At 37.1% G+C, this 57,671-nt stretch carries 41 protein-coding genes (2 of these 41 cut by a window edge); 20 read left to right on the top strand and 21 right to left on the bottom strand.

Annotation, left to right across the window (positions count from 1 at the left end):
• From IEV57_RS09815 to IEV57_RS09780, 8 genes are all read left to right on the top strand, one after another.
• Positions 1 to 1,131 carry the 3' portion of a glycoside hydrolase family 43 protein gene (locus tag IEV57_RS09815; protein WP_229744319.1) on the top strand. The gene continues 648 nt to the left of window position 1, outside the view, so the window shows 1,131 of its 1,779 coding nt (coding positions 649-1,779); the start codon falls outside the window, past its left edge; its stop codon occupies positions 1,129 to 1,131.
• Between the two features lie 52 nt (positions 1,132 to 1,183).
• Complete coding sequence (locus IEV57_RS09810) at positions 1,184 to 3,292, top strand: hypothetical protein (RefSeq protein WP_188442191.1); 2,109 nt, start codon at positions 1,184 to 1,186, stop codon at positions 3,290 to 3,292.
• 98 nt (positions 3,293 to 3,390) lie between these two features.
• Positions 3,391 to 5,328 (top strand): glycoside hydrolase family 97 protein, encoded by a 1,938-nt coding sequence (locus IEV57_RS09805; RefSeq protein ID WP_229744317.1) that lies wholly within the window; start codon positions 3,391 to 3,393, stop codon positions 5,326 to 5,328.
• Positions 5,329 to 5,369: 41 nt separating this feature from the next.
• The gene (locus IEV57_RS09800; RefSeq protein WP_229744313.1) at positions 5,370 to 6,734 is read left to right on the top strand and encodes a glycoside hydrolase family 43 protein; all 1,365 of its coding nucleotides are present in this window, start codon (positions 5,370 to 5,372) and stop codon (positions 6,732 to 6,734) included.
• A gap of 66 nt (positions 6,735 to 6,800) precedes the next feature.
• Positions 6,801 to 7,934 (top strand): endo-1,4-beta-xylanase, encoded by a 1,134-nt coding sequence (locus IEV57_RS09795; RefSeq protein WP_188442189.1) that lies wholly within the window; start codon positions 6,801 to 6,803, stop codon positions 7,932 to 7,934.
• Positions 7,935 to 8,056: 122 nt separating this feature from the next.
• Complete coding sequence (locus IEV57_RS09790; RefSeq protein WP_188442187.1) at positions 8,057 to 9,538, top strand: Gfo/Idh/MocA family oxidoreductase; 1,482 nt, start codon at positions 8,057 to 8,059, stop codon at positions 9,536 to 9,538.
• A gap of 80 nt (positions 9,539 to 9,618) precedes the next feature.
• Positions 9,619 to 10,959 carry a nucleoside hydrolase-like domain-containing protein gene (locus IEV57_RS09785; RefSeq protein WP_188442184.1) on the top strand — a complete coding sequence of 447 codons (1,341 nt, stop codon included), beginning with the start codon at positions 9,619 to 9,621 and terminating at the stop codon, positions 10,957 to 10,959.
• A 131-nt stretch (positions 10,960 to 11,090) separates the two neighbouring features.
• On the top strand, positions 11,091 to 11,927 hold the full coding sequence (locus IEV57_RS09780) for an alpha/beta hydrolase (RefSeq protein ID WP_188442182.1): 837 nt from the start codon (positions 11,091 to 11,093) through the stop codon (positions 11,925 to 11,927).
• A gap of 171 nt (positions 11,928 to 12,098) precedes the next feature.
• On the opposite strand, the gene IEV57_RS09775 is transcribed toward IEV57_RS09780, so the two are convergent.
• The 7 genes from IEV57_RS09775 to IEV57_RS09745 form a co-directional block, all read right to left on the bottom strand.
• A complete protein-coding gene (locus IEV57_RS09775; protein ID WP_188442180.1) occupies positions 12,099 to 13,337 on the bottom strand; it encodes a type II toxin-antitoxin system HipA family toxin in 1,239 nt (412 codons plus the stop codon).
• Positions 13,334 to 13,642 carry a helix-turn-helix domain-containing protein gene (locus tag IEV57_RS09770; RefSeq protein ID WP_188442178.1) on the bottom strand — a complete coding sequence of 103 codons (309 nt, stop codon included), beginning with the start codon at positions 13,640 to 13,642 and terminating at the stop codon, positions 13,334 to 13,336. Before IEV57_RS09770 ends, IEV57_RS09775 begins: the two co-directional genes overlap by 4 nt.
• Positions 13,643 to 13,810: 168 nt before the next feature.
• Entirely contained in the window at positions 13,811 to 15,718 is a 1,908-nt protein-coding gene (locus IEV57_RS09765) for a 7TM-DISM domain-containing protein (protein ID WP_188442175.1), read from the bottom strand.
• 90 nt (positions 15,719 to 15,808) lie between these two features.
• Positions 15,809 to 16,927, bottom strand: coding sequence for an endo-1,4-beta-xylanase (locus IEV57_RS09760; protein ID WP_188442173.1), 1,119 nt, complete (start codon positions 16,925 to 16,927; stop codon positions 15,809 to 15,811).
• Positions 16,928 to 16,961: 34 nt separating this feature from the next.
• Positions 16,962 to 17,711 carry an SDR family NAD(P)-dependent oxidoreductase gene (locus IEV57_RS09755; protein ID WP_188442172.1) on the bottom strand — a complete coding sequence of 250 codons (750 nt, stop codon included), beginning with the start codon at positions 17,709 to 17,711 and terminating at the stop codon, positions 16,962 to 16,964.
• A gap of 214 nt (positions 17,712 to 17,925) precedes the next feature.
• Complete coding sequence (locus IEV57_RS09750; RefSeq protein WP_188442170.1) at positions 17,926 to 20,052, bottom strand: alpha-glucuronidase family glycosyl hydrolase; 2,127 nt, start codon at positions 20,050 to 20,052, stop codon at positions 17,926 to 17,928.
• Positions 20,053 to 20,085: 33 nt separating this feature from the next.
• Positions 20,086 to 21,123: a LacI family DNA-binding transcriptional regulator gene (locus tag IEV57_RS09745; RefSeq protein ID WP_188442168.1), complete on the bottom strand. Its 1,038-nt coding sequence runs from the start codon at positions 21,121 to 21,123 to the stop codon at positions 20,086 to 20,088.
• A gap of 790 nt (positions 21,124 to 21,913) precedes the next feature.
• On the opposite strand from IEV57_RS09745, the gene uxuA reads away from it, so the two are divergent.
• The 4 genes from uxuA to xylA are packed head-to-tail and all read left to right on the top strand — an operon-like array spanning position 21,914 to position 28,890.
• Positions 21,914 to 23,089: a mannonate dehydratase gene (uxuA, locus tag IEV57_RS09740; RefSeq protein WP_188442166.1), complete on the top strand. Its 1,176-nt coding sequence runs from the start codon at positions 21,914 to 21,916 to the stop codon at positions 23,087 to 23,089.
• A 41-nt stretch (positions 23,090 to 23,130) separates the two neighbouring features.
• The gene (locus IEV57_RS09735) at positions 23,131 to 25,983 is read left to right on the top strand and encodes a glycosyl hydrolase 115 family protein (protein WP_188442164.1); all 2,853 of its coding nucleotides are present in this window, start codon (positions 23,131 to 23,133) and stop codon (positions 25,981 to 25,983) included.
• A 54-nt stretch (positions 25,984 to 26,037) separates the two neighbouring features.
• On the top strand, positions 26,038 to 27,531 hold the full coding sequence (locus tag IEV57_RS09730; RefSeq protein ID WP_188442162.1) for a xylulokinase: 1,494 nt from the start codon (positions 26,038 to 26,040) through the stop codon (positions 27,529 to 27,531).
• 45 nt (positions 27,532 to 27,576) lie between these two features.
• A complete protein-coding gene (xylA, locus tag IEV57_RS09725) occupies positions 27,577 to 28,890 on the top strand; it encodes a xylose isomerase (RefSeq protein WP_188442160.1) in 1,314 nt (437 codons plus the stop codon).
• A 136-nt stretch (positions 28,891 to 29,026) separates the two neighbouring features.
• Here the strand turns inward: xylA and IEV57_RS09720 are convergent, their stop codons facing one another.
• Complete coding sequence (locus tag IEV57_RS09720) at positions 29,027 to 30,127, bottom strand: glycoside hydrolase family 43 protein (protein WP_188442158.1); 1,101 nt, start codon at positions 30,125 to 30,127, stop codon at positions 29,027 to 29,029.
• A gap of 384 nt (positions 30,128 to 30,511) precedes the next feature.
• Between IEV57_RS09720 and IEV57_RS09715 the strand changes: the two genes are divergently transcribed.
• Positions 30,512 to 31,162: a carboxypeptidase-like regulatory domain-containing protein gene (locus IEV57_RS09715; protein ID WP_229744311.1), complete on the top strand. Its 651-nt coding sequence runs from the start codon at positions 30,512 to 30,514 to the stop codon at positions 31,160 to 31,162.
• 296 nt (positions 31,163 to 31,458) lie between these two features.
• On the opposite strand, the gene IEV57_RS09710 is transcribed toward IEV57_RS09715, so the two are convergent.
• The 3 genes from IEV57_RS09710 to IEV57_RS09700 form a co-directional block, all read right to left on the bottom strand.
• Positions 31,459 to 31,887 carry a DUF1801 domain-containing protein gene (locus IEV57_RS09710; protein WP_188442154.1) on the bottom strand — a complete coding sequence of 143 codons (429 nt, stop codon included), beginning with the start codon at positions 31,885 to 31,887 and terminating at the stop codon, positions 31,459 to 31,461.
• 116 nt (positions 31,888 to 32,003) lie between these two features.
• Positions 32,004 to 32,576, bottom strand: a complete 573-nt coding sequence (locus IEV57_RS09705; RefSeq protein ID WP_188442152.1) for a pentapeptide repeat-containing protein — start codon at positions 32,574 to 32,576, stop codon at positions 32,004 to 32,006.
• A 19-nt stretch (positions 32,577 to 32,595) separates the two neighbouring features.
• Entirely contained in the window at positions 32,596 to 33,441 is an 846-nt protein-coding gene (locus IEV57_RS09700; RefSeq protein WP_188442150.1) for an SDR family oxidoreductase, read from the bottom strand.
• A 162-nt stretch (positions 33,442 to 33,603) separates the two neighbouring features.
• Between IEV57_RS09700 and IEV57_RS09695 the strand changes: the two genes are divergently transcribed.
• Positions 33,604 to 34,686 (top strand): BamA/TamA family outer membrane protein, encoded by a 1,083-nt coding sequence (locus IEV57_RS09695; protein WP_188442148.1) that lies wholly within the window; start codon positions 33,604 to 33,606, stop codon positions 34,684 to 34,686.
• A gap of 12 nt (positions 34,687 to 34,698) precedes the next feature.
• On the opposite strand, the gene IEV57_RS09690 is transcribed toward IEV57_RS09695, so the two are convergent.
• The 3 genes from IEV57_RS09690 to IEV57_RS09680 form a co-directional block, all read right to left on the bottom strand.
• The gene (locus IEV57_RS09690) at positions 34,699 to 35,928 is read right to left on the bottom strand and encodes a DUF4236 domain-containing protein (protein ID WP_188442146.1); all 1,230 of its coding nucleotides are present in this window, start codon (positions 35,926 to 35,928) and stop codon (positions 34,699 to 34,701) included.
• Between the two features lie 59 nt (positions 35,929 to 35,987).
• On the bottom strand, positions 35,988 to 36,233 hold the full coding sequence (locus IEV57_RS09685) for a VF530 family protein (RefSeq protein WP_188442144.1): 246 nt from the start codon (positions 36,231 to 36,233) through the stop codon (positions 35,988 to 35,990).
• A 469-nt stretch (positions 36,234 to 36,702) separates the two neighbouring features.
• Entirely contained in the window at positions 36,703 to 38,103 is a 1,401-nt protein-coding gene (locus IEV57_RS09680) for an MBL fold metallo-hydrolase RNA specificity domain-containing protein (protein WP_188442142.1), read from the bottom strand.
• 347 nt (positions 38,104 to 38,450) lie between these two features.
• Here IEV57_RS09680 and IEV57_RS09675 point away from each other — a divergent pair, with 347 nt between their 5' ends.
• From IEV57_RS09675 to IEV57_RS09665, 3 genes are all read left to right on the top strand, one after another.
• Positions 38,451 to 38,693, top strand: coding sequence for a hypothetical protein (locus IEV57_RS09675; protein ID WP_188442140.1), 243 nt, complete (start codon positions 38,451 to 38,453; stop codon positions 38,691 to 38,693).
• Between the two features lie 145 nt (positions 38,694 to 38,838).
• Positions 38,839 to 39,951 carry a hypothetical protein gene (locus tag IEV57_RS09670; RefSeq protein WP_194383024.1) on the top strand — a complete coding sequence of 371 codons (1,113 nt, stop codon included), beginning with the start codon at positions 38,839 to 38,841 and terminating at the stop codon, positions 39,949 to 39,951.
• A gap of 61 nt (positions 39,952 to 40,012) precedes the next feature.
• Positions 40,013 to 40,339: a hypothetical protein gene (locus IEV57_RS09665; protein ID WP_194383023.1), complete on the top strand. Its 327-nt coding sequence runs from the start codon at positions 40,013 to 40,015 to the stop codon at positions 40,337 to 40,339.
• An 86-nt stretch (positions 40,340 to 40,425) separates the two neighbouring features.
• On the opposite strand, the gene IEV57_RS09660 is transcribed toward IEV57_RS09665, so the two are convergent.
• Positions 40,426 to 42,339, bottom strand: coding sequence for a PspC domain-containing protein (locus IEV57_RS09660; RefSeq protein WP_188442133.1), 1,914 nt, complete (start codon positions 42,337 to 42,339; stop codon positions 40,426 to 40,428).
• A 3-nt stretch (positions 42,340 to 42,342) separates the two neighbouring features.
• Entirely contained in the window at positions 42,343 to 42,672 is a 330-nt protein-coding gene (locus IEV57_RS09655) for a PadR family transcriptional regulator (protein WP_188442131.1), read from the bottom strand.
• Between the two features lie 403 nt (positions 42,673 to 43,075).
• Between IEV57_RS09655 and IEV57_RS09650 the strand changes: the two genes are divergently transcribed.
• Positions 43,076 to 44,188, top strand: a complete 1,113-nt coding sequence (locus tag IEV57_RS09650) for a putative type IX sorting system protein PorV2 (RefSeq protein WP_188442129.1) — start codon at positions 43,076 to 43,078, stop codon at positions 44,186 to 44,188.
• 6 nt (positions 44,189 to 44,194) lie between these two features.
• Positions 44,195 to 49,222 carry a putative type IX secretion system sortase PorU2 gene (porU2, locus tag IEV57_RS09645; protein WP_188442127.1) on the top strand — a complete coding sequence of 1,676 codons (5,028 nt, stop codon included), beginning with the start codon at positions 44,195 to 44,197 and terminating at the stop codon, positions 49,220 to 49,222.
• A gap of 1 nt (position 49,223) precedes the next feature.
• On the opposite strand, the gene IEV57_RS09640 is transcribed toward porU2, so the two are convergent.
• On the bottom strand, positions 49,224 to 49,922 hold the full coding sequence (locus tag IEV57_RS09640) for a TVP38/TMEM64 family protein (RefSeq protein WP_188442125.1): 699 nt from the start codon (positions 49,920 to 49,922) through the stop codon (positions 49,224 to 49,226).
• Between the two features lie 184 nt (positions 49,923 to 50,106).
• Between IEV57_RS09640 and IEV57_RS09635 the strand changes: the two genes are divergently transcribed.
• Positions 50,107 to 51,252 (top strand): cystathionine gamma-synthase, encoded by a 1,146-nt coding sequence (locus IEV57_RS09635; protein WP_188442123.1) that lies wholly within the window; start codon positions 50,107 to 50,109, stop codon positions 51,250 to 51,252.
• 214 nt (positions 51,253 to 51,466) lie between these two features.
• On the opposite strand, the gene IEV57_RS09630 is transcribed toward IEV57_RS09635, so the two are convergent.
• The 4 genes from IEV57_RS09630 to IEV57_RS09615 form a co-directional block, all read right to left on the bottom strand.
• A complete protein-coding gene (locus IEV57_RS09630) occupies positions 51,467 to 52,300 on the bottom strand; it encodes a hypothetical protein (RefSeq protein WP_188442122.1) in 834 nt (277 codons plus the stop codon).
• 4 nt (positions 52,301 to 52,304) lie between these two features.
• A complete protein-coding gene (locus IEV57_RS09625) occupies positions 52,305 to 53,258 on the bottom strand; it encodes a Smr/MutS family protein (RefSeq protein WP_188442120.1) in 954 nt (317 codons plus the stop codon).
• Positions 53,255 to 54,556, bottom strand: a complete 1,302-nt coding sequence (locus IEV57_RS09620; protein WP_188442118.1) for a cryptochrome/photolyase family protein — start codon at positions 54,554 to 54,556, stop codon at positions 53,255 to 53,257. The genes IEV57_RS09625 and IEV57_RS09620 overlap by 4 nt, the downstream gene beginning before the upstream one ends.
• An 80-nt stretch (positions 54,557 to 54,636) precedes the next feature.
• Positions 54,637 to 57,671, bottom strand: the 3' portion of a protein-coding gene (locus tag IEV57_RS09615; RefSeq protein WP_229744309.1) for a translocation/assembly module TamB domain-containing protein. The gene runs 1,585 nt beyond the window's last position; only the last 3,035 of its 4,620 coding nucleotides appear in the window; its start codon lies beyond the right edge, outside the window; its stop codon occupies positions 54,637 to 54,639.

Raw genomic sequence — 57,671 nt, 5'->3', positions numbered from 1 at the left:
GTTATCAAAATCTGGGAGTACGATTTGGAAAATGATCAAGTTGTCGCAGGTACGGATAAGATAATTGTAGATGGGGGAGTTGATCCTTCTAAAAACCCAATTTGGATTGAGGCACCACATCTTTACAAAAAAGATGGAATGTATTATTTGATGTGTGCTGAAGGCGGAACTGGTGGAAATCACAGTGAAGTGATTTTCAAAAGTGATAATCCGATGGGGCCTTTTATCCCAGCACCTTCTAATCCAATCTTGACGCAACGTTATTTCGGAAATAATAGAAACAATAAAGTCGATTGGGCAGGACATGCGGATTTGGTTCTAGGGCCTGATGATAAATATTATGGCGTATTTTTAGGAATAAGACCGAATGATAAAAACAGGGTAAATACAGGTAGAGAGACTTTTATTCTACCAGTTGATTGGTCAGGAGAATGGCCGGTATTCGAAAATGGCTTAATTCCAATGGAGCCAAAGTTGAAAATGCCAGCAGGAGTTATAGAGAATAAAACAGGTCAGGATGGCTTTTTTCCGAATGGAAACTTTGTTTACACAGAAAAATTTGATTCTGAAAATCTTGATTTCAGATGGATTGGATTGAGAGGTCCAAGGGAAGATTTTATTGAGTTTACGAAAAATGGACTGCAAATCAATCCATTCAATGTCAACATCAAAGAAGTAAAGCCTACATCGACTTTGTTCTACAGACAGCAGCACAAAAAGTTTGAATTCAACATGACGATGGATTACCAACCACAATCCGAAAAAGACCTTGCAGGAATAGTTTGCGCTCAAAGTGAAGCTTTCAATTATGTCTTTGGAATCACCAAAGTAGGAAATGATTACATGTTGCTTCTTCAAAGAACAGAAGCCAAAGGCAGAGGTAGAGATCGAAAGGTGACTTCGGAGATCTTGGCGAGCACTAAAATTGATCTTTCCAAAACTATTTCACTCCAAGTGAAGGCTGATGGAGATAATTATGAATTTGGCTATTCTACAGATGGTAATACCTTCAAAAATCTAGGCGGTCAAGTTTCTGGAGACATCCTTTCAACAAATGTTGCTGGAGGATTTACAGGCAATTTGATCGGCTTGTATGCTACAACAGCCAATGATGCACTTCCTCAATATTAAGAGAAATCATCAAAAATCAGAATCATCTAAAAGATATAAATTAAAGCTATCCATGAAGAAATTAAAGTCATTAGGTAAAGGGAAATCAGTATTGCGTTCTTGTTTTTGTCTTCTCTTTTTGTTTATGACAGTTTCTTGCGAACAAAATACTGAGAAAACAGAAGAAGAATTACAAACTAAATTTGTCCATAAAGGCGCTGGAAATCCTTATTTACCACTTTGGGAACATGTTCCAGATGGAGAGCCCCGAGTATTTGAAGACCCAGATAATCCTGGAAAATATAGAGCATACATTATTGGATCACACGATCTAAGATTTACAAGTTATTGTGGTCCTGATATCAGGATGTGGTCAGCACCTGTAGAGGATTTGACAAGCTGGAGAGATGAAGGGGCTATTTTTACTTATGAAATAGATGGTCAGTGGGATGTGATGTATGCACCAGATTTGGTTGAAGTCAAAAGAAAAGATGGAGCCAAAGAATATTATTTGTATCCGCATAGTAGAGGATCTGGAAGAGAAGCGATGGTTGCCAAAGGCTCAAGACCAGATGGACCATTTACTCCGATCAATATGACCGAAGATGGAAAGCGAACTGTCGAAGGTAGTATTTTGGGATTTGATCCTGCTGTCTATATTGAAAATATCGATGATCCAAATGATCCTGATTATGAGATAGGTTTCAGAGCTTATGGATATTGGGGTTTCCAGAGATCTATGGCAGCAGAATTGGATCAAAATACCATGTATTCAATCAGGCCTGGTACTGAAGTGATCCCTTATTTTCTCCCTGCTAGTAATAGATATGGTTCTCTAAGAGATCCAGAAGGAACTCAATATCCAAATATCTACGAGGAAGAAGATTTGGGAACATTCAATTTTTTTGAAGCTTCTTCTATTAGAAAAGTTGGTAACAAATACATCACTGTATTCAGTGGCTATTCAGGCCCTGACTATGGTGTAAGTAGCACCAATTCCACTTTGAGATATGCAGTGGGTGATTCTCCACTTGGTCCATGGAAAAGTGGAGGTGTATTGGTGGATTCAAGAGGGCCAGTTTTGAATGAAGATGGAACTGGTATAATTCTTACCAACGGTGGGCACAATACCCATGGCAGTATCGAAGAGATCAATGGTCAATGGTATGTGTTTTACCACAAGCCACCTAGAGGTTTTGGTTTTGCCCGTCAGCCTGTAGTAGCACCTATCAGTATTGAAGTGGATGAAACCCCAGTAGCAGAAGGTGGAGGAGCCAGAATCAGGGCTTATGATCCTTATGCCGAAAACAAACAATGGACTGCCAAAGACAGCCAAGGCAGAGAATACAAAGGTGCTGAGGTAACCTCAGAAGGTTTCCATATTTATGGTCTAGACCCATATCAATATTACTCAGCAGGCTATGCCGCATATCTTTCTGATATCAGTATCCAGCAGGATTCTTGGGATATTTGGGACAACCACATGCCGATCACTCAAGTCAAAGACGGGCACATTATTGGTTACAAATACTTTGGTTTTGGAGGTTTGGAAGAAGATAAATATGGACTTAAAGCATTTGAAGGAACAAAGTCAGGAAATCAGACAGCTTTCAATCTTTTCCTTACTCCAAAAACTGACAAAGCTTTCAAAGTCAATGTTTGGATAGATGGTCCTTATGCAAATGATACTTGGAAAGGTACGAAGATCGGTGTAATCGAAGTTCCCGCAAATTCTAAAAACGAATCCACAAAGTTCAAGATTGATGTATCGGAATATGTTGATCAATTGGACAAGAAACATGCTGTTTACTTGGTAGCAGAAGGCGATGAATCAGAACCGCTTTTCGATTTGATAGGTTTAGGATTTAGTTCCAAGGATAAGGAAATTACTCGTCCCATTGTACCAAAAGTAAATATTGCTGTCAATGGAGAAGCTATTCAAGTTCCCGAAATTCCGGTTAGATCCACGAACGAAAATGGAATTGTAGGATATAATATTTTCGAGACAACTTATAAAATCCCAACTGGGACGACTGATGTTCCTGTCATTTCCGCAACAGCAGATAATCCTGATGTGAAAATTGAAATTGTTCAGGCAACATCAGTTTCTAGAGAAGCAATTGTCAAGTTTGCCTATCATGGTCAGGTCAAAACGCATAAAGTCATATTTGATTCCGAATAAGATTAAATAGAAATCTAGCGATTGGGCAATAATTTTTATCAGAATTCATCAATGAATGATCTGATAAGGATTTCGCTAAATCATCAAAACTCAAACCTATGAAATTTATATTGTTTGTTTCCTGCATGTTTTTAACTGCTTCACTATACAGCCAAAATACCGTGAAAATAGTAAGTCCTGATGGTGTTTTAGAGTTAGAAGTGAATTGTTTAAATGGTAAATTAATGTACTCCATTCACTATGGTGAAAAATTGATTTTGGATAATTCTCCATTGGGTCTTGTGACTAATGAAGGTGACTTTACTTCAGACTTGACTTTCGTAAAGGTTTCGAGAAACAAAATTGATCAGAGCTACACGCAAGATAGAATCAAAAAATCTTCAGTTACCTACAAAGCCAATACGCTTACCTACACAGTAAAAAATGGAGATGGAAAGGAAATTTCAGTCCATTTTCAAGTCAGTGACAATGACATTGCTTTCCGATATGAATTACCAAAATGGGGAGATACAAGAGCGACAGTAATAAAAGAAGAAATTACTGGGTTTAAATTCCCTGCCTCAACTACCGCTTTTGTGTCGCCGATGATGACACCGATGACAGGATTTGCAAGGACAGCTCCAAGCTACGAAAGTGGCTACAGTGTTGATGCGCCAATTGAAAAAACAACAGCTAAGTTCGGCTACGTATTTCCTGCCCTTTTCCAAACACAAGAAAACGCTTGGGTATTGATTTCAGAAACTGGAGTGGGAAGTAATTACAATGGATCACATTTGAGCAGTTTTAAAGATGGAATTTACACTGTTGAATATCCACAAATGGAGCAAAACAATGGCTTTGGAGATACTGGAGCTCAAATCGGACTTCCGGGATATACACCTTGGAGGACGATCACAGTGGGAGAGACCTTAATGCCAATTGTTGAGACGACTGTAGCATTTGATGTTGTGGAGCCTTTGTATGAAGCATCTCAGCCTTATCAATATGGAAAAGGAACTTGGAGTTGGATTGTTTGGCAGGACAACAGCATGAATTATGAAGACCAAGTCAAATACATTGATTTGGCCGCAGCCATGGATTTTGAGTACATTTTGATCGATGCTTGGTGGGATGAAAGAATCGGTTACGACCGCATGGAGGATTTGATCAAATATGCCAATTCCAAGAATGTTGATGTCTTCCTATGGTACAACTCAAACGGTACCGCCAATGATGCATTTCAGACTCCTTTGAACAAAATGAATACGTCATTTGCTCGAAAAAAAGAAATGAAATGGTTGCAAGAAGTCGGTGTTAAAGGCTTGAAAGTTGATTTTTTCGGAGGAGACAAACAAGAGACGATGCGCCTGTACGAAGATATCTTGGTCGAAGCCAATGATTATGGTTTAATGGTGATTTTCCATGGAGCAACCCTTCCAAGAGGTTGGGAGAGAATGTATCCGAATTTTGTAGGAAGTGAAGCTGTGTTGGCTTCAGAAATGTTGGTTTTTGTACAAGATACGAGAGAGAAAGAAGCATTTTATGCAACTCTTCATCCATTTATCCGAAATGCTGTTGGAAGCATGGAGTTTGGTGGAGTTTTGTTGAACAAATTTCTAAATAAAGGAAATCAAAGAGGTCAAGAACGCTTGACGACTGATATTTTCCAATTGGCTACGGGTGTTCTTTTCCAAAATCCAGTACAGATGTTTGGGTTGACACCGAATAATCTCACCGATGTTCCTGAATTTGAACTGGATTTTTTGAGAAAATTGCCAACTACTTGGGATGAAACAATTTTCATTGATGGCTATCCTGGAAAGTACACTGTGATCGCAAGGAGAAGCGGTGAACATTGGTACATCGCAGGTGTCAATGCGGAAGAAAGCGTCAAGACTTTGACTATCAATCTAGAAATGCTGAAAGGGAAGAAAGTCTCTTTATACAATGATGACCAAAATAAACAGCCGAAACTAGACACAATTGAAATTGGGAAGGATGGTTCATATTCAGTTTCCATTCAACCAAAAGGGGGTTTTGTGATCACGAATCACTAAGCCTAATAAAATTTTAAATACTTGATTTAAAGCCATTTGCTATGAAACATAATCTTAAGCCATATTTTCTTTTTAGTATCATGCTGCTTCAGTTTGGAAATAATTTTGCACAAAACCCAATTATCCAAACCTCATTCACAGCAGATCCTGCACCGATGGTTTACAATGACAAAGTCTATCTCTACACATCCCATGATGAAGATGAATCGACTTGGTTTACGATGAACGATTGGCGGCTGTACACCACTGATGATATGGTCAATTGGACTGATCATGGAGCTGTTTTGTCATACAAAGACTTTTCTTGGGGAAAAATGAATGCATGGGCACCACAATGCACCGAACGTGATGGGAAATTCTACATGTATGTTCCAATTACTGATAAAAATAATCAAAATGGAATCGGTGTAGCTGTTTCTGATAGCCCCTATGGGCCTTTTATCGATCCTTTGGGCAAGCCACTGATCAGTAATTCCAGTGCAGATATTGATCCCACTGTATTTGTTGATGATGATGGACAGGCTTATTTGATGTGGGGAAATCCAGTTTGCTATTATGCCAAACTCAACGAAGATATGATTTCACTTGATGGCGAAGTTGGTCAATTTCCCAATACAATTGAATCCTTCGGAAAAAGAAAGGCTGATGATCCTAAAAGACCCACAACTTATGAAGAAGGGCCTTGGCTTTACAAGCGAAATGATTTGTATTACTTACTTTTTGCCGCTGGAGAACTTCCAGAGCATCTGGGTTATTCAACAAGTGATAGCCCAACTGGTCCATGGAAATATCAAGGAGTGCTGATGCCCGCTGAAGGTAGAAGTTTTACGAATCACCCTGGGATCATCGATTACAAAGGCAAAACCTATCTTTTCTACCACAACGGTGCATTGCCGGGTGGGAGTGGATTCAATAGGTCGGTAGCTGTGGAAGAAGTTACTTTCAATGATGATGGGACCATAGTTCAGATGAAAATGACAGAAGGGATAACCAAAAGTCTTAGTTCAATCAATCCTTATGTGAAGAATGAAGCGGAAACTATTGCTTGGTCAGAAGGTGTAAAAGCAAAGCAAAATGATGTTGTCGGAAATTTCATTACTGCGACAAGAAATGATGCTTATACCAAAGTTGTAGGAGTAGATTTTCGAGAAGGAGGTCCTTCAAAATTTACTGCAAGGGTTGGAACTACCCACAACAGTGATGTGAGTATGGAAATCAGGTTAGATGGTAAAGATGGAGATCTTATAGCTACGCTTAGAATCCCAAATACAGGAGGAGATGATCGATGGACATTGGTGACAGCTGTTATTGAAAATGTGTCAGGAGTTCATGATTTGTACTTTGTATTTAAAGGAAAAGCACAAAGCAACATTATGTTCTTTGATTACTGGAGATTCTCAAAATGATAAAGTGGGAGTCTGGTAGATTACCAAAACGAACATTTCAATTAAATAAAATTAAACAATCCACTGATGAAAAATCTACGATTTAATATATGGGCCATAATTGCTTTATCCATTTTTGTATTTGCATGTGATTCTACAGAGGATGTAGATCCTGATGTCAAAGATCCACAAGATCAAAATAATGGCAAAGACGAAGAAGTAGCTGCTATTCCTCTTAAGGAATTATTTAAAGACCATTTCCCAATTGGTGCAGCGATTACTCCACAGCATGCAGATCTTGGTACAAATCACGGTGAAGCCTTAGTAAAGCATTTTTCAAGTGTGACTGCTGAAAACGTGATGAAACCGGATGCCTTACAACGGGAAAAAGGAGTTTTTACTTGGGATGGTGCAGACAGGATTGTTCAATTTGCCAAATCCAACAACATGAAAGTTAGAGGACATACCTTAACTTGGCACTCGCAGTCACCTGACTGGATGTTTTATGATCAAAATGGAGCGCTTCTTTCGAAAGAAGTTGCTTTAGATCAATTGGAAGAACATATTACAACTGTTGTCTCTAGGTACAAAGGGGATGTTTATGCTTGGGATGTTGTGAATGAAGCCATGTTTGATTGGGATCCAAATGGGGAAATCATTTACCGGGAGGACTCTCCATGGTATAAGATTTTTGGGCCGTCTTACATCGATTCAGCATTTGTTTTTGCTCGGAGAGCAGACCCAGATGCTAAGCTTTTTTACAACGATTACAATTCTATTTTCAGCTGGAAAAGAAATAAGATTTATAATCTTGTCAAAAGGCTGAAAGACAATAATATTCCTATCGATGGGGTAGGACTTCAAGGGCATTGGTTTGTTGGGACTTCAGAAGAGGAAATAAGAACAACTCTGGATTTGTTTAGAGGACTGGGAGTTGAAATTCAGATTACCGAATTGGACATACCAGTTTATATGTCAAATGACGAACCTGGTTCTACTGTTTACACAGAAACGTTTTCTACAAGGCAAAAACAAGCTTACAAGATGCTATTTCAAATCTTTTTGGATTACAAGGATATCATCACAGGAGTGACTTTTTGGGGAATTGGCGATGATGCAACTTGGCTCGATAAACCGGGAAGAAAGGCTTTCCCTTTTTTACTCGATGAAAATTTACAGCCTAAGCCTGCTTATTTTGAAGTTCAAAAGTTGCTAAATTAACATGGGCAATGATCTGGTGCTTATAAAAAGTGATTTAGAATAAGAGAATAGAGAATTATACAGCTGGTTTCTGTTTCAACTAATTAAGAGATAGATTGAGCTTAAAACTTAAATTCATAGAGATGTCAAAAGAAGAGAATCAATCGAAACCTACAGAAAAGAAAGACAGAAGGGATTTTCTCAAGAAAAGTGCCTTAGCAATTGGTGCTTTTCACATTATCCCGAGTCATGTTTTATTTTCCAAATCAGAAATTAGAAATAAGGCTGGTGAAATTGTCCAAATGGCTTCCAAAGTGCCAAGTGATCGTGTCAATCTGGCTTGTATTGGAATTGGAAATAGAGGAGAACAAGTGATCAATGATTTTGGCAGAATAGGTTTATCAAATGTCGTGGCTTTCTGTGATGTAGATTTGGGTGCTCCGCATACAGCAAATATTCTCGAAAAGCATTCCAAAGCAAAACGGTATAAGGATTTTAGAGAGCTTTTTGATCAAAGAGAAGTTGAATTTGATGCCGCTGTGATTTGTACACCGGATTTTTCGCATTTCCCTATCACTATGCATGCAATGGCTTCTGGAAAGCCTGTGTATGTCGAGAAACCTATGGCAAGGACATTTCAAGAAGTTGAATTGATGATGAAGGCTGCGAAGAAATATGGTGTAGTGACCCAAATGGGGAATCAAGGTCATTCGGAAGCCAATTCATTTCAATTCAAATCTTGGGTAGATGCTGGAATCATCAAAGATGTTCACGCCATAACTTGCCATATGAATAGCCGAAGAAGGTGGCATGGCTGGGATACTTCAATGACAAGCTATCCAAAGCCAGAACCTATTCCTGAAACATTAGATTGGGATCTTTGGCTGACGACTGCCGAACATCATGATTACAATAAGGATTTTGCAAATGGACAGTGGAGGTGCTGGTACGAATTCGGAATGGGTGCCTTGGGAGATTGGGGAGCACATATTATGGATAGTTTTCACAGATATTTGGATTTAGGACTTCCTGAAGAAATCAATGCGGTTAAATTGGATGGCCATAATCTACTTTTTTATCCTCAAGCCACTACTCTTGATTTCAAATTTCCCAAAAGAGGTGAAATGCCAGCTGTAAATGTGACTTGGTATGATGGATTAGAAAATTTACCTTCAATTCCTGAGGGTTACGGAAGTTCAGAGTTGAGTGATGATATCCCTGCGGCAGGCACTGGTCAAATTGAAAAAAGAACCCTGAATCCAGGAAAAATCATTTATAGCAAAGATTTGACTTTCAAAGGAGGATCACATGGAAGTACGCTTTCCATTATTCCAGAAGAAGCTGCCAATGACATGAAAGGAAACTTGCCTGAAGTTCCAGAAAGTAGCTCCAACCATTTTGCAAACTTCCTTTTAGCATGCAAAGGAGAAGAAAAAACAAGATCACCTTTTGAAATCTCTGGACCATTAAGCCAGATATTTTCACTAGGAGTCTTGGCACAGCAGATGAATGCAAACCTGAAATTTGATAGAAAAAACAAGGTCATTACCAATAACAAAGTAGCCAACGAGCTGCTAAATGGTACCCCACCAAGGAAAGGTTGGGAAGAATACTACAAAATATGACTCAGTTAGCTTTACCGAAGTTTTAAACTTTAGTAAAGCTTTTTTTATCAAAATAATCTTAAGCATACAAACCATAAAAAATGAAATACTTCAAAATAGCCGTTTTTGTGTTGACAGTTTTTCTATCCAGTTGTGCTATTCAAAAAAAGGAGGAAGTCAATTATAAGCCGAGGGTGATCAATACCACTGACCTTGGTGCTGATCCAGATGACGAGCAGTCGATGGTTCGCCAATTGGTCAGTGCGAATGAATTTGATATAGAAGGATTGATCGTGTCTACAGGATGTTGGAGGAAGAATCAAAGTGATACTAAAATGCTTGACAAGATAGTAGATGCCTATGGAGAAGTTTATTCAAATCTAATTGTCCATGCCGAAGGGTTTCCGACCTTTGAATATTTGAAATCTATTTCTGTCTTGGGTCAGACTGGCTATGGAATGGGCGATGTAGGCGAAGGGAAAGATAGTCCCGGATCTGAATTGATAATCTCAGCGGCAGATAAGGATGATCCAAGACCACTTTGGGTTATGGGTTGGGGTGGAATGAATACAATTGCCCAAGCTATTTGGAAAGTTCGTGAAACGCGCTCAGCAGAAGAGTTAGAAAAATTCTTGGGAAAACTCAGACTGTATGATGTATTGGGTCAGGATGATGCTGGCGCATGGATTGCAAAAAATTTTCCTGAAGTATTTTATATCCGAGCTACTGGAGTTTATGGATGGCAGCCATCAGAGGAGTATTTGGCCGAACAGATCCAAAGTAAAGGCGCATTAGGAGCTGTCTATCCAAATACAATTTATGTGGCTGAAGGAGATACTCCTTCATTTATGCATGTTTACCCAAATGGGTTAAACGATCCAGAACAAGTCGATCAAGGTGGATGGGGCGGTCGTTTTAGTGCGACAAAAAAAGAAGGAATAAGAAGTATGTCTCAAGTTGCTAAAATCGAAGAAGATGGAGAAACCAAATTTGATCCTTACTTCATGTATGGGAATACAGATGAAGCTGCAAACGCCATAAAAAAATGGAGTACGGGATATAACAATGATTTTTCAGCTCGAATGGATTGGACGATCACAAGTAAATATGAAGATGCAAACCATCATCCGATCGCAGTACTTGAGGGAGATCAAGGTAGAAATGTGCTTATAAAGACTGTTTCCGCAGGCGAGAGTATTGAATTGAGTGCTGAGGGTTCTTCAGATCCTGATGGAGATAAATTGAACTACAAATGGTCATTTTATAATGAACCAAGTTCTTTTGATGGAACATTGAACATTCAGAATAATACGACATCCACGGCTCAAATTGCTATTCCATCTGGTTCAAAAGGGAAAAATATTCATATTATTCTTGAGGTATTTGACGATGGTGAACCAAATCTTTACGCTTATAGAAGAATGATATTGAATGTGGAGTGAAAATGGCAATTGGTTATCAGTGCACTAGCTGATATTATAAGCATATATTTATCTTTCTTCTGTAAAGAGAGCGTAAAGTCATTTTAATAAAGGATAAAAGAAAACAAGAATTCCTAAACTCACAAAACACTATGAAAAGCCTAAAGATAACAGCCGTTTTAGTTATTGCATTGATTTCAAATTTTGCTTTTTCACAAGATTCGGACATCATCGCACCTAGTGGATTTGATAAACCTCAAGAAGGAATTTCCAAAGGAGACGTTAAAGAAATCTCTTATCCATCCACAACAGTTGGAAAAGACAGAGTTGCAAACATCTATTTTCCGCCAGGGTATGTTGCTACTCAGGAATACCCGGTACTTTATCTTTTGCATGGAATAGGAGGGGATGAAAGAGAATGGTTAGATCAAGGTCACCCTGAAGTCATCTTAGATAATCTCTATGCAGCCAATAAGGTAAAGCCTATGATTGTGGTCTTACCAAATGGTAGAGCTATGGAAAATGACCGCGCTGAAGGAAATATTTTCGGAGAGGAGCAAGTAAAAGCTTTTGCAACTTTCGAGAAGGATCTGATGGTTGATTTGATTCCTTTTATAGAGAAAACATATAAAGTGAAATCTGGAGTTGAAAATAGGGCACTGGCCGGATTATCTATGGGTGGAGGACAATCCTTGAATTTCGGACTCAATCATCCTGAAGATTTTGCTTGGATTGGTTCATTTTCACCCGCTCCCAATACAAAGCAAGGAGAAGGTTTACTTCCCAAGCCTGAGGTAACGAAGGCAAACTTGAAGTTGTTGTTTTTGAGTTGTGGAGATCAGGATAATTTGATGAATGTCTCGAATAGAACACATGATTTTCTGAATGATCAGGGAATAGAACATATCTACAGAGTCATTCCAAACCACCACCATAATTTCGAGTATTGGAAAAATGAGTTGTATTATTTTACGCAGTTGATATTTTAGTGTTTTTAGGCAAACTGAATTTTCAAAATAAAAAAACCATCACTTGTTGACATAGTGATGGTTTTTTTACGAAATCATATCCCTAAAAGGATTAATCTTTCTCTTTTTGGCGGAAATCAGGAAATCCACTTGCTGTCCATTTGATTGAGTAAAAAGTAAACTTTTAATAGTTTATGAGTTTACTAATTCCACAATCGAAGTTTTCACAAGTTTAATATTCGATTTACTTACTCCATAGAATTTAGCTAAGGGTTCCCATTGATTTAAGGCAGATTTTGTTTGCTCAATGATTTCTTCAATTTTATTTTTTGAAATCTTTGCCTCCAAACCAAGTTTTACCAAATGGTTGATGCTTGGTTTTTTACCTTCTCCCATAACCATAGTACTTTGTTCTCCACCGGGCCCACTTGAAAAGGTAAGGTCGTAAGCTGGAGCAAATTTCCAATTCCCTGAGGAATCCATCAAAAAACTAAAGTTTTTTGCATGATCGTCTCTGTTATGAGACAATACATTGAAAATAGCTAAGCGATAAATTTTCTCAACCTCACGGAAATCTTTGGTAATCTGTCCTGTTAAATTAAGAAGGTCTTCGTAATCAAGTGAAGGAGTTCTGAAATTACTGTGGAGTAAACCACTTACTGTATGCATGTGAAATCTTTTATCTTTTTCTCTATCAAAACGCTTGATTGCAAAAAATCCTGGCCCTTTTAAAGAAGGAAATAAATGTACTTCAGGTAGAAAAACACCTGCTGCTTTTGCCATCTTGGCGTAAATAAATTCAATTGCTCCTGAGTCATCTCCATCTTGGGAATTTGGAAACTTTACTAGCCAAGGCTCAAATTCTTTTTCAATTGATTGAGCACCGAAAGCAATATTTTTGAAAGATAAATCAACTCCGATGAGTGCTTTTGGACGTGCGCCTGCTGAGGATCCATTTAATGAAAGCAATTCGCTTATAACTTCTTCCGAACTTCCTTTTAAAACTTCTTCTGTTTGAGATGCCAAATGGTCCAAATCAATTCTTTCATTGATATCCTCAGGAGTATTACTTGGCTCATAAACCAAAGCTCCCATGCCATAAAGACCTACATGAGCCAATCTATCCAAAGGTGAAAAATCTTCTGGCATAAATCCCTGAGATCTAACCATTCTGTCAAAGAGCAATCTACCCCAGCCATCTGGAAGACTATCACTAAAAACTCCCGCCAATCCGTCAAATGGACGGTTTGGTAATTCTATAACCCCACTTCTTAGGGGCAGACGAAATGGGGAGATTTCCATACCCTTCTGTACAAATTTCATATCGTACTCGAAATAGATGGTTTGATCACGGATAGCAAGTCTTCCAACAGGATCTATTCCAGTACCAAAATCAATTCCAACCTTAATTTCTGAAATTTGAGCTTTCATTTTTTACGTCCTCTTTTTCTCTCAACTTGATTCCGCTCTTTTAAAACATCATCAATAGATGCATATTTCGATTTTTGTGGTTTTAGTGTATTTACAATTTCTTCCAGTCCACCCACCACCAATAAAAGTTTTAGAAGAGATTCGAGAGAGATCATTCCTTTTTGTTCAAATTTACGCAATGTAGCAAGTGGTACCCCTGATCGCTCCGCTAAACCTTCTTGGGTTAATTCCAAAAGCAATCTCCTTTCTCTGATATTTGCTGCTATTTTCTGCTGCGCTTTTGAGGGTGAGATAAGTGATATCATTTTATTACTTATTTTGATATTAAGATATTACTAACACTATAATATCACAAATATATCTTTTTTCTTTGAGAATTTAAAAAGTATAAGAATCGATAAGAATGAAATGCTTAAGATTTTTTTGGAATAAAAACTAATAGGGTTGGCTTAAAAATATTAATCAGTTGTTCTCTATTCCAAATGCACCAAAGCCAATGTCTCCCAACCATTGAGGTCTTTGTTGTGTCCAACCTTTTCCATGGCTTGGGAGATTTTGTTTTTAAATGCCCAGCAAGTTTCTCTTCTCAATTCGAGTATTTCTGAAAGTTCATTCAAAGTCAAATCCACATCTTTCCTGTTGGAGAGATAGAGAATATAAAAAGCCTTTTCTATCGGAAATTTGAGTTTGTGGAATAGCGTATCTACCGTGGGAGATTCGTAATAGTTGCAATTCTTGCACCTTCTCCCATGATTCGGACCCTCAGTAAATTTGTTGTACTCACACTTTTTGCAATGGTATTTATCCTTCCATTTGAGTTCTGAGATAAATTTCAGACAAGTGTCTTTATCAGGAAATACATTTTTGAAATCTTCAAAATCGAGTCCTTTCATTAAGGCAAGGTCTTTTGTAACCTCTTCCACACTCGATTTTAGGATTTTATTATTTTCCTGAAGGTAATTATTGAGTTGTGTAACCTGAGAATTAAGCTCTTGCAATTTTACATTCGTAGTCTGTAATTCAACATTTTTTTGTGCAAGATCAGCAGCCATTTTTTCAATCTTCTCTGTTCGAGCTCTTACCTTTTCTTTGAGTTTTGAATTCAGTTCTTGGGTCAGCTGATTATTCTTTTCCAAAGCAATAGTCTTTTCAGCATTTGCTGTTAAAAACTGATTTTGAAGGAATTTTAACTGATTAAATATGGAGAATGAAAATAAAATCATCTCAGCAAAAATCACAGGATATACGAAATACCAGTTTAAAACAGGATTGTCAAACAACTGAATGCTTTTTGAATAAGAATATACAATTACCAAAAACAAACATAAATAGGCAAAAACATAGGACCAAGAATAGATTTTTGCTTTCAACAAAGAATATAATCCTAGTGAAAAAGGAATCAATAAAATGATGATGGTAATTACAATGTAATTGACATAGTTTAATTCAAAGAAAAATAGCTGATTGACGAACAGAAGTAGCTTAAGCAGAATAGCCCAAACAGTTAGCTTCATTACATTTTTGTTTTTCGTATATTTTTGAATGTATCTTTCCGAAAATAGAAGGGTAGAAAGAATAATAATCAACTCAACAAATTTTTCATTATTCAATTTATTGACCCAAGGTGAATTAGGCCAGAGGTATTGAAAACCTAATCCATCTCTTCCAAGAGAAAACCAAATACAGGCAATGATCAAACAAGGGAAATAAAGGTAAAGTGTATCCCTTAATCTATAAAAAAGATAAAAATTGAAGGTCAGGATAATCACCAAAACACCATAATATATTCCTAGAAGGAAATATTCATTGAGTGAATGGGATAGAAATTTTTCATTGGTTCGAAGATGAAAGCTGAATTCCTGATTATAGCTTCTTTTTATTTTTAAGTAGTACGTTTTAGTCTCTGATGGTCTCAGATCAAGGAAATAATTGAAGTTTTTATGCTTTACACTTCTCTCTTCGAAAGGTCTCTCAAATCCAGCTGTTGATGTTTCGAATGTTCCATTGGGTTTTGGAAAATAAAAAGTTACATTTTTGATATCAAATCCCCATGATTCAAGATACCATGAGTGATTATATATAGACTGATTGTTATTGATTGTAATGCGAAGCCAAATGGGAGAATCTAAGTAGTCAAACAAGATATGAGAATCAGTGACACGTTTGAAATGATCTTGAAATTCATGACTTGAAATTTGGTCAATAGAATAGCGTGCATTAGTATCTAGAAAAAAGTCAAAATAAGAAGTGACGTGAATTTGAGACGTTTCATCAGTTAATAAAATTACCTTATTTGAGTCGTTTTTTGCAAACGATTCAATAGATAAAACAACCAATAAAAGGAATAGAAAATTGATTTGATATATTTTCTTACTGTTCAACTTTTGTCAAGTTTATATTGCTACATAGTTATATTATTTTTGGATAAATTTACCATCGATTAGATTTAAATTTTATCCCTCAGCCTCTATTTACTGCTCTGTAACACGAATTAGGGTATCAATAATATCTCTTTTCTCCTTATAATCTTTATCGACCAAAAGGGGATAAGCTGTTCTTCCTGGCATTGGCCAGTTATTAAGCCAGCTTCCACCATCATGAATTCCCCAAAATGTAACTCTTGTGATTTTATCTTGGTGTTTCATAAAGAGTTCAAACAACTCTTTGTATCGTTGAACCAACTGCACTTGAACTTCCTCAGGCAATCCTTCTTTGTAAATATTATAGCTTTCATCAGCCTCAAAGGTAGCATCGATATCTGCTCCGTGTCTGTTGACAGGATTAGGCAACACATCAATATCCACTTCTGTAAACATGACCTTGAAGCCAGCTTCTGCAATTTTTACGATTGAGGCTTCGATGATTTCGATGCTAGGAGATTCTAATCCGTAATGCCCTTGCATGCCAATTCCATCGATTCTAATTCCTTCTTCTCTAAGTTCTTTTGCCAGTTCAATGGCTGCATCTCTTTTTTCTGGCTTCCACATATTGTAATCATTGTAGTACAACTCTGTGTCAGGGTCAATTTGATTTGCTTTAATAAACGCTCTTTTGATAAAATCTTTTCCAGCTGCATTGTACCATTTTGAAGTCCGATATTGTCCATCATCAAAAAACGCTTCATTAACTACATCATAGCCATGAACTTTTCCTTTGTATCTACCGACTACATTTGAAATATGATCTTCCATTCTCAGCAGCAAAGCTTCTTTTGAAAGAAGTTCTCCATTTTCATCCTCGTAAACCCAATTCGGAGTCTGATTATGCCAAACTAGTGTATGTCCTACTACTCGCGCATCTAATTTTTCAGCCAACTCAACCAAATTGTCCATTGGACCAAAATTATATTCATCCAATCTTGGGTGAATCGAACCCCATTTCATTAAGTTTTCTGGAGTGAGGCTATCGAAGTGTTTATCTAAAATTGGGTAAGCTCTTTTTTCTGTTCCGCTTGCTTCTCTTACTCCTAATGCTGCTCCAATGTCGAAATACTTTTCATAGCTTTTTTTCAAAGATTGACTATTGGCAGGGCCAAAGCTCAGTAAAAGAAGGAAACTAAATGCGATTAAATTTCTACAATAGGTTTTCATTAGGTTTTGAGTTTTGTGATTGATTTTGATTGATTTAGAATCCGATAGAATTTCCGCCATCTACAGCGAGGCTGGTTCCAGTCACATAAGAAGATGAGCTGCTAGCAAAATAATAGACTGCCTCAGCCACATCTTCCGGAGCTCCCATTTTACCCATTGGTGTTCTTCCCAACACTTTGTTTTTTCTTTCTGGATCTGAATCGAGGGCTTTGGAAGACATGGCAGTAACAATAAATCCGGGAGCAACACAATTAACTCTGATTCCTAATGGAGATAATTCTACAGCCATTGCTTTTGTCATGCCTTCAATCGCATTTTTTGCAGCGGTGTAGGCAATTACTTTCGGTATCCCATACTTGGCAGCCATAGAGGAGATCATGACTATTGATCCATCTCCTTGTTCTACCATCACCTTGCTTACTTCTCTGCTGATAGCAAATACAGAAAATACATTTGTGTTCATCACTTTGTAGAAATCTTCATCAGTAACTTCCAGGAAGTTTTTCTTCATGTTGATTCCGGCATTGTTGACCAAGATATCAATTTGGCCAAATTCGCCTTTGATGCTTTCGATAAGCTCTGGGATTTTTTCTAAATCACTCAAATCAAATGCAATGGTATATGCTAAATCGCCTAGTTGAGTTTTTACATCATCGAGTTTATTCTGGTCTCTACCAATGATGATGGTTTTGATTCCTTCCTTTACAAATTTTTGGCTGGTCGCTAAACCGAGTCCTGATGCACCACCTGTAACAATGGCTATTTTTTGAGTATGTTGATTCATTCAAGTACTGTTTTAATTGCTGAATTTTATATTTCAGATAAAGTTGGGAATTTAGGCCCAAGACATAAGACACAAGATGTGGAAATAGTTAACAACAAACTTTTGAATAGTAAATTCAAGGAAACCTATATCTCAACAGAGTTTATCTCTGTCCCATAATCTTTTAATCTTCCAATCTACTAATCCCCTAACCTTCAAACCTTCCAACTACGTATTAAATCCCCGGCACATTCTTCGGTTTGTAATTCGTATAATATTCCAAGTCATGCTTTGGAGGTTCTACGCCAGATGGTAAAGGCATTTTTGAGAACTGACCAAAATAAAGTAAGCAGGCATCTCGCCACCAAACGGATTCTTCAGCTTGGATTTTCATAAAAGACAAAGTATGTTCAAATCGCTCTTGATCAATTTTTCCTTTCATGGATTCCCAAAGCGTGACATTTGCTCTGGCTTCATCGACACCTTTCTGATAGTGCATGGCAAGATTGTTCCAAAGATTTTCTCCATTTTGAAGTTTGTGATCCCAAGGAACATGATGAAACCATAACAAGTGTTTTTCAGGAATGGAATTGATATTTCCCCAAACTGATTGCAGATTCTCAAAATATTGTCCAAGCGCATTGCTACCTGAATTGGTTCTGTCAAATCCAACTCCCGTTTCAGAAGCTTGATGATAATAAGTAGAAGTCCAATCTGCTCTTGATCCACCCGTCACCCAAGGCCCCGGACCATAATGATGGCTTTCAGCCATAATATGATGCAATCCAAGTGGTGTCATATAATTCACTACCATTTCTCGTGACTTTAGCATCATTTCTTTGATAGGAGTAATGAAAGTATCGTCATTGTTAAATGTCAATCTGAGCCAATCATCTGCTATTTTTTCAGAATTTTCGTAAGGATTCCAAGCAAGTTTTCCATAGGCATACCAATTGGCTTGGTGAAAATGATGTCCAGTCCAATTCCTATCGGTACCGATGTTTGCAACTCCTGCCATGGCAGCAAGTGAATGTCCATCCAAACTCCCATCTATAATTTTCGCAACTTCACTTCCTTTACCATTTACAAAAGTGTCTTCTTTCAATACCTCCTCATACATCGGTGCGAGAAATGCCAAGTGCGTATCGTGTCCCAAATACTCCTGAGTAATCTGGAATTCCATCATCAATGGAGTTTGTGGCATAGCCCCAAACATAGGGTGAAAAGGTTCTCTCGGTTGAAAATCTATTGCTCCATTTTTTACTTGAACAATGACATTATTTCTAAACTCACCATCTAAGGGTTTGAATTCATTGTAGGCTTGTTTGTGTCTGTCATCAGGAGTGTTTTCACTGTAGACAAATGCTCTCCACATCACAATTCCACCAAACGGAGCTATTGCATCTGCAAGCATATTCGCTCCATCAGCCTGTGTTCTTCCATAATTGTGAGGGCCAGGTTGACCTTCAGAATCGGCTTTTACAACAAAACCACCAAAGTCAGGAATGTAATCATAAACTTCCTTGGTTTTTTCTTTCCACCAATTTTGAACGTCTTCATTTAATGGGTCTGCTGTTTTTAATCTTCCCAGTTCAATGGGAGATGAAAATCTTGCAGTGAGATATACTTTGATCCCATAAGGTCTGAAGGCGTCTGCTAGTGCTTTTACTTTTTCCAAATATTCTGTAGTCAAGACTAGAGAATTTGCATTGACATTGGTCAAAACTGTTCCGTTGATACCAATAGAGGCATTTGCTCGAGCATAATCGAGATATTGTTGATCGATGTGACGTGGAAGTCTATGCCAATTCCAAATGCTGAAACCTGAATACCCTCTTTCGACAGTCCTGTCCAAATTGTCCCAGTGATTAAGCACACGATGCTTAATTTTTGGCGATTGAAAAATGCCTTCTGTTGGTACTTCAGATCCTTTTTGGATCAATTGGAGGTAATGAAAAGAGCCATAAAGCAACCCAATGTCAGTATTTGCAAGAATTAATGTTTCCGAGTTTTGGCTTTTAGAAATTGAAAAACCATCTTCACCTAAAGCGGCTATTTTCTCTTTATTAAATTGAAAAGTAGCTGAATTTAAATCAGATAATTTTGAGATAATCAGTTTCGGATTTTTTTTGTTTTTAGCTGGCTCGAAATTAAAAAATCCTTTCCCAGCTCTTTTGATTTCATCATTGATGATAGCTAATGTTGGGGAAGTTCCATTGATCTGATACTCCGCAATTCCTTCTTTTTGCCAATTTTGAGCATTTTCGATTGGATAATATTGCATCCACAATTTATACCCATCATTACAAAAAGCAAATGATGAAAGGAAAAGGAAGAATAAGCTAATGGATAAAAATTTCATTGTTATGGTTATTGGGTTGGTTTTAATTTAGGATCAGGTTTTTGGCTTTTTCAAAGACGATTCTCTGATGATCAATTCTGACCTTAGCGTAATTTTATTGGTGTTTTGAAGTGTAGTCGTATCAGGTTCTTCCAAATGGTTGATCAGATTTTTCATCGCCACTTCACCCATTTCATATCCTGGATAATTGATTGTAGTGATTTTCGGCTCAACCAGTCTAGAGATTATTTCATTGTTGAAACCTACTAGAGCCATATCTTGTGGAACTCGAATACCATTCATTTTGAGATGATTGAGACAGCTAGCAGCACAAGCATCGTTTGAAACAAAAAGCCCATCGGGCAGTGGATTCATTTTTAAGATTTGGCTGACAATCTCCTCTCCGGCCTCTTCATTGATATCTGATAAGATAATGACTAAATTATCCTCAAAAGGGATATTTTTATCAATTAATGCATATTTATAGCCTTTCAACCTTTCTGAATAAACACTCACTTCTGTACTTCCCAAGACATGCACGATTCTTTTGCAGCCCTGTTCTATAAGATGATTTGTAGCAATTTGTGCCGATTGTATATTATCGATCGAGACACCTGTACTAATATCTGTGTTTGCGATCCTATCATAAAAGATGACTGGAATACCTCTTTTATAAAAAGGTGCAAAATGCTCTAAGTTTTCTGCGCCACTTGCCAAAGAAATCAATAGTCCATCAACCCTACTGTTGAACATGGATTTCGTATTTGCAATTTCTTTTTCGCTTGATTCTAAGGACTGACTTATGACCAAGTTGAAACCTGCCTCACTTGCAACTTTTTCCATTCCTGCAAGTACTGAAGCTTGGAAATTACTTTTCAAACTTGGTACTATTACTCCGATGTTGTTGCTTCTTTTGCTTCTAAGATTGGCGGCGAAAATATTCGATTGATAGCCCAATTCAGATGCAGCATCGAAAATTTTCTTTTTCGTCTTCTCTTTTACCGCAGGATGATTGTTCAAAGCTCTACTTACAGTCGTAGGAGAGACTCCCAAGCCTTTTGCTATATCGTATATCGTTATTTCTTTTTCCATGAATGATTGTGTCTTATGATAAATGTTCAGTTCTCTGTAAGATAATAAACATTCATTTTTCTAAGACATAAAAATTGGCAACGGTCAAAAGTATTCTTTTTATGATTTATTTCAAAGCTTTTTTATGAAATCGGTTGTATTTTTAATTTTCCTCTTTAAAAGGCCTTTAAATTCACTTTTGTAAAAACTTTAAAGTTATTTAAATACATCTTATTTTACTTAATACTGATTGTTAATCTAAATGATTTTTATACCAAAACCTTTATTATTAATGTTTTAAAATTAAAAAATAGCAAATCTAATTCAAGAGTCCTCACTATTTATGAATTGACTTTGCTGCTTTGAGAGAGGTATGTTTTAATATTATAAACTGGCACTTTCAAGATTATTTTGATAAATAAATGAAATCGGTTGCATTTTTATAAATTTTTTTTCAGTTTTATAATTCGAAAATGAAATGCTTCCTAACCTGATGGTAGGAAAAGAGTTTTTGGTGAGTTTGTAAAGAATAACTTCAGTTAAAAGCGAAAAGCATGTCATTTCTTTGGATTTAACTTTGGTGCAAACTGTGAATTGAATTTTGATTTGCATTTGTTATACATAGTTCAATAAATATTAGGGTTTATTATTCATTACCGGAGTTCCTTCTGGGAACTTCCGGTTTTATTTATGTCCAAAAAATATAAACTCTTCACGTTTACTTTTTCAAGTTCGGTGAATGGATTTTTGGTCAGTTTAATGTAGAATAAGTTTCAAGAAATCAAATTCTTAATCTAAGCGAATATATTGAATGAGAAATAATCTAATTCAAACTTGGCGTTGGTATGGACCAAATGATCCTGTTAGTCTACAGGATATCCGACAAGCTGGTGCTGCTGGTGTGGTTTCAGCACTTCACCATGTGCCTCACGGTGAGATTTGGGAATTAGATGAGATTTTAGAAAGAAAAAGGATTATTGAATCCGCTGGTTTACAGTGGTCAGTAGTAGAATCAGTTCCTGTTCATGAAGTAATCAAAACAAATAGTGCTGAGGCCCCGAAATTTTTAGAAAACTATAAAACGACTCTTAAGAATCTGGCTTCTGCAGGATTAAAAACAATCTGTTATAATTTCATGCCTGTGTTAGATTGGACGAGAACCGATCTAAATTTCACTTTACCAAATGGAGCTAAAGCTTTATATCTTGATTGGGCTGATTTGGCCTATTTTGATATTTATATGCTCAAAAGAGAAGGAGCAGAAGCAGATTACTCCAAACAGGTGATTTCGATTTTGAACAAAAGATTGGATACTTACACTCCTGAAAAAGTAGCTGCTTTAAATGAAATAATCTGCATGGGCGTTCCCACAGAAGGAAGTGTGAGTTTGGAGCAGCTTCATGAAAGCTTGGCTATTTATAAGGTCATTGGAAAGGACGGGTTAAGAAAAAACCTTGCTTTATTTTTAGAAGCTATTGCTGAAGTTTGTGAATCCAATGATTTAAAAATGACGATCCATCCAGATGATCCGCCTTTTCCGATTTTGGGATTACCCAGAATTGCTTCGAATCACGAAGATCTCAAATGGATCATGAATGCTGTAAATCGATCTTTCAATGGCATTTGTTTTTGCACCGGTTCTCTAGGAGCAGGTGCATTCAATGATATTCCAAAAATTCTTCATGATTTAGGCGATCGCGTTTATTTTGCCCATTTGAGAAATGTCAAAAAAGATCAATTTGGGAATTTTTATGAATCGGATCACCTCGACGGAGATGTCGATATGTTTGCTGTCATGAGGGAATTGGTAAAAATCAATAACCAAAGAGATTTGCCGATCCCGTTTAGACCAGACCATGGTCATCAAATGCTGGATGATTTACATAAAGTGACAAATCCGGGGTATTCAGCCATCGGAAGACTCAAAGGGCTAGCGGAATTAAGAGGTTTGGAAATGGGGATATTACGATCAATGCTACATGGATAAACTTAATAACACCTAAACCCAATAAACCTAAAACCTAACCAATGAACCAGCATTTTAAAAGCATATTAATTTTTCTCCTCGTCACTTTTACGTGGAGTTCAATTTATGCGCAATCAAATATCCCTCAATTTGTATCTACACATTTCTCCTTAAACAGCTTTCCGCTGGTAAATGGAACTGCTACGCCAATTATCTTCGATGGAACTGACGAAGGGATACTTTTGGCAGTTGAAAATTTACAAAAGGATATTCAAGCTGTTTCTGGAAAAAACGCTGTTCTGAAAAAGGGGATAGAAGGGGAAAATACTGTTTTGATCATTGGACAGTTGGGTGAAAGTGTATTGATTGATGAATTGGTGAAAAATGGAAGAATCGAAATTTCTCCTATAGCTAACAAATGGGAAACATTTCAAATTCAAACTATACAAAATCCTTTTCCAGGAATTGATCAAGCTTTGGTAATCGTCGGAAGTGATAAAAGAGGAACGATTTTCGGCATTTATGAGCTTTCAAAGCAAATCGGGGTTTCTCCTTGGAATTGGTGGGCAGATGTTCCCGTAAAGGAAAAGTCTGCTATTTTTATTCATCATGGGATTTATTCCAAAGGAACACCAGCAGTAAAATTCAGAGGGATTTTTATCAATGACGAGGCACCTGCTTTGTCGAGTTGGACACAAGAAAAATTTGGTGGTTTTAACCATAAATTTTACGGTCACGTTTTCGAGTTGATTTTAAGGTTGCAAGGTAATTATCTGTGGCCAGCCATGTGGGGTCGCGCTTTTTATGATGATGATCCTTTGAATGGGCCTTTGGCTGACAAATATGGGATTGTGATTGGTACTTCACATCACGAACCTTTGATGCGGGCACATGCTGAATGGTCAAAATACGGTGAAGGAGATTGGAATTACCAGACAAACAAGGAGGTCTTGCGGGATTTTTGGAAAACCGGCATGGAAAGGCAAGGGAACATGGAAGCTACTGTTTCACTTGGTATGAGAGGTGATGGTGATGAGCCGATGAGTGAGGAAAATAATATAGCATTGCTAGAAGAAATTGTTGCGGATCAACGAAAAATCATAGAAGAAGTAACAGGGAAACCAGCTTCAGTGACGCCTCAATTTTGGGCATTGTATAAAGAAGTTCAAGAGTACTATGATAAAGGAATGCGGGTTCCTGATGATGTCACACTGCTTTTATGTGATGACAACTGGGGTAATGTTCGCAAACTTCCTGCTATTGGAGCAAAGGACCGAAAAGGTGGTTATGGGATGTATTATCACTTTGATTATGTAGGTGGTCCGAGAAATTACAAGTGGATCAATACGAATCCATTGCCAAAAATCTGGGAACAGATGAACCGAACCTATCAACATGGAGTAGAGGAGCTTTGGGTAGTCAATGTCGGAGATATCAAGCCAATGGAGATACCAATTTCTTTTTTCTTGGATTTTGCATGGAATCCGGATGCGATGCCTTCCACTTCGATTTCGCAGTACACCGAGGATTGGGTAGAAAATCAATTCGGATCAGAGTATGCATCAGAGATTGCTCAGCTTGTTTCAGGATTTGGGAAATTGAGTGGGAGAAGAAAGCCGGAACTATTGAATCAAAAAACTTATAGCATTCATTTTTATAATGAAATGTCTTCTGTTTCGGAAGAGTGGAATGAACTTGAAGAATTGAGTGATTTTGTAAAATCAAAACTTGCCAGTAAATATCATGATGCCTTTTACCAATTGGTAGAACATCCAATCAAAGCATCTGCAAATCTTCACAGACTTTACGAAAGTACGGCTTTGAATGAATTGTATCATGCGCAAGGCCGAAATCTAACGAATAAGAAAGCTGACGAAGTCAAAACTTATTTTGAAAATGATTCTTTGATCTCAGCTTTTTATAATAATTCACTTGCCGATGGAAAATGGTCACACATGATGGATCAGACCCATATTGGTTATACAAGTTGGCAAGAACCACGTACGAATGTAATTCCAAAGGTAGAATACTTAGAAGTGCCGGAGAGAGGATCTCTAGGTGTTTCAATTTCGGAAAGCACAGCATTTTTCCCGGAAAGTAAATCACTCAAATCAGTGACTTTATCTCCTTTTGACAATCAAAAAGTGAAGTTGGAGCTATTCAACAGAGGGAATTCCTTTATTGATTTCAAAATCAACAATAAGTCAAAATGGTTAAAAACCAGCCTAGAATCAGGAGAAATAGAAACACAGGTTAATGTTGTGCTTGAAGTTGATTGGTCAATCGCTCCTAAGGGGAAATCTACTGCTGAATTTGAAATAAGAAGTGGAAAAGATAGGGTAAGTGTGGAAGTTCCGATTCATAATTATGAAATTGAGGAATCATTTAGAGGATTCGTGCCTTCATTCGGAGTGCTTGCAATGGAAGCGGATCACTTTTCTTCTAAACACGAAGAGAATCCAGTTAGATGGCAGGTTGTAGAGGACTTGGGTAAAACTGGCAACTCAATTATGGCTACTCCGGAAATTGCTTTTACGGAATCAGATACGATACAGGGCAGTTATTTGACTTATGATGTTTGGTTTGAAGAAGCTGGGGAATATGAAGTGAATATTTTAACTGGCCCTACTTTAAACTATTTGAATGCTGAGAAGGGAATTCAATACGGACTTGCAGCCAATGAAGGTGAACCGATTTTGGTATCGATCCATGAAAACGAAAGACAAAGAAGATGGGATACTTGGGTTTCGAACTCTATAAATGTGACGAAAAGAAAACTGAATTTTCAAAAAGGACATAATCAGTTCAAATTGTATATGGTCAATCCAGGAGTAGTTTTCCAGAAAATAATCATTGACGCTGGAGGTTTGCAAGAAAGTAATCTTGGACCAAAAGAGAGTTTCTTTAAGTATTAAGAGAATTAAAATAAAGTTGTTGCCATTGGTAAAAACTAGATTAAATAACATAAAATGAGAAAGTTATTAATTGGATATGATATAGGGAGTTCTTCGGTAAAGGCAACATTACTCGATGCAGATACTGGTAAAGCTGTTGCGTCAGAAGGTCTTCCAAAGGTAGAAATGCCTATTCATGCACCTCAGAAAGATTGGGCTGAGCAAGATCCGCAGATGTGGTGGAAATACATTGTTGAAACCACGCAATCAATCGTCAAATCTGCCAATGTTCAAAAAGGTGAAATCAAAGCCATCGGTATTTCCTATCAAATGCATGGCCTTGTTCTCGTCGATCAAAATCAAAACGTGATCAGGCCTTCGATTATTTGGTGTGACAGTAGAGCTGTGAACTATGGAAATTCAGCTTTTGAAGCCTTGGGATCAGATTATTGCCTTCCTCATTTGTTGAATTCACCTGGTAATTTCACTGCTTCCAAATTGAAATGGGTGAAGGAAAACGAACCAGAAAATTATTCAAAAATCCACAAAATCATGCTTCCGGGAGATTATATAGCCATGAAGCTTTCAGGTGAAATTCTTACTTCTGAGTCAGGATTATCTGAAGGGATTTTTTGGGATTTCAAGGAAAATGGACTTGCGCAGAATCTTTTGGAACATTATGGAATTGACAAAGAACTTCTGCCTGAGGCAGTTCCTTCTTTCTCGATTCAAGGAAAAGTAAATGCAGCGAGTGCAGAGATCTTGGGAATTGAAGCAGGTATTCCGATTACTTACCGCGCGGGAGATCAACCAAATAATGCATTTTCACTCAATGTGCTCAAAGACGGCGAACTCGCAACGACAGCAGGAACTTCTGGAACCGTTTATGGCGTAGCAAACAAGCCGCTTTACGATCCTCAATCTCGTGTCAACACCTTTGTCCATGTGAATCATACAAAGGAAAATCCAAGCTACGGTGTGCTACTTTGCATCAACGGAACAGGGATTTTGAATTCTTGGGTGAAGAAATTAATGGGTGGTGATAATATTTCTTACCCTCAGATGAATGCATTAGCTGCGGAAGTTCCGATTGGAGCAGAGGGCTTGAGCTTTATACCATTTGGAAATGGCGTAGAGCGAATCATGGAAAACAAGCATATTGGAGCTCATTTGAATGGATTGAACTTGCTGAATCATAATCATAGACATGTGCTTCGTGCGACGCAAGAAGGAATTGTTTCCTCTTTGACTTATGGCTTTAGCATCATGAAAACGATGGAACTGAATCTCAATACCGTAAAAGCAGGTCATGCGAATATGTTTTTGAGTCCATTATTCAGAGAAGCATTTGTCAATATGAATGAAGTAGCTCTTGAACTTTATGATACAGATGGTTCGCAAGGTGCTGCACGAGGTGCTGGAATTGGAGCAGGTATTTTTGAAATGGAGGATGCATTTGTTGGATTGGAAAAACTTGCTTCGTTAGAACCAGAAAAAGAAAAAATTCAAAACTATAAAGAAGTCTATTCTAATTGGCTTGAAGCTTTAAATGGCGTTAGAAAATCATAATCTTAAATCAAAAAAATACTTTCAATAAATTAAACCTACAATACAATGTCAAAAACTTATTTCCCAAATATTGATAAAATCAAGTTTGAAGGCAGGGAATCAAATAATCCTTTTGCTTTCAAATTCTATGATGAAAATAGAGTTGTCGCAGGAAAATCCATGAAGGAGCATTTCAAATTTGCGATTGCTTACTGGCATTCATTCTGTGGTACGGGTGGAGATCCATTTGGACCTGGAACAATCGTTCATCCTTGGGATGCTAGCGATGATGCTGTTCAAAGAGCCAAAGATAAAATGGATGCTGCATTTGAATTTTTCGTGAAAATCGGAGCGCCATATTATTGTTTCCATGATATTGATCTGATTGATGAAGGTGATTCTATCGAGGAATACGAAGAGCGCATGAAAATCATCACTGATTATGCATTGGAAAAGCAAAAAGAAACTGGAGTAAAGTTACTTTGGGGAACTGCAAATGTGTTTTCTAATCCAAGATATATGAATGGTGCCTCTACCAATCCTGATTTTGATGTTTTGGCTTGGGCAGGTACACAAGTGAAAAATGCAATCGATGCCACTATCAAACTTGGCGGTGAGAATTATGTATTTTGGGGTGGTAGAGAAGGGTATATGTCCTTATTGAATACGGACATGAAGCGTGAAACATCCCATTTGGCTCAATTCCTTACCATGGCTAGAGATTATGCAAGATCTAAGGGTTTCAAAGGAAATTTCCTAATAGAGCCTAAGCCAATGGAGCCAACAAAACATCAGTATGATTACGATGCTGCTACTGTAGTTGGTTTCTTGAGACAACATGGGTTGGATAAAGATTTCAAATTGAATTTGGAAGTGAATCACGCAACTTTGGCGGGACATACTTTTCAGCATGAATTGCAAGTAGCAGTTGATTCAGGAATGTTGGGAAGTGTTGATGCCAACAGAGGAGATTATCAAAATGGCTGGGATACAGATCAGTTTGCGATCAATCTTCAAGAGCTTACCGAGTCAATGCTTGTCATCCTTGAAGGAGGCGGAATCGATGGAGGAGGAGTGAATTTTGATGCGAAAATCAGAAGAAACTCAACTGATATGGAAGATCTTTTCCATGCACACATTGGTAGTATGGATGCTTTCGCAAGGTCATTGATCATTGCAGACGAAATCTTGCAGAAATCTGACTACAAGTCTTTGAGAAAAGAAAGATATGCTTCATTTGATGCCGGTAAAGGAAGTGATTTTGAGCAAGGAAAGCTGAAACTTGAGGATTTGAGAAACTATGCCTTGTCAGTTGGTGAACCGAAAAAGACAAGTGGTAAACAAGAACGCTTTGAAAATATCTTGAATCAGTTTATCTAAGCTGACTAGAAATTAATCATCAAAAAGCCCTTTCAAAGTGATTGAAAGGGCTTTTATTTTGTTGAAGCGTTGACTATTTAACTAACAAATTTTTGCAACGCGATTGATTTGCCGCCATGATTGATGGATAATTATCCTATTTCAAAATTGGCTCGATGGTATTAATTGACCCATCTGCATTGTGAGTCAATTCTGTCATTTTTAAATTTCTCAAATGCGTTTCCCCAGAGATTTCTGTGTCATGGTAGAAAATGTACCATTTTTCATCCACCTGAACGATTGAATGATGATTTGTCCATCCTTGGACAGGCTTCAAAATCACACCTTGATAGGTAAATGGACCATAAGGAGAATCTCCAATCCCATAAGCGATATTATGTGTGTCTCCGGTGGAATAAGAGAAGTAATATTTGTCATTATGCTTGTGAACCCAAGCTGCTTCAAAGAATCTTCTCTCATGATCACCAGCTAAAATTGGTGAGCCATCTTGATCTAAAATTTTTATTTGTCTAGGCTCTTCTCCAAATTCTAACATATCACCACTGAGTTTGGCCACCATTGGGCTGATTGCAGGCTCGTCATCAGCAGGTTCATCATCATAAGGCGAATCTCCCGTAGACAAATACTCACCAGTTCTCCATTTCTGCAGTTGACCTCCCCAGATTCCTCCCCAATAAATAAAGTAATCATTGCCATCTTGAAACACTGCAGGATCAATACTATATGAACCTTTCATTGGTTCAGGTTGTGCTGTGAAAGGTCCTGTTGGGCTATCACTTACTGCTACTCCCAAATGAAAAATATCATCATAATCTTTCGCAGGGAAGTATAAATAATATTTCCCATCTTTTTGAGCGGCATCGGGTGCCCACATTTGTCTTTTTGCCCAGGGAACATCATCCACATCTAACGCAACACCATGATCTACAGGCTCAGAATCGATAGTTTCCATGCTGAAAACATGATAATCTCTCATGTTAAAATGGGCTCCTGAATCGTCCTCCTCAACTACTGACTCCACATCATGGGAAGGGTAGATGTAAATTTTTCCATCGAAAACATGTGCAGAAGGATCAGCTGTATATATATGGCTGATCAATGGTGGGGATAAGAAGGTGCTTTTTTCTTCTTCTACAATCACAGTTTCTTCTGCGCTTTCTTGTTTTCCACAAGAGGAAAACAACAAGAGAGAAGCAGTTGACATCGCGATCAAACTTCTTGTTGATTTTAGGTTCATAGGTAGATTGATTTTAAGTATATTTTATTAAAAATCTAAAATATGATAAATGAAATCGGTTTCAAAATTAAAAATGATAATAATTAAGGTAATTATTAAGGATTTTACTTTATTGTCTGCTGAATTAATAAAAGTCAATTCTAGATCAGTTAAAATTCATAATGCATAGATTTATTTGTTCAATTTTCAAAACTGATACAGTTGAATTAAGATGTAAAAATCAAATTTCAGGTTTTAGAAAAATTTACTTCTATTCTAAATTTTAAACAATCTTAAATCACTTAAATTTTTCTTATAAAAGGTTAAAAAAGCAGGTTTGATCAGCCAAAAGATGCAATAGGCGGGTAAAATTTCTGCAAATTGTTTTAAAATTTAGAGAACGACATGCTTCAATTTTTATGGATTTCTATGATGATAATCAGCCCAAATCAGGAGGTGACTTGGAAAGCGAGGGTTATTGATGCTGAAACTGGATTGCCTGTCGAGGGCGTGCATATATTTTATCAAAGAGATCAGTCGGTGAGTGATAGCCAAGGTTTTTTTCTTTTAGCCCTAGAGGAGAATGTGACTGTTAAGATCAGTCATATTGGTTACGAAGTACTCGATCTTGAATTGAACATCGAAAATCTTCCTACCAAAGTTTTTATTTATCCTAAGGAAAGTAATTTAGATTTGATAGAGGTAAGGCCACTACCCTCTGAGGCTGAATTCAAGAGAAGAATTCTTTCTACCCCGGTTTACAGGAGTCAATCTGAGGTGAGTATTATGAAAAGTAAGGCTTTAATGATGTCGGTGTACAAATATATCCCAAGTGCTGGGAAAGGAGGATTTGCTCAATTTCTTGAAAGGGCTATTCCAAACGGGGCTGGAGGAGCGATGTTTTTTAATTCAAGTGGGGGAGGGCTTCTTCAAGTTTTTCGGGAATTGAAGCAGGATTACAAAATTCCAGAAAGTCCTAGTTTTACTGAAGTTGACTCAGCAAAAGTGGATCAACTCTATAAGTCAAAGTCTCCCTTAAACCGAAAAAACAATTGATTAATTATGTAATCATTGTCTATCTAAAAAAATTGAAAAAGTTGAAAACGTTTCCGCCTATTTTCTGAACTTACTTTGATTTTAGGTTAAATTTTTAAAAATATTATATGTATATCCGCTTTTGCACCAGTAGCCATTGATAATATTGTATGAAGTTAATCTCAATCAGCTGTGGTCAGTTGACTGTGGAATGTTGTCGATTATTCGCATAATTATGAGTGAAATATTCACATACTGGTGTCATTGCGGATAATCATAAAATATCAACGCCATATATTTTTGAGAGAGCTATTCTTTTAGATTTTTCCATATTTATTTTGTAGAAAATCTACGGTAGAAAGTATAATTTCTTCCAATACTTTTTGATCTATATCAGAGAGTTTTTTGACATATATACAGCCCTTTCCCATTTTGAATTTACCTAGCTTTTCGATTAATTGATCTTGACCTGCTCCACTTGAATAGACATAAAGTGATATGGCTGTCTTTCTGGGAGAAAAACCAACTAATGGCCAATCACCTTTTTGTGTGCTCCTTTCTGATTTGTAATGATACTTTCCAAAACCAATGATAGAGTCTCCCCACATTTTTGGTTTGTAGCTAGTGATTTTTTCAAATAATTCTAAAAGCAATAAACTGTCAGCAATCTTTTGCTCTGAATTTGCAAATTCATGGATAAAATCCTTAACATTTGCGTCGTTTTGTTGGGTTTTAAGCTCTGCCATGGTGTTGGGTTTATTTTGTATTAGATTTTAATTTATGATCAATTTTTTATTTAAAAGCATGAACACGCTATGTTTTAGAATTTTGGTTTTCAGTTTCCCTAAATTTGATTTATTTCCTATTCAACCACAATATCATACTTCCCCAAAAGACCAGGTAAGCCATTTGTTGAAAAGCGTGCCTTTTTGAGTTTGTTGTTTTCAGGGTCAATACTAAAATTGTATGCAGTAGTAAAATCAGCCTTTTCGAGAATACTATTTTCGAATATTGCATGACCTAGATCACAATTTTCAAAAGTAGTGGCAGAAAGATCAGCTGATCCAAAATCAACATGCTGCAAATTACAATTGCTGAATATAGTCTTTTTGATTTTCAACTTGTAAAAAGAGGAGCTTGCCAATTGGCAGTTTTCAAATGAAAAATCAAGTCCTAGGGACTCACAGCTGTCAAACCTGACCCCCAATATTTTACATCCTGAGAATTTAACTTCGATAAAAGCTGTTTTTTCTGTTTTTGCAAGAGCCAAGTTGCAGTTGATAAATTCACAGTCTAAAAATCTAAAATGGGATAGATTAGTAGATGAAAAATCACAGTTGAGAAACTGGCAACCATCATACTCACCTTTTAATAAAAGTTTGTCTTTGAAGTCAACATTGCTGAATTTCTGATCTTGGAAGTAGGAATTAGACATCGTTTCTTATCTAAATAAATCAAACTCCTGAGTAAGCTGTAAATCCTCCATCTACAGGTACTATTATTCCAGTTACAAAGGCAGACTTGGGGTCCAAAAGCCAAAGTAGCGTAGAATTCAAATCTTCTGGTTTACCAAATCTTCCCATAGGGGTATTTTGAATGATTTGCTCTCCTCTTGATGTCAATGACCCATCAGGATTGGTTAACAAAGCGCTGTTTTGATCAGCCAAAAAGAATCCTGGAGCAATCGCATTGACACGTATACCCATCTGAGAAAAGTGTACGGCAAGCCACTCCGTGAAATTGGAAATAGCTGCTTTTGCACTACCATAAGAAGCTACTTTTGTCAGTGGCTTTATCGCAGCAACTGATGAAATATTTACAATCGAGCAATCAGTCCTTCCTATCATTTCTTTTGCAAAAACTTGAGTAGGTAGTAATGTGCCGAGCATATTCAAGTCAAAAATGTACTTGAATCCTGCAACATCTAAGTCAAAAAATGTTTTGAGTGAATTATTGCCCAAATCTTCTTCTTCCATCATTGATTTTGTAGTGATTCTATCAGGATGATTTCCACCTGCACCATTTATCAAAAAATCACAAATTCCAAGCTTAGTATTGATTTCTACATTTGCTAGTTCCAGTTCTTCTTTGTTGAGTACATCCGCTTTTATTCCGATCGCTAATGTCCCCATTGTTCTCAATTCAGAGGCAAAAGCTTGTGCTTTTTCAAGGTTTCTTCCAAGAATTGCAATCTTGACACCTTGTTCAGCTAATGCTCTAGCCATGGCTTGGCATAGGACGCCATATCCACCCGTGATGACTGCTACTTTTCCTGAAAGACTTGATTGCTTTTGATCCATATTGTTGAGTTTTATAGTGCAATTTGGGAAATATTATGAAGGCTTGCCAAATAATTAGAATTTAAAATTTATAGTCAAAGTATTGATTACAACATATAGTGTAACAGGCTCAACGTGATTAAATAGGAATCCTAATAATATCCAAAATCCGTACATTGCATCATGATGAAGAGAGGTGTCTGTTTTATTTTGATTTTTTTATCCGCTTTGATGGTATCTGCACAAAGGGATTCTGTCGCTGTGAAGCCTGTTATTTCTGTGCTTCCCTTAGTTTATTATACACCTGAGACTTCTTGGTCTTTTGGTGCAGGGGCAGTTGGAAACTTTAAGATGGGGAATCCTCTCGCTGAAACCTACGAAAGTCAAGTGGCGGTAGGTGGAGCATATACCTTGCTGAATCAGTTTTTGGTTTACGGCAGTTGGAGGATTTTTACGGAGGAGAACAAACAGCTTTTTGCAGGTGAAATTGGTTGGTATCGCTATGTGTATTTTTTCTATGGAATAGGACCGAATGTTCAGGAAAGTGATCGCGAGCAATTTGATGCAACTTTTCCGAGATTGAGATTTGATTATTTGAGAAAATTAAGCTCTAATCTGTATCTCGGATTTCGCTATCATTTTGATGATTTTGACATCACTTCGATTGAGGAAAATGGAATTTTGGACAATCAAAATATCAGAGGAAATGAAGGTGGAAGACTTAGTGGTTTAGGTCCAATGATCTATTATGATTCTCGTGATAGCCAACTTTACCCAACAAAAGGAATTTTTGCAGAAGCGAGTTTTCAAACTTATAACAAATCAATCGGTAGCGAATTTCAGTTTAGTCGCTGGCAAGTAGATTTTCGAAGTGTACATTCTATTAGTCCCAAGTCGGTGTTTGTATGGAATGCTTATGGAGAGTTTTTGTCAGGGCAGCCGCCATTTTTTGGCTTGCCTTTGGTAGGAGGTAATCGACTTTTGAGAGGATTATTTGAGGGGAAATTCAGAGATGAGCAGCTTACTCTACTTCAAGCAGAATATAGATGGAAGTTCTTACCACGCTGGGGTGCAGTGGCTTTTACAGGTGTTGGTAATGTCTTTACTAAGGAAAATCCTTTTCAGATCAATCAAAGTAAGTTTACTTATGGAGTAGGAGGTAGGTTTCAGTTGAGCAAAAAAGAAAAGCTCAACCTTAGGTTAGATATCGCAAGATCACCTTATGAAGATTTGAGAATTTACTTGACTTTTGGAGAGGCTTTTTAGATTTTTAGTAATTTATGCTTCTATGATTTTGTTCAGAATGGCAGCAAACTTGAAAAGATTTGGGCAGGTAATGACTAGAGGAGATTTTCTGTTTTGAAGAAAAATTTCAATGACTCCATTTTCAGAAGAAAGGTAAATATCTTCTACTTGTCGGATTGGGTAGGTTCTGGTATTTCTACCTTCTTCAATGCTGATAGATTTATCTGTAAGACGAATGATACCCTGAATGTCTAGTTTGTACCCCATGTTTTTATAGCGTATTTTATTTTGTTGCCAACTGTCGAGTACTCTTAGATGAAGCAGTCTGCCCTCTGATTCAAAGTATAATTCTTCATCTGAGTTGAATGACTTTTCAGAAACTATGGGAGTTAAAGGTTCAAATTGGATTTCGCGTAGCCGCTTAAACTGAGCTATCAGTTTTTTCTCTTCTTGAATCACCGGAGGTGCAATTTCCCATTTTGATTCTATCTCAGAAATTAGTTTTTCCTCTTCCTCGGTTAGCTGATGGTCTGCCAATACCTCTTCCACAATGTCTTTATAAATAAGGATAACGAGGTTTTTGAATTTAGTTTTATCAAGGTTGAGGACACTTTGGATTTGATTTATGGGTGTGATTTGACCTGATTCAATTTGACTTTCGAGCCAAGATTGGATACAATGCAGGGCAAGCGTAGGTTTTGCCTTTTCCGGAATGCCTGTAGTAAGTAAGTCCCAGTTATTTTTATTTTGCTCCGAAGGGTTTAAGGCTAGCAGCTTTTCAAGTGATTGTTCGATTTGAACTACTTTTTGGTTCGCTCTTCTATTCCATAAAATCAAAGCAGCACCGAGCAACCCTATTCCAATTTTAAATTCAATAGCTTGAGTGAAAAGTGCGACAATAATCAGTGCTATTCCTAAAAATAGTGTTGCTTTGCCCACTTTAGTGGTTAGTGTAGGTAGGATAAATTCTGGTTTTTGAATACTCTGAGGAAGATAAGTGAGTCCTGTATCTGTGAAAATCTCTTTATCATCCAATTTCCAATTCCCTTGATTTGTATTGCTGCTATTTCCTCTTGAGGTGTTTATGGAACCAAGGTTTTTTCTGTAATATAAACCATGCCGACCTCCATGAACGTAGCTTTGACCACGGGAATTAATTCCAATTCTTGCGCCAGTAACGCCAGCAGATAAGCCAAGCCCGCTTTTAGAAAGATTGATTCTTATGGGACCGAAATTGAAACCTTTTCTAAGATAAAAAGCCATGGTTATACTTGTGTTACTGAATTGAAATACTTCAAAAAATAATTTTTTTTACAGTTTAATTAACCTTCTCTTTCTTTGGTGCGGATGTACAGGTCTTCAACCTTTTTTCTCGCCCAATCGGTCTTTCGAAGGAATTTCAAACTTGAATTGAGTGATGGATTATTGTTGAAACTATTGATATTGATCTTGGCGCCAAGGCTATTCCAGCCATAGTGATTCACCAAATATTCCAGCATATCAATCAGCCTCACTCCATGCAGTGGATTATTGACCTGACCTGATTCTTCTTTATTATTCTCATTCATGCTTCAAATTTAAATTAAAAAACGATGATTCTGCAAAAAAGAGACACAAGACCTAAGATACTAGACGCTAGACCTGGTATTTCTGAGTATGCCGGTATTTGACTAATTAATGCTTAACCCTTTATTAGAACACAGATGACGTTGATTGAGCTGATTGTTACGGATGATGCTGATTATATAATTGATTTTTCACCACTAGGGACACGAAGGTTTTCACAAGGAGCACAAGGACAATAAACTGAGAACACTGATGAAGTTAGATTTGGTCATTCTTGCGTATGCAGGTTTATCCCTTAAACTTGAAAATCTCTAATCTTTTAACTGCGTAACTGATGCTCCTCCTCAAATAAGTATGGAATCAAATAACCAGTTAATCCCATTAAACTTCATAACCTTTTCACCCTTTCCAAATACCATCTCACTCTGCTCAACTTTCTAACTTTCCAACCTTCGAACTTTCTAACCTCCCTCAAATCCCATCAAAAAGCTCAAAACTCTCTAAATATTCAGGAATCGTTGCATCCCAATCCAGTTCATTTTTTAATTTATTTTGAAGCGCTATTCTTGCTTCATCTTCACCATGGACAAGGAAGGTGATTTTTGGACTGGAAGTAAACCCCTCTGCCCAATCAATCAACTCTTCTTGATCTGCATGTGCAGAAAGCCCTTCTATGTAGGCAATTTTAGCTTTTACGGGAACACTTAATCCATACATTTGAACACTTTCTTCTCCATCGATCAATCTTCTTCCTCTTGTTCCCATCGCTTGATATCCCACAAAAATTATGGTATCCTGCTCGTTTGGAAGGCGGTTATAAAGGTGATGCATCACACGCCCTCCTGTTGCCATACCGCTTGCAGAAATGATAATGGCATCGCCACGAACGGCATTGAGAGACATAGAAGCCTCTTGAGATTGATAATAATGTAAGTTTTTGTGTTGAAATGGATTATGACCTTCTTCTTCGAAAACTGGCTTCAATCTATGGTATTCGTTGAATGACTTATAAAGCTTGGTCACGTCAATGGCCATTGGACTATCCACATAAATCGGAATATTTGGGATCTTTCCTTTTTGCTGAAGTCTGTGCAAATAAAAAAGTATCAACTGTGTTCTTCCCACTGCAAATGCAGGAATTACTGCAACTCCTCCTCTTCGATAAGCCTCTCGAATCGCTAAACCAAGTTCATTTTCAGGATTTTTGATTTTGGATACCCGATCACCATAAGTTGATTCTAGAAAGAGAATGTCTGCAAATGGAAGTCTTGCGGGTGGATTCAGAATAGGATCATGATACCTTCCCAAATCTCCTGAGAAGACAATTTTTTTGACCTGATTTTCGCCTTTTACTTTCAGTTTGAGAATTGCTGCACCTAGAATATGGCCTGCATTAAAAAATTTAAAATCAAATTCAGGTATCAGCGAAATTTCTTCTTCAAAATCTACTCCATGAAGTAAAGGGAATACTTTTTCAGCGTCTTCAACAGTGTAGAGTGCTTCTGGCTTTTCGTGTTTGGAGTAACCCTTTTTTTGCGCATAGGCGGCTTCCTCTTCTTGTAACTTCCCTGAATCTAAAAGCAGAATTTTCACCAATTCCAAAGTTGGATTGGTGCAGTAAATAGGTCCTTTGAAACCAGATTTGACTAATTTGGGAAGGTAGCCTGTATGGTCAATATGCGCATGGGTCAAGATCACCAAGTTGATGTCAGAGGGCTGTATAGGAAATTCTTCCCAGTTTCTCAATCTATAATCTTTGAGCCCTTGGAACATGCCGCAATCTACAAGAACCTTATAATTGTTGATTTCCAAAAGGTATCTTGAGCCGGTTACTGTTCCAGCTCCACCTAAAAACTTAACTTTTACCTTCATGATGATTTGTTTGATGCTTATTACCTAAAGATAAGGTAAAATAGGTAGAATGGTGTATAATTTTTTTAACCCAAATGATCTCTTTTATTAGAAGTAAATCTTAAGCCCATAAGGAACTTATTTACACATTATTTCAATTGAAGTCCCACTATTTCCACACTAAATATCAATTTGTTTTATCTCAAACATCTTTAAATCAACCCGATATTTTCAAACTAAGTAAAAAATATTTGACTAAAAACTTGCTTCTTTCTTTCTTTCTTTCTTTCTTTATTTCTTGCATTAAACTTCTTAGTGGCCACTTTTAAGTTTTTAATTATTTCTAATCATTTAAATTTTATCTTATTATGAAAAAGATGGTTTCTTTATTTGTTTGTGTTTTAATGTTTTGTTTTTCATTTATATCAGCACAAACCGTTGATGATGATGCATGTCCCCCAATAGTTCAAGGTGCTATAGGACAAGTCGGTACCTGTATTGTATTTCAGCTTGAAATACCACCAGGGAACCCTGTGGGTGATCCAGATAAAAGTTGTGATGTAATGGAAGAAATGATTCCGAATTGCATCAGACCAATTAACGTAGAATAATCTTTAAATTTTGTCTCCATGTTTGAATCAATAAAACATGGAGACTTTTTATTTCAATTTATTTATGAAAACAAAGTTGATATTTAGTATTGTTTTAATTCTATTCTTTTCAGTTAGTTGTAATAGAGACAATTTTGATGATAAAATGGAAATTTACGATAACAAAGTTGGTGAGGTGATATTGAAATTAGATTCACTTACTCCAAGTTATATGCATCATTTTCAGATTGTCAATGAAGGAAATAATAAGTTGCTTTATGCATTATCACCACTAAAGAACCGGTTTTTAGTTTATGATTTGAATTCTGGTGAATTCATAAAATCTTTTGTTTACGAATCAACAGATAAACAAAAAATTAGTATAGGGAAATATCGAAATGGATTCTTTTACCATTCGAAAGATTCAATTTTTTTAGTTTCTTTATCTCATCAAATTTTTTTAGGAAAGGAAAATGGTGACCTCCTTGAAATTTTTAATGTTCCAAAAATGTATAGAGATCAGCAGGGGGTATGGCCATTTGCAAATCCTAATTCAAAACCTATTTTTTATAATGACTCTATACTATCATTGGGCGGAGTTAATGAAAATGCTAAGAGTTTGTATGAAGAAGGTCTGCATACAGATTTTAATATAATCCTTAATGAGGATTTAAATAAAATGAAAAATCTAACAAATTATTTAGACACTAAATTTCCCAAAGGCAGTTATGTAGAAGGTAACTATTACACCCCACAAAGGAAGCACCCCGCAAGATATTTTTCAAAAGCTGAAAACTTGGTTTATTATAGTTTTATTCATTCTGATTCACTTTACTCAAAAGAAATATCAACTGGCAAAATGAAATCTTTTTTTACTCAAATTAAGCATATGGAGCCATTCATAAATATTCAATCAGTGAATGAACTTCAGGAGGTACTTTCTTCATCAATAGGGCAAAGGGAATACAATGCAAAACAAGGAAGGTATAGCACGGTAGCAGTAAATGAGAAGAAAGATCTGATTATTCGAGTGGCTTATCTTGGGATTAAGGATTTTAATATAGAGCTGTATACTGATGGTTTCTACAAGAATTTAAATTATGGTATTATATTTATTGATAGAAAAAGTCATCGTCAGCTCAAAACGATCTACCTTCAAAATATCGATGATACCAGTATTTTATTTGACGATGATTATTTCTATGTTTATTGTTTTGACAGCCAAAAAGAAGAAAATAAACTAGTATTTGATAAATATGCGTATCCAGAGTTTGATTAAATCTTTGTTACTGCTCTTATTGACTTTTTCGTCTTGTTCAAAAGAAGATAAAAGTATAGAAATGCTAAACAGTGATTATATTTTGGTTATCCCTCAAAATGGTTGCCCTGGATGCATTGATAAAGGTATTGAGTTTGCGCAGGGATATGTGGATAAGGCATGCCTAACAATTGTGCTATCTAAAATTTCAAATCTAAGGAATCTAAAAATTAAGTTTGGGTATAATAATATTGTTTCTTCAAATGTCTATTTGGATACTTTAGGAAGATTTCATAATCAGATTGAAGGTTATCCAAAATTTTATTATGGAAATGAAATCATAGAATTAGATAATTCAAGCCTAGAGAAATATAAAGATCTTGAAAAAATTTTGGCAGATTGTATGTAGAAAATTTCTATAGTTTAAAGAATTAGAACTAGAATTAAGCCTCCCCTGTGTCAAGCTAAATACACAGTGGAGGCTTAACCTTTGTTTTATTGTTTCATAAAATAAGCCTCACTAAACTTTACTCTTGATAATGAATCAGCTTCACTTTTCTTGTGTTCTGAGCGACAAGTGAGACAAAGCAATCCATCATCATTGAATACCCAGTGATTGTCAGAGTTGACATCTCTAATTTTGTAACCATTCTTGGTCAGGGTACTTCTGATGATCGGCAAGATAGATTTGTCCATGACGAACACTTGTTCGTAAGGCAGCTCAAGAATAAGATCAAGTTCCTGTACCCTAAATTTATTGATGCCACTCAAATCTACTGCTCTACTCAATTCGAGTACACTATCGGTCAAGCTGTATTCATAAGGAATAGACTGCGCATTGAGCATGGCATCATTATAATTTTTTCCTCGGGCTCTGAATTCTTTGATCAAAGTAGGTGATCCCACATCAACTCCTTTAATTTCCAAAGAAATTTGCTCTTTGAATGCTGCTCTTCCTCTTTCTGTATCTGTTTTGATGACCAAAACGCGATCATTAAGATTCAATTCTTCTGAAGTAGTATGCGTGACATTTGTGTTGAATTCATTGACTACACTTGGGATTTGGAAAGCACAAACTCCTATGCTAAGTAACCAAATTCCAAAAGTGATCAATCCCATTCTGGCTTCAATGATACTTCTTTTGACCCACACACTGATCGCAAGTGTAATTAGGACCAATCCAGGGATTAAGATCACTAGGGATGCAGCGATAGCAAGCCAGTCAGTGACGATATCCGTTATCCAAGTTGTAGGAAGATGAAGAGATCCCCATACGAATAGCTCCTCTTGTGGTACGATATTGAAATACAATGCCAAAGCAGCAATTGGAATGATGGTGATAGCTAAACCGATCAAGAAGATGATCAATCCAAAGAGTACACGGATGATTGCTAGAAGTACATTTCCGATAGGGCCGAGAGCTGTCCCAATTCCATTGATGATCATTCCTAAAACGCGAAATGGCGCCATGATCAATTTTCTAGCTGTACTTTCTTCTTTGTTATCTACAGGCCTTAGGTTTTCTTGAATTGTCAACTCAATATTATCCAAAGTAATAGCACCACCTTTCATCTGTATTCTTTCTGTAATCGATCTTGCAGAAGGTGTAATGATCCATAAGATGAGGTAGATCACCAATCCTGAGCCTCCGGCAAAAATCAATGCGATAAAAATCAGTCGAGCCCAAAGGACTTCTATTCCAAAGTACGCGGCGATTCCACTGGCTACGCCACCAAGTGTTCTGTCATCAGGATTTCTATATAGTTTTTTGACATTCTTGTCTTCAGGGTTGTCATAAGAAACAGGTAGTATTACCCACAAAACGATGTAAGCAACGAGTGCAAATAAACCGATTGAAAGACTGAAACTAGCATTCCACGGCATCCAATTGAAGCTTCCGAATTTCAGGTTGCCACTGAAAAGCAAAAGAATAGCAATCAACCTTGTCCAAAGTGGATCGATGGAAAAGTAATTGGCAAAACCTGCACAGACTCCTCCGAGGATTTTGCTGCGTTCCATTCTAGTGATTTTCTTGTAGCCTTTTGAGCCATTTTCTCCAGGAGGGGTGATGTATTTGTAGAAATCATTTTCCTCTGATACGTTTTCTTCAGCAGTTTTATCAGAATTGGATTCTTCGATTTCCTCCATAGCTTTGAAATCAGCAATGGTGCCCATCTTCTCGATGAGATTATCAACATTCTCAGCAGTGATTACTTGCTTGTTGTTTTTAAGATTGCTTAGAAATATCTCAGCTATTCTATTTTCTATATCGGATATGATTTCCTGATTGTCTTCGTAATGGGAGAAATGCTTATTGATTGCATCAAGGTATTTCTTCAATACGGCGTATCCATCTTCTTCTATGTGGAATAAAATGCCACTGATATTGATACTTATAGTCTTTTTCATGTCTTAGCGCTTTGAGGTGATTAATTGGGTAGATTGGACTAAGGAATCCCATGTTTTGTCTAAAATCTGGAGAAATTCTGTTCCATCTTCTGTAATGGAGTAGTACTTCCTTGGTGGACCAGAATCAGATTCTACCCATTTGTAAGATACCAAAGAGGCAGTTTTCAATCTATTCAACAGCGGATAAAGTGTACCCTCAACCACGATCATCTTGGCTTCTGTCAATTCATCGATCATGTCTGAGGCATAGACTTCTCCCCGAGCAATGATATGCAAAATGCAAAACTCCAGAAGGCCTTTTCGCATTTGTATTTGGGTGTTTGAAGCAGTCATCTTTTTCTATTTATTTTTCTTTTTGAATGGTGGAAAGATTACTTGATTTTTCGTCTTATCTCACAATCTCACAAAGACTTTAAAAGAAAAATTATACCAAAGTTAAAGAAGCTACCTTGCTATACCAGTTTCTTGGTTATCCTTCAGGAAAAAATTTCACAAAAAGTGAAAAAATATTTGAAAATTTTATTTGGGGTGACATTTTGATGTTTTTGGTTCAAAGAGATTTTTTTTGAAGGTGAGTTACAAGTAAGGGTTTAGCAAATGGATGTGTCATTGAAGCGAACAATTTTACGATCGAATTCGGACAGTATTTTCTGGAAATTCAAGCGTTAATTTTTTGAAAATAAGCCAAATACTCTATTTTTTCTTTTTACTTTGCATTTGCATTTAACAATAGTACATGGGGATTTTTAAATATTTTGTGGGCTTTTTGATGGTCTTTAGTCTGGCACAAGCCAAGGCGCAAAGCGTTGTTCCCAAATATTCCAATGAATTCATGAATATCGGCATCGGAGCAAGAGCTCTTTCTATGGGAGGCGCGCAGGTTTCTTCTGTTCGAGATGTGACCGCTGCGTATTGGAATCCTGCGGGATTGATAGGTGTGAAACACGAGTATGAATTTTCACTGATGCATGCCGAATATTTTGCTGGGATAGCAAAGTTCGACTATGCAGGTTTCACAACGAACATAGAAGAAGATAATCAGATAGCCATTTCATTGATTAGGTTTGGCGTGGATGATATTCCGGATACACGATTTCTTTATGATGCCAACGGGGCTTTGAATTACAATAACATTCAATTTTTCAATGCAGCAGATTATGCTTTACTCTTGTCATTTGCCAGAGATGTGAGCGACGTGTTCAAGTTTGGGGTCAACACAAAAATTATTCATAGAAATGTAGGGAAATTTGCAAAAGCTTGGGGTTTTGGATTGGACTTAGGAGGCATTGTTCTCTTGGATGAATGGAGATTGGGATTTATGCTTCGTGATGTCACTTCTACTTTCAATGCATGGTCACACAATGCAGACATGGTAAGAGAAGTCTATTCCCAAACCAATAATGAAGTACCAGTCAATTCTATAGAATTGACTTTGCCAAGAGCAATATTCAGTGTAACGCGAGATTTTGAAGTTAATGATGAAATCAAGCTTCAAGGTGTATTTGATCTTGATTTTACTTTTGATGGAAGGAGAAATACGATCTTGGCAACAAACTTAGTCAGTGTAGATCCAAGATTAGGTCTAGAAGCCTCTTACAGAAATTTAGTTTATCTAAGAGCAGGTGGGAGCAATGTGCAAAGAATAAGAGATTTTGATGCTGAAACATCATTTGTATGGAAGCCTAGTTTTGGATTAGGCTTATTTCTCAACGAGAAATTTCATATTGACTACGCTTTATCTGATATTGGAGGAGTCTCTCAGACTCCATACTCTCATGTATTTAGTGTAAAAGTGAGTTTGAATGATCTTGATGATAAATTTAGGTTGAACAAGGGATGGAATGATTGATAGGATATGAAGACAAAAGTTGTTTATACGTTTTTATGTTTATTGATAGCAGCGAGTTTGTCAGCACAGACGAATTGGATCAATTACGACAACACCTACTATCGAATTCCGACCGCTGAGGACGGAATTCACAGACTTACTTTTACCACGCTATCAGCTTCTGGGATCAATACAAGCGGACTTGATCCACGAGATATTAGACTTTATCACCGAGGTGAAGAGGTGGCGATTCATATTCAAGGAGAAAATGATGGACGCTTTGATCAAAATGATTTTTTAGAATTCTATGGAAAAAGAAATGATGGATCTTTAGATCGAAAACTGCATAAAGACCCTTCTCACGTAGGGAATATTATGTACAATACGCACAATGACTCCACTGCCTTCTTTTTTACTGTCACACCAGGGATTCGAGGAAAAAGAATGTCCATAAGACAAGCAGTCGAGAGTTCATTACCAAAAGCCACTTATTATCATACAGAGGAACTTGAAATTTATTCTGATCAATATAATCTTGGTCGAACATATTTCCCAAGTACTAGGCTTTCAGAGTTCGAAGAAGGTCAAGGCTGGATGTCAGCTCCAGTAGTCAAAGGAACTCCAAGAAGTATTATTTTCAGTTCTCTTGGACAGGTTCCTGCTGGCCTTACTGCGAAATTAGAAATAGGTTTAACAGGAAGATCTGAAACGCCCCATTTGACGATTGTTCGAGCTGGAGCTAATTCGGCAAGCTTAAGAGATGTGGGTACCTATGAATATAAAAACTTTGAAGCCATAAATGTTGAAATCCCATTAATTTCCTCTGACTTCAATTCTGATGGAAGTATCACTGTACAGGTAGTTTCAAGCGGAGCATCCAATCCTGATAATACTTCGATTGCCTACATTCGATTGACCCATCCAAAATCAATTGAAAATAGAGATGTTTCAAAAGAAATTATCATTACGGAAGCTGGAGATGCACAGATTGAGATGACTAATGTAATCTCAGATTATATAGCACATGACATTTCAGATCCAATCAATCCTGTAAGAATTCCTGTTTCCCGAACAGGGAGTGTAATCCATTTCAGGTCAGGAATTGCGGGAGCGTCAAGTAAAATTTCTTTAGAAAATCAACTAAATGTAAATGTCATCAATGTGATGAAACCTGTTCGTTTCAGGAACCTTCTTGCCCAATCTGCTGACTACATCATTGTCTCGAATAGGACTTTAAGGAGACCATCTGCGAGTTACGGTGATCCCGTTCAGGCATATGCTGCTCATAGAGCATCTGTTGCAGGTGGAGGTTATGATACTTTGGTTGTGAATATTGATGAATTGTACGATCAATTTACTTTTGGAGAACAAACTCCTTTGGCGATATATGAATTTTTGAGAGCATATTATCCGCTACATAAGCCGGACTTTATGTTTTTGATTGGGAGATCTACGGGGATTTTCAGCACGGCCAGAGAAGGAGGGATTAATTATTTCTACAGAAAAAGACCATCAGCTTTCCAGTTTCAGGATATGGTCCCACCAGCTGGATACCCTTATGCAGACAATAACTTCTCTATTGGTTTGGATCCATTGAATCCATTTGTATCATCAGTGGCGATTGGGCGAATTCCAGCTAGAACACCAAACCATGTCGCTGATTACCTGGACAAAGCCAAAGAAAAGGATGCAGTGGGTGTTTCAGAACCTTGGCAAAAGGAAATTGTCCATCTAAGTGGAGGGGTTACAGCTTTTGAACTTGATAGGTATTTCAATTTTTTGAATGGATTCAAGAATATTGCAGAAGGGCCTTATTTGGGTGGGAATGTAACTACCTATAGAAAGCGTTCGAATTCAACAATTGAGCTGATTGATATATCTGGCGATGTAAATCGAGGGACGAGTTTGATTACTTTCTTCGGACATGGTGCGCCGACCATTATTGATATTGAAATAGGCTTTGCCTCAGATCCAACTTTGGGTTACAATAACCAAGGCAAATATCCGATGTTACTTCTCAATGGTTGTGATGCAGGAAATGCTTTTGGAAATGCTTTTACTTTTGGAGAAGATTGGGTATTGACTCCAAATCGGGGAAGTACAAATTTTATGGCCCATGCCAATATTGGGGTTGATATTTATTTAAGAAGGTATAGTGAGTCTTTTTATGCAAAGGCATTTTCAGATTCATCTATGATCCATCAGCCTATTGGGACAATTAGAAAAGAGACGGAGAAATTCTTCTATTTAAGATATGGCACTTCTGAAGTCAACCGTGCTCACGCAGAGCAATTGGTGATGTTGGGAGATCCGGCTATCCGCTTGTTTCCTGCAAATAGGGCAGATTACTCATTGAACAATGAAGAGGTCACGCTTGGTAGTTTTGATAATGAACCCTTCAATGCACTTTCAGATTCTTTGCAGCTTGCTGTAGTTTTAAGAAATCTTGGAAGAGTGGATTTCGACTCTATTGATTTTAGAGTTTCTCGACGACTTCCAGATGGAACGAATATCCAATATGACTCAAAGATGTTGCCTCCTGTGTACAGAAGAGATACCATCTATTTCACAGTTCCCAACACGGGAGTTCAGGCTTTCGGAGACAACTTATTCACTATTGAAGTGAACCGATCTCGAGCAGTCGAGGAGTTAACCTATGCCAATAACATCATTACGACGACTCAATTTATCCCATTAAGTGGAACACTCAATATATTACCATATAATTTTGGCTTGGTCAATGAAAGAAATATTGAACTCATCACGCAGATTCCGGGGAAGTCGGTAGAAGAAAGAACGCTGATTATTCAATTGGATACAGCAGCTGATTTTACCTCAGCAAGAAGAAGAGAAAAGAGAGTGACTACAGCCAATATTTCAAGATGGGACATTGATCTTTTTGAAAATATTGTAGCTAAAGATTCCCTGACTTTTTATTGGAGATCGAAGTTTCTCAATCCCAGACAAGGAGAAAGTGACGAGTGGATTGCATCAAGTTTTTCATATATCCAAAATGGACCTGAGGGCTGGACTCAGCGAGTAATGCCCCAATTAGAAAGAAATAATCTTTCAAACCTTGAAGTTGATCCCACTCGAAGAATATGGAAATTCGAAGATACCCGATTGAATTTTGGAGTATTCACTTTTGGGATAGAGGCAGACAGTTTGACATTTAGAAACACGCAATTCTACCTCGATGGAGTACCTCAGATTATCGATAATGTAAATAATGCCAATAGCAGACTCTGTCCAAATGGATCTTTAGGATTGGTAGCTTTTGAGCAGCGATCTCTGACACCCTATTTAGTCATTCCTATACCAGGTTTTGATATTTTGGATGGGAGAAGTTGTGGACGTGTTCCACAGGTTATTCAAAGTATCCGAAATGCCTGGCTTGCAGATCCAAATCAGCGTATTCTGATAGATTATATTGACGGATTAGCTGAAGGTGATTATGTGACGATTTTTTCCGTGGGTAATGTGAATTATGAGCAGTGGCAGGATTTTGTTTTTGAAAAACTAAAGGAAGTTGGAGCGAATGAAGCCACACTCAGAAATCTAAAAAATGGTGAACCATATATTCTCCATGGGAGAAAAGGGATGCGACCAGGTGAAGCAATTGAAATCGTTGCAAAAACTAATTTGGAAGCAGAACCGAATCAGCAGATTGTAGAGTTTGAAACTGATGTAACGGGCTATTTCACTTCGGGAAGTATCATTACGCCTAGAATTGGCCCTGCTTCAGAGTGGAAAAGATATTTCAATGAAGTGAAATTCAGGGATTGGATAGATGAAGATTTGACGAATTTCGATGTCATCGGAATTGCTGAAAATGGGGAAGAATCCCTACTCTTCCACAATGTCCAAGACGGTCAGCTTGACTTGAACTTTATCAATCCCGTACAATTCCCTTATTTGCGTCTGCGCTATGCGATGAATGATGACTCCGCAACTGCTCCTGCCCAATTGGCCAAATGGCAAGTCAACTATACTGGAGTGCCAGAAGGAGTTTTGATTTTCAAAGGAAAAGAGCCGAAAAAGACGTTGCAAGAAGGAGAGGATTCAAGCTTGAAATTTGAGTTTCTCAATGTTTCAAAATACGACTATTTGGATTCGATTACTGTACAGTGGGCATTTAACAATACTTCTCAGAGGAAAATTGAAAGGTTTGAGAAGAAGATTCCAGCTATCAAAGCAGGAGAAAGTTATGAATTTGACATAGAATTCCGATCCGCAGGTAGAGGAGGCAATATAGGAGTGGAGGTTTTTGCCAATCCTCGAATTATCATGGAGCAGACTTTTAGAAACAACCTGATTGATCTTGTGGATTATTTTAATGTGATTCCAGACAACACCAATGCAATTTTGGACGTGAGTTTTGATGGTACCTATATCATGGATGGCGACATTGTCTCGCCGACTGTTTTGATCAATACTTTGCTCAAAAATGAAAAGACGCTTTTGCTCAAAAAGGATACCCTGGGTTTAGAACTTTTCCTCAAAAAGCAATGCGATGGTTGTCAATTTGAGAGGATGAATTTTTCTAATCCAAAAATCTCTTGGTCTCCAGCAACAGAAAATAGCAGCTTTAGAATTGAGCTTTTGCCGGGTCCTTTGGAAGATGGGATGTATACCTTTAGAGTGGCAACAGAGGAATTAGGCGTAGACAAGCCTTATGAAGTGAACTTCGAGGTGATCAATGAATCTACGATTACGAATTTCTACCCATACCCAAATCCATTTAGTACAAGTACTCGATTTGTGTTTACAGTGACAGGTTCAGAAGTTCCTGATCAAATCAAAATTCAGATAATGACTGTGACGGGTAGAGTTGTAAGGGAAATCTTGCAAGACGAACTTGGTCCAATCCGAATCGGAAACAACATCTCTGATTTTGCTTGGGATGGAAGAGATGAATTTGGTGATCAGCTTGCAAATGGAGTATATATCTATAGAGTTTTGGTTAGAAAAGACGGTCAATTTGTAGAGCCGAGAGCCACAGCCGGAGATAAGGGTTTCAAGCAAGGTTATGGAAAAATGTATTTGCTGAGGTGATTTAGCGTTTAAAAAACCTCCAAATGCCATAAATACTTAAAAGTAGCAATAAGATAAATATCCATCCTTTTCCGCTAACGCCTTCTTGCTGAACTGCGCCGTAAATGTTGGAAGCGATGGTGCCTGAGAAGAAAACCAAGGTCGTGCGTGGCAACATGCCTAATGTTCCAAAAATCACGAGTTTCTTCCATCCACTTTTGATCAAAGCAAAAAGTAAATTGGAAAGCGCAAATGGTATCACAGGACTTAGCCTGACAAAGAAGATGAGTTCACCCATTCTACCTTCTTTTTTCTGAAGCAAATCTCTAGCTTTTGGATATTGCTGAAGAATTACTTCTAGACTATTGCCGCCAAGTTTCTTTCCCCAAGCATATCCTAGGAGTGTGGCCAAAGTATAACCGATCACCACCCAAATGAATGATTGCCATCCAAATAAGAATCCCGATAGCGCGGCAAATAGCGTTGTAGGCATCAATGCCAAGCCCATTAAAAGTGTTGCAGTACAAACAAAGACGAGAATGGTGAAAAGTGATGTGAAATCAATCAATTCCAAAACCGACAGATAGCTGACTGCTAGAGGAACCAAAAACAAGCTACAAATAGAAGGAATCAAACTTACCCAAATCAGCGCCAAGGCCACTGCTGGATTACTCTTTCCGATTAGTTGGATTCTCTTGAATATACCTTCCTTTTTTTTCATCTTTGAGCAATATTAATGCAAAGAAAGCATTATTGAACGATCAAGAGATGGAATTTTGAATTTCTAATCTGATTTTGGAATTCTTAAGCTTAGTTCTTGTTGTTTACAGGAAATCAACCCAAAAATAATTTAACATTCACTGCTGTAAAATTTATTTACAGCAAATATTTTGAAAACTACACTTATGAAATTTGGAACGAAAGCAATACATGCGGGCGTAGAGCCGGATCCTACTACAGGAGCGATTATGACTCCTATTTACCAGACTTCGACCTATGTGCAGCGCTCACCTGGTGATCATCAGGGGTACGAATATTCCAGAACGCACAATCCAACTAGGACTGCACTTCAAAATAATCTTGCTGCTTTAGAAAATGGGAAACATGGCTTATGTTTTTCTTCTGGTCTCGGGGCGATTGATGCAATCATCAAATTGCTCAACCCAGGTGATGAAGTGATTAGTACCAATGATCTTTATGGTGGTTCTTACAGGATTTTCACTAAAGTATTTGAGCGCTATGGGATCAAGTTCCATTTCGTGTCTATGGAAGAGCCTGAATCCATCAGCAAGTATATCAACGAGAGAACAAAGCTGATCTGGGCTGAGACGCCAACCAATCCAATGATGAACATCATTGACATAGCCGCAATTGCAGCAGTAGCTAAGAGACATCGTGTGCTTTTTGCAGTGGATAATACTTTTGCCACTCCTTTCCTTCAAAACCCGCTTGATATGGGTGCTGATATCGTGATGCACTCAGTAACCAAATATCTCGGTGGTCATTCTGACGTAGTAATGGGCGCTATCATTGTCAATGATGATCAATTGGCCGAGCAGTTAGCTTTTATTCAAAATGCATGTGGAGCAACTCCTGGGCCACAGGATTGCTTTTTGGTGTTGAGAGGAATTAAAACGCTCCATATCAGAATGGAGAGACATTGTCAAAATGGAAAAACTATCGCAGCATTTTTGAAAAATCATCCTAAAATCGAAAAAGTATATTGGCCAGGCTTTGAAGATCATCCGAATCATCAAATAGCCAAGAAACAAATGAGAGATTTTGGAGGGATGATTTCCTTTACTTTAGTAGGAAACAAAATTGAAGACGCAAGAAAATTACTTGAGAATTTACACTTCTTTGCTTTGGCTGAGTCATTGGGTGGAGTGGAGTCGCTTTGTGGGCATCCAGCAAGTATGACGCACGCTAGTGTGCCTAAGGAAGAAAGAGAGAAAGTTGGCTTGGTAGATTCCTTGATTCGACTGAGTGTGGGTATTGAAGATGCGGAAGATTTGAAAGATGACCTTAAAAAAGCACTAGAATTTATTTAATATATTTGGGGGTTTTTATATCCAAAAGCCTTGTTCTTAAATAGAGCAGGGCTTTTACTTTGTACAAAGTACCAAGTATGATGTACTATGCAGATTAAATAAAATCGAAGGGATAATTTTATGAATGTTTAATTCTTGCGTAAGCCAACTTTCAAACTTTAAAACTTTTCAATTTAGAAAATTTCAAGATCACCAATATCTCAACATTCAAACCTCAATCTAAAATCCTATCAAAAAGATACTTACATTGTTTCTCGACTGTCAGTGTGTATTTCTTTTTTTCTGTTTTTAGCTCTGTAAGAAGGTCTTTGTATTTCTTTGAAATATCGTCCTTCTCACCAAAAAAATACACGAGGTGTTGGGTGAAAAGTTGGTTTTGATACCATGATAGAAGTGAAGCTTGGAGAAGCTTCATTTTGTCATGTACTTCGGAGACGAATATGGCATTGAGTCCAGATTCAATCCGGATATTTTCTAATGCAATAATCACCCGAAGTCCTTCGTAAATATCTTTTAAGGCTTTATTGTCAAGTTTAGATTTATTATCCAAATTAAAAAAATCTAGTTCTTCATTGATGATTTGGGTCGTGGCTGTGTTAACCATCAAAGGTTGTAACCCAGCACTGTTTTGGTAAACACTTTCATAGAATTTCTCCCAAGTGCCGAGTGGAGTTGACAGAATCAGATCATAAATTTTATTATAATGATCTTTTTTTTCATCAAGTAAAAATTTCTCGTAACTATTGTAAGTAAGGTTGTTTTTAAGCTTGACTTTATTTAATTCTTCAAGAACCAGCTTCAGGTGTTTTGTCTTTTTCAATCCCCTAAAAATCTCTTTAAAGGGCTTGAATATCTCAAATTTTAGCTTTTCTTCTTCAAAATGAATCTTAGAAATCAGGTCAAGATAAATTTCTAGAAAGATCAGTTTTTGTTCTAATTCAACAGCTTTTTTTCCTTTATACTGTTTTCCCAAAGTAAGAAAAGCATTTTTGGCCTCTTTAAATTGAGCATCAAATAAGCGGAAAATTGGAGATATTTTACCTTTCATCGATTTAGGATATTCTTACTAAAGTCGCACCGTAGCCAAAGCGACTTTTATCGGTATCTTGAAAGTACTTAATATTTTCTAATTGACTGAGATACTTATGAATTTCTTTTTTCAAGACGCCATTTCCAATGCCATGAATGAACGTGATTTCATCCATTCCATGTGCGATGGCATAATTTAGATTTTTTTCGAATGTTTCCATTTGGAGTTTTAGCATCTCGCTATTACTCATAAATGGATAATCTTTTGTCAGTTTCTCAATATGGAGATCGATACTTTTTTCAGGTCTAGGGAAATTCGTAGTGCTGGGAGAAGAGGTAGCTTTTTTTAATTCCTCATTCAGCAGTTTGACATTGATGTCTTTGGTATTTTCTGAGAGTTTGAACAAATAACCGTTTTTATCCAATAATGGCACTTTTGACTTGCTTTTGAAGAAAGAAGTTGCTTTAAACTTGATTCTTCTCTCAAAGGATATTTGAGTTTTTTCGATTTTCTTATGAATTGGAAAAAATTGACAAAGGAGCGTGGGCCAATCTTCGAAATCTGAGATAGATTTTTCTCCAATTTTCTTACTCCCTTTGGAGGGTAATTCGCCTGCTACCAAAGTCTGACTGTTGTCACCAAAGACTTCTGAGACCATCATCAGATAACTTCTTTCACTTGAGTTGACGATGTAAATGCTATGGTCTTTGTCATTGATAGGTAAATATGCTAAAAATACTCCTTCTTTCTGATCAGTGTTCAGAGTGCCGGGAGTGAAAGCCGTTGGTTTTTCTACTTTCACACCATCTCCAAAATACTGCCTTTCAGAGGCTGAAATGATGACCACTTCATTTTTCATGGCAGGGATTCTGAAACCATCTTCAATTTCTATTTCTATCCTTCCGCCAGCTGACATTTTGGTAATTACGCCTTCTTCATTGCCATGCAGCAATCTTACTTTATCTCCTATGTTCATGAATTCAATGCTGATTTATATGTTTCCAAGGCCCTTTCTCTGGCAAATTTATGATCTACCATTGGCTTAGGATATTTGTCTGTTCCGTATTCAGGAACCCATTTTTTGATGTATTTGAGCTCTTTGTCAAATTTCTCTGTCTGAGATTCAGGATTGAAAACCCTAAAGTATGGTTGTGAATCTGTACCCGTCCCTGCGGCCCACTGCCAACCCCCATTATTCGAAGATAGCTCAAAATCTAACAACTTCTTGGCAAAATATGCTTCACCCCATCTCCAGTCCAACAAAAGATGTTTGGTCAAAAAGCTGGCCACAATCATTCTAACTCTATTGTGCATGTATCCCGTAGCATTCAATTCCCGCATACCAGCATCTACAATAGGATATCCTGTTTTTCCTTCGCACCATTTTTGGAAATCTTCTTCAGAATTTCTCCAAGGAATATGGTCATATTGAGGCTTGAAAGCCTTGTCTTTTACTTGAGGATTATGAGCTAGGATCATCATGTAAAACTCCCTCCATATCAATTCATTCAAATAAGTATCATTCAATTGAATCGCTTCCAAAGCAAGTTTTCTCACACTGATGGTACCAAATCTAAGGTGAATTCCTAATCTAGTTGTTCCATTGATTGCGGGGAAATTTCTTACTTGATCATATTTCTTGATCAAAGGTTTATCAATTTCTAAAGCAGGAATTTTTACATCACTTTCTTCAAAACCCATATCCTTCAAACTTGGAATTGGAAAGGGATCTGATTTTAAGAAATTTCTTTTTCTCCCGTCAAGGGATAAAAGAGAAAGATTTGATTTTTTGAATTTATCTAGCCAAACACGACTGTAGGGAGTGAAAACTTTGTAGAAATCTCCACTACCGTTTAGGATTTCTCCTTTTTCAAATACTACTTGATCTTTGAAATCTAAAAAATGACAGTTGTTTTTCTTTGCTAAGTCTTTTATGGATTGATCTCTTTCCTCAGCATAAGGTTCATAGTCTCTATTGGTATAGATATTTTGAATCGTATATTCTCTGAATAAGGATTCAAAAACTTCTACAGGTTGACCATATTTAACTAAAATGCTGCTGTCAAAATCTTTCAGTTGCTCAGAAATTTTGCTAATCTGATCATGGATAAATTGTACCCTACCATCTTTTTTATCTTCTAATTTATCCAAGATGCTTTTGTCAAAAATGAAAATTGGCAACACATTTTCTTCTTGTTCAAATGCATAAAATAATCCTGTATTGTCTTCTAACCTGAGGTCTCGTCTAAACCAAAATATGCTAATCTTTTCCATCTTCTTTAATTTGTTCTTTCAATCTAATTCTTAAGCTTAAAAATTGTTTGAATTAGACACGTTGATTTTTTTAATAATCCTTATTGATCTCGTCTTTTCTCTTCTTTTATTCTCAAATCAAGATTATCGAGCGGAATTGGTTGCCAGTTTTCTTTATCTTCAAACTGATATCTGAGAAAATCATCGGTATCATTTATCCTCAGTTTCTCTTTATTTCTTGTCGTGATTCTTTGGATGAGTTCTTTGAATGAATTAAATGCAAGGTTTTGAGATAAAGAAATGCCATAAGTGGCCACATTCCTAGAAAGTGACAGGGAAGTGAACGTGTTGAAATTGTTTCTATTATAGATGCGTAATCTATAGCGACCATCTTGGGTAATCAAATACTCTGCATTCCAATCTCCTGCAATGCTATTGATGTCGGCATTGCCTTGCAGATCTGTAAATCCACCGTCTCTAGTCACGCGAAGTCGGCCATCAAGGAAAGTATATGCAACTCGCAGCTGAAAAGTCTCTAATGCACTTTGATCTAAAGTGGCCAAGTCGATATCAACTTCAAGATTTTGATCTACTTGTGAGATAAAGCTGTTCAATTGTGAGGAGAGTAATTGACTTAAATTAGAACTTGCAATGTTACTCACACCGCTAAATTGTCCTTCCGGTGAGAAAGAACGCATCATGATGACAGAAAATACCTGTCTGTTCTTTTCTTGTTCGTCATTGGCAATCCGATTTCTGAATGCAGAAATATAAGTCTGTAGAGATCCTTCTGGAAATTCAGTAAAGTCAAAATCAAAGGCAATATCAGGGCTCAAAAGATTTCCTTTCAAATCCATGATCACCTTGAGTGGCCATCTTCTTCTCAATTGGGGGTCTTCTAGTTCTGTCCCTGTGATCTGATTGTTTTGTAGGTTTTGTAAGGAAACACTCTCTTGATAAGTAGCTCTGATATCCATGATTCCTTCATAAGGATCACCAAACCAAGAAATTCGTCCCCCAGGTTGTACTACAAACTCTCTTCTAATGATGTTATACAGTGAGAAATTATATTTTGCCTCTGTGATTTCATAATTTCCCAACATGGAGAAATTACCCTGTGTATCGATGTTTAAATTCAAAACTCCTCTGCCTCTTCCTTGAATATTTTCCCCTGTTCTAGGATCAATTTGAATTTCTGTATAAGCATCAGGTGTGATGTCAAGCACGAAATTCATTCTCACATTATTGATCGCAAGCTTCTCTACTGACTCTGTAAAGGTCTCTAATCGAGTCGTGTCTCTAATGTTGATGATGTTGATGAAGTCTTCTTGTGCCTGTACATTGGATGAACCAAAAGGAATAATAATTTTTGTATTAGGTTGGGAAGTAGCTCGTGCATTGATGTCTAGATTATTGGCAGCACCGAAGATGTCCAAAGTTCCGGAGACATATGCTGTTCCGTAAAACAATTCATTGTCCCTTGCTGAGGTATTCAAAACTTGAAAATTTTCTAAGTTTGAAGAAATGTCTAGGATAAAATCTTGGAAACGATCATGCGTAATTCCACCTCGCATTCTTGCAAGATTACCATTGACATCTTTGAGTAGGAGTTCACGGAAACTGATTTCATTGTTGCCAAAAACCAAATTTCCATCTACGGTGTAAAAAGTGTTGAGGTAATTGATTTTCAATGTACCCCCATTTACTCTGGCAGAACCGATGACTACCGGTGCATTGAGCGTGCCTGAGATGTCCAATTCTCCATTCACTGTGCCACCCATTTGCGTGAGATAGTCAGATAGAAAAGGTTCTAAAATAGAGATATTGGCATCATTGAGGGTGGTTTTGAGAGAAATTTCATCATCTTCATTATTCAAAAATCCTGTAAGACCGATTACTTTTTTCTGATCTCTAAAATTACTCAGTTCTAGGTTGATTTTATTGTCAGTTAGATAGGTAGCCGCATCGATGTCACCGACAAGAAAATTGTTGATGTAGAAATCTTTGATATTCACATTCCCATTGATCCCCAATTCATCATACAAATTACTAAAAGCAAAAATCCCATTTGCCGTTCCCTCAAAAGATTTCAAGCTTAGCGTATTGAAAAAGTCTAGGTTTACTTTATTGAGTTGAAGTGCTAATATTTGCTCGGGATCTGGAGAAATATTGCCATTTAAAGAAATAAATTGGTCCTCGTTAATCAGTTTTATATTGTCAAATTCTACTTCATTATTGGCGATGTAGATTTCATTATTTTCTTCAAATTTCCAGATTTTATCTAAAATTTTAAGTTCTGACGGATCGACAACGATTGAAGTGTGATCAGGGAAAATCTGAATCTCACTACTCAACTTAAAATAACTCCCCGTACTTAGTTGGTCTTGATTGTAGGTAAAATCAATTTTTGATTCATCCCAAATTGCTTCAACCCCAAGATTGTTGAATGTTAGACCATTGCTTAAGACTTGCTGCTTTGAAAATATGTAAAAAGAAGCCAACACATCCTGACTGTTGAGTAATTTGGAGGTATTGAAATCCAAATTGGTATCAAAAAGAAAGTTTCCATTGTAATAAATAGAATCAATACTGGAAAAGAAATTGAAAATGGTATTGGAAGGAGTTTGATAGAAGGCCCCCTCAATAAAGGTGTTTTTAGAAATTGAGGCTTTCGGTTCAATGATATTGATGAGAGGATTGATGTCAATAAAATTCAGGTTGATGTCGATATTGTACGGTTCAAAATCATTATTTGTGATTTGTGATTTTGGCTCGGGTGAATTTGTCAAGATGGCCCAATATTGTTTGGAGAGCATTTCTACATCTCGAATCAGCTGCTGAACCTTAAAATTCCCAGTTATTCCAGCTACCAAAAAATCTGAATTTAATGAAACTAGTCTAGACTGATCCGTAAATAGAGATTGAAAAAAGAAATTGTCAACGAAAACATTTCGGCCTTCATAACTCAAATTTAGATCACTGAACCGCGCAATTCCTTCAATGTCATCCAAAGTAATTCCTTTGGTATCCATATCGACTTTTCCACTGATGAATAAGTCTCTATCCATGATATTCAATTCTTTCAAGAAAGCGGTGTCAACCTGTACATTGAGGCGGATAGAATCTTTGTTGTCCC

Origin of the sequence: Belliella aquatica, assembly GCF_014637795.1 — a bacterium.
Lineage (GTDB): Bacteria > Bacteroidota > Bacteroidia > Cytophagales > Cyclobacteriaceae > Belliella > Belliella aquatica.
Note: the sequence above shows the minus strand (reverse complement) of the source record. Positions and strands in the feature narration are given on the sequence as shown.

Excerpts from the sequence above, each read along its gene's own strand:
- IEV57_RS09745 (WP_188442168.1), bottom strand. The coding sequence starts at position 21,123 with ATGGAAAAAGAAATAACGATATACGATATAGCAAAAGGCTTGGGAGTC.
- IEV57_RS09790 (WP_188442187.1), top strand. The coding sequence starts at position 8,057 with ATGTCAAAAGAAGAGAATCAATCGAAACCTACAGAAAAGAAAGACAGA.
- IEV57_RS09620 (WP_188442118.1), bottom strand. The coding sequence starts at position 54,556 with ATGGAAAAGATTAGCATATTTTGGTTTAGACGAGACCTCAGGTTAGAA.
- IEV57_RS09795 (WP_188442189.1), top strand. The coding sequence starts at position 6,801 with ATGAAAAATCTACGATTTAATATATGGGCCATAATTGCTTTATCCATT.
- IEV57_RS09800 (WP_229744313.1), top strand. The coding sequence starts at position 5,370 with ATGAAACATAATCTTAAGCCATATTTTCTTTTTAGTATCATGCTGCTT.
- IEV57_RS09700 (WP_188442150.1), bottom strand. The coding sequence starts at position 33,441 with ATGGATCAAAAGCAATCAAGTCTTTCAGGAAAAGTAGCAGTCATCACG.
- xylA (WP_188442160.1), top strand. The coding sequence starts at position 27,577 with ATGTCAAAAACTTATTTCCCAAATATTGATAAAATCAAGTTTGAAGGC.
- IEV57_RS09675 (WP_188442140.1), top strand. The coding sequence starts at position 38,451 with ATGAAAAAGATGGTTTCTTTATTTGTTTGTGTTTTAATGTTTTGTTTT.
- porU2 (WP_188442127.1), top strand. The coding sequence starts at position 44,195 with ATGAAGACAAAAGTTGTTTATACGTTTTTATGTTTATTGATAGCAGCG.
- IEV57_RS09750 (WP_188442170.1), bottom strand. The coding sequence starts at position 20,052 with ATGAAATTTTTATCCATTAGCTTATTCTTCCTTTTCCTTTCATCATTT.
- IEV57_RS09805 (WP_229744317.1), top strand. The coding sequence starts at position 3,391 with ATGAAATTTATATTGTTTGTTTCCTGCATGTTTTTAACTGCTTCACTA.
- IEV57_RS09665 (WP_194383023.1), top strand. The coding sequence starts at position 40,013 with ATGCTAAACAGTGATTATATTTTGGTTATCCCTCAAAATGGTTGCCCT.
- IEV57_RS09695 (WP_188442148.1), top strand. The coding sequence starts at position 33,604 with ATGATGAAGAGAGGTGTCTGTTTTATTTTGATTTTTTTATCCGCTTTG.
- IEV57_RS09640 (WP_188442125.1), bottom strand. The coding sequence starts at position 49,922 with ATGAAAAAAAAGGAAGGTATATTCAAGAGAATCCAACTAATCGGAAAG.
- IEV57_RS09705 (WP_188442152.1), bottom strand. The coding sequence starts at position 32,576 with ATGTCTAATTCCTACTTCCAAGATCAGAAATTCAGCAATGTTGACTTC.
- IEV57_RS09670 (WP_194383024.1), top strand. The coding sequence starts at position 38,839 with ATGGAAATTTACGATAACAAAGTTGGTGAGGTGATATTGAAATTAGAT.
- uxuA (WP_188442166.1), top strand. The coding sequence starts at position 21,914 with ATGAGAAATAATCTAATTCAAACTTGGCGTTGGTATGGACCAAATGAT.
- IEV57_RS09660 (WP_188442133.1), bottom strand. The coding sequence starts at position 42,339 with ATGAAAAAGACTATAAGTATCAATATCAGTGGCATTTTATTCCACATA.
- IEV57_RS09755 (WP_188442172.1), bottom strand. The coding sequence starts at position 17,711 with ATGAATCAACATACTCAAAAAATAGCCATTGTTACAGGTGGTGCATCA.
- IEV57_RS09780 (WP_188442182.1), top strand. The coding sequence starts at position 11,091 with ATGAAAAGCCTAAAGATAACAGCCGTTTTAGTTATTGCATTGATTTCA.
- IEV57_RS09785 (WP_188442184.1), top strand. The coding sequence starts at position 9,619 with ATGAAATACTTCAAAATAGCCGTTTTTGTGTTGACAGTTTTTCTATCC.
- IEV57_RS09690 (WP_188442146.1), bottom strand. The coding sequence starts at position 35,928 with ATGGCTTTTTATCTTAGAAAAGGTTTCAATTTCGGTCCCATAAGAATC.
- IEV57_RS09630 (WP_188442122.1), bottom strand. The coding sequence starts at position 52,300 with ATGAAAGGTAAAATATCTCCAATTTTCCGCTTATTTGATGCTCAATTT.
- IEV57_RS09655 (WP_188442131.1), bottom strand. The coding sequence starts at position 42,672 with ATGACTGCTTCAAACACCCAAATACAAATGCGAAAAGGCCTTCTGGAG.
- IEV57_RS09810 (WP_188442191.1), top strand. The coding sequence starts at position 1,184 with ATGAAGAAATTAAAGTCATTAGGTAAAGGGAAATCAGTATTGCGTTCT.
- IEV57_RS09710 (WP_188442154.1), bottom strand. The coding sequence starts at position 31,887 with ATGGCAGAGCTTAAAACCCAACAAAACGACGCAAATGTTAAGGATTTT.
- IEV57_RS09715 (WP_229744311.1), top strand. The coding sequence starts at position 30,512 with ATGCTTCAATTTTTATGGATTTCTATGATGATAATCAGCCCAAATCAG.
- IEV57_RS09720 (WP_188442158.1), bottom strand. The coding sequence starts at position 30,127 with ATGAACCTAAAATCAACAAGAAGTTTGATCGCGATGTCAACTGCTTCT.
- IEV57_RS09650 (WP_188442129.1), top strand. The coding sequence starts at position 43,076 with ATGGGGATTTTTAAATATTTTGTGGGCTTTTTGATGGTCTTTAGTCTG.
- IEV57_RS09735 (WP_188442164.1), top strand. The coding sequence starts at position 23,131 with ATGAACCAGCATTTTAAAAGCATATTAATTTTTCTCCTCGTCACTTTT.
- IEV57_RS09680 (WP_188442142.1), bottom strand. The coding sequence starts at position 38,103 with ATGAAGGTAAAAGTTAAGTTTTTAGGTGGAGCTGGAACAGTAACCGGC.
- IEV57_RS09760 (WP_188442173.1), bottom strand. The coding sequence starts at position 16,927 with ATGAAAACCTATTGTAGAAATTTAATCGCATTTAGTTTCCTTCTTTTA.
- IEV57_RS09625 (WP_188442120.1), bottom strand. The coding sequence starts at position 53,258 with ATGAACATAGGAGATAAAGTAAGATTGCTGCATGGCAATGAAGAAGGC.
- IEV57_RS09635 (WP_188442123.1), top strand. The coding sequence starts at position 50,107 with ATGAAATTTGGAACGAAAGCAATACATGCGGGCGTAGAGCCGGATCCT.
- IEV57_RS09775 (WP_188442180.1), bottom strand. The coding sequence starts at position 13,337 with ATGAAAGCTCAAATTTCAGAAATTAAGGTTGGAATTGATTTTGGTACT.
- IEV57_RS09685 (WP_188442144.1), bottom strand. The coding sequence starts at position 36,233 with ATGAATGAGAATAATAAAGAAGAATCAGGTCAGGTCAATAATCCACTG.
- IEV57_RS09770 (WP_188442178.1), bottom strand. The coding sequence starts at position 13,642 with ATGATATCACTTATCTCACCCTCAAAAGCGCAGCAGAAAATAGCAGCA.
- IEV57_RS09730 (WP_188442162.1), top strand. The coding sequence starts at position 26,038 with ATGAGAAAGTTATTAATTGGATATGATATAGGGAGTTCTTCGGTAAAG.